The sequence below is a fragment of the Bacillus sp. Root131 genome (genome assembly GCF_001429475.1).
In the GTDB taxonomy this organism is placed as follows: domain Bacteria; phylum Bacillota; class Bacilli; order Bacillales; family Bacillaceae_G; genus Bacillus_A; species Bacillus_A thuringiensis_S.
Map to the genome: position 1 here is coordinate 591571 of NZ_LMJQ01000001.1, position 57671 is coordinate 649241.

Below are 57671 nucleotides of genomic sequence, written 5' to 3' on the forward strand. Positions count from 1 at the left end.
GGGTTAGTTGCTTTCTTTGTAATGCAAACTATTGCGGCAGGGTTATCTATATATTTACTAAATTATATTGGGCAGAAGATTGTAGCGGGACTAAGAGAACGTTTGTGGAAAAAGGTACTTATCTTGCCGGTATCTTATTACGATCAAAATAGAACAGGTGATACGATTAGCCGTATGACGAATGATACAGGTGTTGTGAAAACGTTAATTTCTGAGCATTTGTCAAACTTATTAACAGGTGGTATTTCAATTGTTGGATCGTTAATTGTATTATTTGTTTTAGATTGGAAAATGACTGCGTTACTTTTAACGGTTATTCCGTTGTCTGTATTAATTTTAGTTCCACTTGGACGAAAAATGTATAAGATTTCAAAAGCGCTTCAAGATGAAACGGCATCTTTTACAAGTGTGTTAACGCAAGTGTTATCGGAAATTCGTTTAGTGAAATCTTCAAATACAGAAAAAAGAGAATATGAAACGGGTAATACAGGTATACAAAAGTTATTACAATTTGGTTTGAAAGAAGGAAAAGTGCAAGCATTAATTTCGCCAGTTATGTCGTTTGTTTTAATGGCACTACTTGTTATTATCGTAGGATATGGCGGGATGCGAGTTTCTAGCGGTGCATTAACAACTGGTGAACTTGTAGCGTTTATTTTGTATTTAGTTCAAATTATAATGCCGATGAGTCAATTATCTATGTTCTTTACACAATTTCAAAAGGCAATCGGTGCAACGGAAAGAATTAGTACGATTTTAGAATATGAAGTAGAAGATCATGAAACTGGTGTGAAAGTGGCAAATGCTAAGCAGCCGATCGTTCTTGAAAATGTACATTTTGAGTATAACGAAGAAGAGCAAGTTTTGAAAAATATTGATTTCATAATTGAATCTGGAAAAGTGACAGCGATTGTAGGACCAAGTGGTAGTGGGAAAACAACGTTATTCTCATTACTGGAACGTTTTTATGAGCCAACTAGTGGTGCCATTAAATTAGGAAAAGAATCAATTACGAGTTATTCATTACAGTCATGGCGACGTCAAATCGGTTACGTATCACAAGATAGTCCGTTAATCGATGGAACGATTCGTGATAATATTTGTTACGGTGTTGAAGGCGAAGTAACGGATGAAGAAATTGAAAAAGTAGCAGCAATGGCATATGTTGATGCATTTATTCATGACTTACCAAACGGTTATGCAACAGAAGTTGGAGAACGCGGTGTGAAGCTTTCTGGTGGACAAAGACAGCGAATTGCCATTGCCCGAGCGTTACTTCGAAATCCGCAAATTCTTATGCTAGATGAGGCAACTTCAAGCTTAGATAGTAAATCTGAGTCTGTCGTTCAAAAAGCGTTAAATAACTTAATGAAAGGCAGAACAACGTTAGTGATTGCGCATAGACTTTCTACTGTTGTAGATGCAGATAAAATTATCTTTATTGAGAAAGGGAATCTTACAGGTAGTGGTACGCATGATGAATTATTACAGACGCATGATATGTATCGTGAGTTTGCAACGCAACAATTGAAAATTAAAGAGGGTGCATTTTAAAAAAATATATTAGATGCTAAGTAGAAAGGAAATGGTTCCTTTGATACCTAAAATTTTAATAGTAGACGACGATCCACACATTAGGGAACTCGTTTCTGTATTTTTAGAACGAGAAGGTTTTCAAACATATGAGGCAATTGATGGAGTAGATGCACTTCGGAAAATGGATGACGTAAAAGTCGATATGGTTATTCTTGATATCATGATGCCAAATATGGATGGATTTGATGTATGTTTTGAATTAAGAAAATACTATGATATCCCGGTTCTGATGCTAACTGCCAAAGGGGAAACATCACAAAAAGTAAAAGGATTTCACCTTGGGACAGATGATTATCTTGTAAAGCCATTTGACCCTATAGAACTAGTAGTGAGAGTAAAGGCATTATTGAAACGTTACCAAATTACAGTTTCACAATCGATTCAAGTTGGAAATGTATTATTAAATCGTAAAACATTCGAAGTTACATCTGGAGAACAAACGGTTACGTTACCGTTAAAAGAATTTGAGCTGCTCTTTACTTTAGGGTCTAAATCGGGAAGAACTTGTTCGAGAGAGCAATTAATTGAAGAAATATGGGGATATGATTTTGAAGGGAATGAACGTACACTAGACGTTCATATTAATCGGTTACGTGAGAAGTTTCAAGAAGAGCAGTCGAAATTTAGTATTAAAACGATAAGAGGATTAGGGTATCGCTTAGAGGTAAGTAAATGAGAAAAAGAAAACGAATGAGTAAGTTGAAGATGCTGAAAGTATTTGGAGCGGTATTAGCGCTCTTTTCTTTTCTTACTATCATTTGGTCTATCGCATTTTATATAGCAACTAGTATATTGAATGCTTTTGACGTAAACGTATCGCCATTTGTTGCCTTTCTAATTAGTGATATGGTCGGTTTTGTATTTATTATTCTTATTTGGACATTAATTGGAATATTAATGAGGCCAAAACGAGAGGCAATGATTTGGACTATTATTGAACCGATACAAAAAATTGCAAAAGGAGACTTCTCCGTAAAAATACGAAATGAAGAAAAGTATGATGGAGAAATTGGCGTGCTCGTAAAAAGTATAAATGATATGACAGATGAACTGAATACGATGGAGAAAATGAGACAAGAATTTGTATCAAATGTTTCTCATGAAATACAGTCACCATTAACTTCTATAAAAGGATTTGCTAGAGCACTACAAGACGATAATCTTTCTGAGGAAAAAAGAAAGCATTATCTTACAATTATTGAAACTGAAACAACGAGATTATCTAAACTAAGTCAAAATTTACTAAAGCTAACTCTTTTAGAATCCGAAGAGTATACACCAGAGAGAGTGAGCTATCGATTAGATCAACAGTTAAAGCAAATTGTGTTAAATAGTGAACCACTCTGGGCTGAAAAAGAAATTGAATTAGATCTTGATTTAGAGAAAGTCCATGTAACTGCAGACCAAGAAAGTATGAGTCAAGTGTGGATTAATTTAATTCATAATAGCATTAAATTCACTCCAAGCGGTGGTACAATTACTATTCAATTAAAGGAACATGAGACAGTAGTGGAAGTGCGTATCTGTGATTCAGGAATTGGTATATCAGAAGAACAGAAACAACATATTTTTGAGCGTTTTTATAAAGCGGATTCTTCACGAAATCGTGCCTCTGGAGGAAGTGGCTTAGGTTTAGCTATTGTAAAGAAAGTACTCGATCTTCATCAAGGAGAGATAAAAGTGGAGAGTGAGGAAGGAAAAGGTACTGAATTTATTGTGCGTATTCCTAATTATGAAGAAAAATAGTGTAGTGATAAAGAACCATTTTTTATTTCATACGCAGACACTCTTTTATGAGGAGGGTGTCTTTATTTTGCATGAATAATGATAAATACGTGCAATGAATGCATAGTAATTTTCTATAGTTACCTACAAGTAACCTACGCACATGAAAGTGCATCATTGCCTTTTTACATAAACATAGATACAATTTTAATATAATACATAACTGAGATGATTAAGGAGTGTTATACTTGGCAGAATTATTACAAGGCAAAAATGCTTTAATTACAGGAGCAGGTAGAGGGATTGGTCGCGCTGTCGCAATTGCATTAGCGAAAGAAGGCGTAAATGTAGGCCTATTAGCTCGTTCAGAAGAAAACTTAAAAGCTGTAGCGAAAGAAGTAGAAGCAGAAGGCGTAAAAGCTGTTATTGCAACTGCTGATGTTTCTTCATACGAAGAAGTGACTACTGCGATTGAAACGTTAAAAAATGGTTTAGGATCTATCGATATTTTAATTAATAACGCTGGTATTTCTAAGTTTGGTAAGTTTTTAGAACTAGACGTTGCTGATTGGGAAAAAATCATTCAAGTAAACTTAATGGGTGTATACTATGCAACTCGTGCTGCTTTACCGAGCATGATTGAACAACAATCTGGTGATATCATTAACATTTCATCTACAGCAGGACAAAAAGGTGCACCTGTAACAAGTGCATATAGTGCTTCTAAATTTGGTGTTCTTGGTTTAACTGAATCGTTAGCGATGGAAGTTCGTAAGCATAACATTCGTGTAACAGCTTTAACACCAAGTACAGTAGCAACTGATATGGCTGTAGATTTAGGATTAACTGATGGAAACCCTGATAAAGTAATGCAAGCAGAAGATATTGCAGAATTTATCGTAGCGCAGCTAAAATTAAATAAACGTACATTTATTAAATCTGCTGGGCTTTGGTCTACTAATCCATAGGAATTAAATTTAACTTTAAAAGAAGGGATATCTATTCTGTAAGGGGGAGATGTCCCTTCTTTATTTTTTGTATTTGAGACAGAATTTTCGGTATAATTAAAAGTGAATGGTAGAAAGCGTTGGGAAATTGAAAGGGATGGTATTTACATGAGTACAATTGAGAAATGGACGGCTGTTGATCAATATATGAGTGATGTATTAATACCGAAAGATTCTACATTAGAAAGGGTCCTTCAAGCGAATGCTGCAGCTAATTTACCGGCACATGATGTATCGCCAACGCAAGGGAAGTTTTTACAACTATTAGTACAAATTCAAGGAGCTCGAAACATTTTGGAAATTGGTACTCCAGGCGGATATAGCACGATATGGATTGCAAGGGGCTTACCATCTGGAGGCCAAGTTGTTACATTGGAAGCAAATGAAAAACATGCAGAAATTGCACGTAGCAATATTGAACGTGCTAATTTGAATGATAAAATTGAAATACGAACAGGATTAGCGTTAGATTCTTTACAACAAATAGAAAATGAGAAGCATGAACCTTTTGATTTTATCCCGCATTAACGGGCAGTAAGACTCCCACCCCAAAGGTCGGCTGGAGCAAAGAAGTTAGGTGGGAGATCAACTGCCCGTTAATGCCCGATTGGTTCAACTAATAATCAGTGGGGATGAACCCCCCACTGATTAAAGTTTCACTTTATTTTCATAGATGCTGATAAACAAAATAATCCGACTTATTTTTGAATGGGCACTGAAACTATCACGCCCTGGTACCGTAATTATTGGAGATAATGTAGTACGTGAAGGAGAAGTTATTAATGATACTAGTAACGATCCTCGTGTACAAGGGATACGTCGTTTCTATGAATTAATAGCTGCAGAGCCACGTGTTAGTGCTACAGCGCTTCAAACTGTCGGAAGTAAGGGATACGATGGATTTGTAATGGCAATCGTAAAAGAATGATGTAAGGAGACAGGTGGAATGAAAAAGATGTTTGAAAAATTATAACATGTATCGTGTATAACGAGATTAGCTCGTGGCCCTCCAGTATAGCACTATATTATATATTAAAAAATTGGAGGTTGTGAGTAGATGAGAACTGAAAAAGAAATGTTAGACGTAATTATAAATACAGCAATAGAGGATGAAAGAATTCGAGCAGTTATCATGAATGGATCGCGTGTAAATCCAAATGTGAAAAGAGATTGTTTTCAAGACTATGATATTATGTATGTTGTAAATGATATACAATCTTTTACGTCTAATCATAATTGGGTTCATAGATTTGGAGAAATAATGATAGTACAAATGCCAGAAGAAATGTCGTTAGTTCAACCAGATGAAGATGGAAAGTTTCCGTATTTAATGCAGTTCATGGATGGGAATCGGATTGATTTAACGCTAGTTCCAGTTGAGTTAATAAAAAAGTTCGTTGGACAAGATAGTTTAAGTAAACTGCTTCTTGATAAAGATAATTGTCTGGAAGAATTCCCACCAGCAAGTGATAAAGATTACTTAGTAAAAAAGCCTACAGAAAAAGAGTTTTTAGATTGTTGTAATGAATTTTGGTGGTGTAGTACGAATATCGCAAAAGGGTTATGGCGAGAGGAACTTTCTTATGCAAAAGGAATGCTTGAAGGACCAGTGCGAGATATGTTCATCGTAATGCTAGAATGGTATATTGGTATGAAAACAGACTTTACAGTTAATACAGGGAAGTTTGGAAAGCATTTCGAGCAATATATTGAAGAAGATATGTGGGAGCAATTTAAAAGGACATTTTCTAATGCAGAATATGAAAATATATGGGAGTCATTCTTTGTTATGGGTGATTTATTTAGAGAAGTGGCGAACGAAATTGCTAACACATATGAATATCAATATCCGCAAGATGATGATAAAGTGACGAACTATTTAAAACATGTGAAAGCTTTGCCAAAAGATAGTACATCAATTTATTAATAATATAAAGCAGTAAGACTGTCCTAATTAAGGACAGTCTTATTTTTGTTTATGAATAACAATTTCTCTAACAAAGTGCAGATGAATCACATATGAAAATTTAGGGAGGTTTTTTATCATGTATTATTTTTATTCGCCAGAAATGTTTGCTCCATATCAATGGGGACTAGAACGAGATGTTTCGTATGCTTATATGCCATATAACTCACTTTATTATGGAGAATATATAAGCGCATTGCCATACGCATATATCCCTCAAAGCTATGAAGTACAAATGAAAGTAGATGATCGTGGATCGTGGACACCATTTTCATGGGTTGAAAAATATGCGTACGCATTTTCAGGACCGTATAATAAAGCGGAAGTAGCTCTTACATTTGATGATGGACCAGATTCAGAATTCACGCCAAAAATATTAGATAAGTTAAAACAACATAATGTAAAAGCTACTTTTTTCTTACTTGGTGAAAACGCAGAAAAATTTCCGAACGTAGTAAAGCGTATTGCAAATGAAGGGCATGTAATTGGTAATCATACGTATAGTCATCCAAATTTAGCGAAAGTAAATGAGGATGAGTACCGTAATCAAATTATAAAAACAGAAGAAATATTAAATCGTTTAGCTGGTTATGCACCAAAGTTTATACGTCCGCCATACGGTGAAATACTTGAAAATCAATTGAAGTGGGCGACAGAGCAAAATTTTATGATTGTACAGTGGAGTGTTGATACAGTTGATTGGAAAGGTGTAAGCGCTGATACGATTACAAATAATGTATTAGGGAATTCATTTCCAGGAAGTGTCATCCTTCAGCATTCAACACCGGGTGGGCATCTACAAGGATCTGTAGATGCACTAGACAAAATCATTCCGCAGTTAAAAACGAAAGGGGCACGTTTTGTAACACTTCCGAGTATGTTCCAGACATCAAAAGAAAGAAATTGAATGCGTTATAAATTGGAAAAAAAGGGGTCGTGTCGTATAATGAGGGTGTAAGTTAGGGGGGGTATAATTGATCTATGCATTAGTAAACGTAGGAATAAGCATATTGATCGGTGTTATATTTATACTTGCTGCAATTATCCTTCAAAAAAATCCACCAACGGATATTAACGCAGCATATGGTTATCGTACGAAACGATCCATGAAAAATAAGGAATTATGGGATGCGGGTAATAGGTATAGTGCAGAAGTGATGAAGCAAAACGGATTCATCATGATGTTAATTGGAAGTATTATTAGTATACTGTTTAGATATCCACATACAACAGCAGTGATTATGGCGGTCATGGTATTGTTAATCATTCACTTATTTAGGCGAGTAGAGAAGAGATTAAAGACAATTGAACAATGATGATAAGGAAAATAGGACTCTCAGTCAACGATAGATAGGAGTCCTATTATATTTACAAACTATTATTTTTTAGTAGTTCTTTTCCTTGTTCAACAACAAATTCATAGTATGCAAGATCATACGGATAAATATCTTCAAATGTTATCGTAATCGGTTTATTGTTTAGGACTGAAATCGTCGTTAAAGATGAAATCTCTCCTTTTAATAGTTGTAGAAAAGGAGTTGTATGTACTTTCATCACATCGTCTACTTCTTCACCTGGTGCGAATGGAAGTGGATTGTTGACATTGTGAAAATACATATGACAAAATTCACGATCAGTAAGATTTGAAATTTCATAATCTATTTTAAAGATGCCTTTGTATATTAAATCAGTAGTTTGAAAGGAAAGCCCCAATTCTTCTTCGATTTCACGAAGGCCACCAATTTGTACATCTTCATCATGCATAATATGTCCAGCTGAAGTAATATCCCATATACATGGAGCTTCTTTTTTATTTTTAGAGCGTAATTGGAAATATAAGAACATATCTTCATTATCTTTTTCTACAAACCAACAATGAAATGTTTCGTGCCAATCACCGTCACGATGCACTTCGTCACGTAATTTCTTCCCAAGTGTATTTCTTTCAGGATCAAATATTGTTAACCACTCTGTCATTTTAATTCCCCTTTCCTCAAATTTTATTATACAATATTTGTATTTAATTTTGGGAAAATAAAGAAAAAGGAGTGGTTATAAGTGGAGATAGAGCGTATGGAAATAAAATCGATTATTTCAACAGAGGAAGAGTTACGGAAAATATTGGGGCAACCAAGTGAGCGAGCATTGAAAAAAGTTATTTCATCATTAGACCACCATTGCATAGATTTTCTTTCTAAATCTCCTTTTCTAGTATTATCTACTGCAAATAAGTTGGGGGAGTGTGACGCCTCGCCGAGAGGAGACGCACCTGGATTTGTTTACATATTAAATAATAGTAAAATTATTATTCCGGAAAGACCAGGAAACCGCCGTATAGACTCCATTTTGAATATTATTTCCAATCCAAGTATAGGATTAATCTTTTTTATTCCAGGTCTTGGGGAGACACTCAGAATAAATGGCCGAGCGTATATTACAAACGACGAAGAAGTTTTGAAAGAAATGCAGGCGAATGGACGTAATCCATTGCTTGGAATTGTTGTTGAAATAGAAGAGTGTTATATTCATTGTGCAAAAGCTTTTATTCGTTCTAAGATGTGGGATCCAGAATCTTGGTTAAATAAAAAAGAGTTACCTTCAGCAGCAAAAATGTTACTGGAGCATGCGAAAGTGAATACTTCAGAAGAAGATGTTGCACGTTCTTTAGAAGAAAGTTATACAAAAAGATTGTATTAAAAATTTTATTGATATAGTTTTGTGGAGCGGATATGTACGGGTTTTAGAATGGGGAATTTATATACGAACCGTTGATTTACAAACTGGAGAAATAACAAAATAGATAAATTGAGTGGCAGTTGCATAATGCTATTGTAAAATATAATAAAAAAAGTTCTTGAAAATAGTTAGTAAAAATAGGCTTGCTTTTTAAAAAGTTGATAACTATAATAAGTTAACAAATAGACATGAACGAAAAAGTAACGATAAGGACATGGAATCATTTTTACGGTTTACAGAGAGGGAAGCCAAGGGTGTGAGCTTCCTAACACGAGAAATGATTTTACCACCTTTGAACTTCAATAGTGAACGAGTCTGAACTTGAGCAATCTAGGGAGAAATACGCCTAGGTTGGAACAAGGGTGGAACCACGAAAACACATTCGTCCCTTTCCTAGGGATGAGTGTGTTTTTTTATAGTTTTTGAGACCGAAAATTTAAAATAATTGAAAAATATTGTTGATTTTGCTTTTTATGCGAGTATAATGAGTTAACAAATAAACATGAACGAAAAAGTAACGATAAGGACACGGAATCATTTTTACGGTTTACAGAGAGGGAAGCCAAGGGTGTGAGCTTCCTAACACGAGAAATGATTTTACCACCTTTGAACTTCAATAGTGAACGAGTNNNNGGAATCATTTTTACGGTTTACAGAGAGGGAAGCCAAGGGTGTGAGCTTCCTAACACGAGAAATGATTTTACCACCTTTGAACTTCAATAGTGAACGAGTAATCTAGTAATTATTGACGGAATCAGCCGTTATCTGAACTTGAGCAATCTAGGGAGAAATACGCCTAGGTTGGAACAAGGGTGGAACCACGAAAACACATTCGTCCCTTTCCTAGGGATGAGTGTGTTTTTTNCTGAACTTGAGCAATCTAGGGAGAAATACGCCTAGGTTGGAACAAGGGTGGAACCACGAAAACACATTCGTCCCTTTCCTAGGGATGAGTGTGTTTTTTATTACTTTGAAGGGAGGTGCGGTAACATGAAACTATTTATACGTATGGAAATAACCACCACCTGCATAATTAAAAAGCAGAGCAAGGTGATTGATAGAGATAAATAATAAAATTGTAGGAGGAGATTAGAAGATGAATAACGTTATAAATGTTGGGGTATTAGGTTTAGGTACGGTCGGAAGTGGTGTTGTTCATATTTTGAAAGAACATTATAAAAAAATCGCTCTTGATACAGGATACGAAGTGAAAGCGAAAACAGTCGTTGTACGTGATTTAGAAAAAGAACGCGATGTTTGTATTGATGAAATTGCAGTAACAAGCCATGTAGATGAAGTTCTAAATGATTCGAATATTGATATTGTAGTAGAGGTAATGGGTGGAATTGAAGAAGCAAAACAGCATATTGTTAAGGCTTTACGAAATAAGAAACATGTCGTAACAGCAAATAAAGATTTAATGGCTGTATACGGTGCAGAGCTTCTCAAATTAGCGAACGAAAATGATTGTGATCTATGTTATGAAGCAAGTGTAGCGGGTGGTATTCCAGTGTTAAGAGGATTAACTGACGGGCTAGCATCAGATCAAATTGAAAAAATAATGGGAATTGTAAATGGTACAACAAATTATATGTTAACAAAAATGAGTCAAAATGGGTGGTCTTATGAAGAGGCTTTACAGGAAGCGCAAAAATTAGGTTTTGCAGAATCGGATCCGACAGCAGATGTAGATGGACTAGATGCGGCGAGAAAGGTAGCAATTCTTGCAAACTTAGGTTTTTCGATGAATGTTTCATTAGATGATGTGCAAGTAAGAGGGATTCGAAAGGTCGAAAAAGAAGATTTACAAATGGCTGAAAAGTTAGGATTTACTATGAAGTTAATTGGTAAGGCAGAAAAACAAGGGCCAGCCATTCATTTAAGTGTAGAACCGACGCTTTTACCGAGACGGCATCCATTATCGAATGTAAATAATGAATTTAATGCAGTATATGTTCATGGTCAAGCGGTAGGAGAAGTAATGTTTTACGGACCTGGAGCTGGAAAGTTGCCAACTGGTTCTGCCGTAGTAAGTGATATTATTTCCATCGTTAAAAATATGAATCAAGTTCCGAAAAATAAAAGTGCATTAAAAGAACCAGTTCCTTATGAATTACAAGGTGATGAAGAAGTAGTTTCGAAATATTTCTTGCGTATTTCATTACGAGATGAGCCTGGGATGTTGCAAAAAATAACAGAATGTTTCGTTAATTACTCTGTAAGTTTAAAAGAAGTTATTCAATTACCTTTAAACCGTGAACTGGCAGAAGTTGTTGTTGTGACACATCGAACTTCCAAGTATCAATTCGAACGAGTTTTAGGAGCGATAGAAGCTGTCGCAAGTGAAATAAACAGTTACTACATTATTGAGGAGGAAAAACAATATGTATAAAGGACTATTAAAACAGTATGCTTCTTATTTACCGGTGAATGAAAAAACACCTGATGTGAGCTTAATGGAAGGAAACACACCTCTTATTCCGTTATTAAATATATCAAAGCAATTAGGGGTTCAGCTATATGGTAAGTACGAAGGAGCGAATCCGACAGGTTCTTTTAAAGATCGTGGTATGGTGATGGCAGTTGCTAAGGCGAAAGAAGAAGGTTCAGAAGCAATCATTTGTGCATCAACAGGTAATACATCAGCATCAGCTGCAGCATATGCGGCACGTCTTGGGATGAAATGTATAATCGTCATACCTGAAGGAAAGATTGCACATGGGAAATTAGCGCAAGCGGTCGCTTATGGAGCTGAAATTATTTCAATAGAAGGGAATTTCGATGATGCACTTAAGGCTGTAAGAAATATTGCTGCAGAAGAGCCGATTACGTTAGTAAACTCAGTAAATCCTTATCGAATTGAGGGGCAAAAAACGGCAGCATTTGAAATTTGTGACCAATTGCAAAATGCACCAGATGTTCTAGCTATCCCTGTTGGGAACGCAGGAAATATTACAGCATATTGGAAAGGTTTCTGTGAATATGAGAAAGAAAAAGGTTATAAGAAGCCAAGAATTCATGGCTTTGAAGCGGAAGGAGCAGCTGCAATTGTAAAAGGGCATGTAATTGAAGAGCCTGAAACAATTGCAACAGCGATTCGAATCGGTAACCCGGCAAGTTGGTCATACGCAGTAGAGGCTGCTGAGCAGTCTCACGGTGAAATAGATATGGTATCAGATGAAGAAATTTTACATGCGTATAGGTTATTGGCAAAAACTGAAGGAGTTTTCGCTGAACCGGGATCAAATGCTTCATTAGCCGGCGTAATTAAACATGTTGAATCTGGAAAAATCAAAAAGGGAGAAACAGTTGTTGCAGTATTAACTGGAAATGGTTTGAAGGATCCTGATATCGCTATTTCTTCAAATCAACTAGACATCGCAAGTGTGTCAAATGATATAGAACAAATTAAAGATCATATTAAAGGGGTGATTATGTCGTGATACCATTTAGCGTTCGTGTCCCTGCTAGTACGGCGAATGTTGGTCCTGGATTTGATTCAGTTGGAATAGCTTTGTCATTGTATTTAGATGTGGTGGTTAAAGAAAAAGCTGATAAATGGCAAGTAATCCATTCCTTTGAAGAATCAATTCCGACAGACGATAAAAATTTAATCGTTAGCACGGCATGTAAAGTATGTCCTTCTATATCACCCCATATAATAGAAGTTACTAGCAATATCCCATTAACGAGAGGGCTAGGAAGTAGTGCATCAGCGATTGTAGCTGGGATAGAGCTTGCGAATCAACTAGGTGATTTGAACTTAACTGCTGATCAAAAAGTTCAAATTGCTACAAATTTTGAAGGACATCCTGATAATGTTGCTGCTTCTATATTAGGTGGAACTGTAATCGGAGCACTTGATGGAAAGGATATTTCCGTCGTAAGAATTGAGAGCAAGGAATTAGGGGTAATTTCTCTTATTCCGAATGAAGAATTAAATACAGATGAAAGTCGATCTGTATTACCAAAGATGTTTCCGTTTCATGAGGCAGTTAAAGCTAGTGCGATAAGTAACGTATTAGTAGCTGCATTATGTCAAAAGCGGTGGGAAGTTGTAGGTGAAATGATGGAGAGAGACCATTTTCACGAGCCATATCGTTTAGAACTCGTACCGTTATTACCATCTATTCGTAAATGCGCAAAAGAATTTGGTGCGTACGGCACAGCACTTAGCGGTGCGGGACCATCTATTTTTATATTAACGCCATATGAGAAACGTCAAGAAATCGCTGAGCAATTAGCGAGAGTATTTACAGATATGAAAGTATGTGAGCTTGAAATCGACCATAAAGGTATTATTGTAAATAAGGAAGAGCATATTGGATTATAAAGAAAGCTGGCATGGCTAGCTTTCTTTACGTTGCAAACCTATTTTAAATTGGGTTTTTTCGGAAAAAAATATAAAACAAATGTTGATTTTGAATAATGTAAGTAAAGAGTGCATTCATTTTGGAGGTGATTAAATGAATAAAGAGTCACCAGAAGAAAAAAGAGAGCGTATGAGACAAAGTGAATTAAAAAGTAATCCTACGGGTTCTTTACATGACGGACTCAATAGAGCGGAAACAGGTAGTTCAGTTGATATAGCAGGTGGTATGAATTGGAAAGGTACAGGGATAATCATTTTAGTACTACTTTTAGGATACATTGTATACACTTATTTTTTCAGTTAAAGAATGCTTGTTAAAATTTTGATTTGTTTAGTTTCATAATTGTTGAGAAAAAATGCAGTTACTGTATTACATATCTTCTAAGCGAATTATAGTTGTTCATATCAACTTTTAATACTCCAAATAGAGCTAGCAAAATGCTAGCTCTATTATTTTTTGCCACATTTCTGTAACAAACCACCTGTATATTCATTGGTGGAGGTGCAGAGGATGAAAAAAATGATAGCGATATGTCTTCTAACAACTATGCCATTTTCGACTTTAGTCGGTTGTGACGTAAAAGGTAGTAATGCTGTACAAGAGTCTAAAATAAAGAAAGCGACGTATAAAGATTTTACTTATGATGTAAATCCAGAAACATTCACAGTAACTGTAGAACATGAGGGTGTAAAGGAACAGGCATCACAACCCCTACCGAAAATGAAGGTATCGAATGTAAAAAAAGAAAAGGATCGTACATCGTGGGAATATCCAGATCAAAAAGTAAAAATAAAATTAGAAAAGAAAAAAGACCACTTAAACATTGAAGTGGAATCGACTGGTGCAGAAAGTTTTACATGGCCGAAAGTAGAAGCTGAAAATTATACACTTCCGTTATGGGAGGGTAAGCAAATTCCGAGCAATGATGAGAATTGGAAGAAGTTTTTAAAGGATGATGCATATTCATTTGCTGAATCATTTTCTATGAAGTTTTTCGCATTAAATGGTTCGAAATATTCAATTGTATATATTGCAAACAATATGTTTAATAATGAATTGAAATTTCATTCGGATCCGAAAATAGGATTTGATTTTACACATGAATTTCCGAGCATAAATAAAAATAAAACATATGGATTTCAATTATATGTGACAAATAATGATGCGGTAAGCATTGCTAAACTGTATAAGGATGATATTGTTCGAAAAGGTGAATTTAAAACATTACAAGAAAAGGCTAGAAAAAATAAAGAAATCGAAAAGTTATATGGAGCGGCGCATTTTTATTTTTGGAATCAAAATGGTTTATCAGAAAGTAATATAAATTGGCCAAAACTAAGAGAGCAAATAAATAGCCCGCTGTTTAGCCATATAAAAGAACTTATTCAAAAGAACAGTTCAGAGCCTGGGGAACTGAATGTATTAGATCAAGTAAGTAAACAAGATTTCATTGATAAGTATCAAAAAAATGTTATTTTACGTTATATAAACGAAGTATTATCTATGAAGGAATTTTATAAAGAGGATATTTTTCAAAACGTTGATCAGGAAGCTAGTGTGCTATTAAAGAAAGGTGTAGGTCACTTAACGAATACAGAATTGTATAGCTTAAATAAGCATTCATTAAAGTCGCTACTTGGTGATGCGGTTGAAGAGGTAAGTAAATGGGGTAATGCAGATGGAACGGATATACTAAAGGAAATGAAAGAGGCAGGAATAGAAAAAGCGTGGATTGGTCTGCCGAACTGGGAACAAGGATTTATGCAACCTAATTTCGTGACAAAAGCTAAGGAAATGGGGTATTTAGTTGGTCCGTATGATTCTTATCATTCCATTCACGAAAAAAGTGATAAAAATTGGAACACAGCATCCTTTAATGACCCGTCATTATATGAAGAGGCTACTGTAACGAAGAAAAACGGAGAAAAGGTGCAAGGCTTTTTAGGAAGAGGTCGCAAGTTAAATCCGACTTTATCGCTGCCTAGTGTAAAGGAACGCATGAATGATATATTACAAAATGGTCCTAAATATAATTCATGGTTTATTGATTGTGATGCGACAGGTGAAATTTACGATGACTATTCAGCGAAACATATAACGACGCAAGAGCAAGATTTAAAAGCACGTTTAAAACGAATGGACTACATTGCGCAAGAAAAGGGTATGGTCGTTGGTTCTGAAGGCGGAAATGATTTTGCTAGTGGTACGATTGCATTTGCACATGGAATTGAAACACCTGTTATTAAATGGGACGATGAAGATATGCGGAAAAATAAAACAAGTCCGTATTATGTCGGTGGATATTGGTCACCAAATCAAAATGTGCCTGAAAAATATGCAAAACAAGTACCATTGAAAGAAGAATATAAACAAGTATATTTAAACCCAGTATATTCGGTACCATTATATAAATTAGTATACAATGATTCCGTTATTACAACGCATCATTGGGAATGGGGAAGTTTAAAGGTAAAAGATGAAGTTGGAAATCGAATGCTGTCTGAATTATTGTATAATGTTCCTCCGTTGTACCATTTAGATGAAGTAGAGTGGAATAAGCATAAAAAAGAAATTACAGAGCATCTAAAAGTTTGGAATGAAGTTCATGAAAAAGCAGTAAAAGAAGAGATGACGAATTTTGCGTATTTGTCAGAAGATAAGCTAGTACAATCTGTTTCTTATGGAAAAGATATTAAAATCATTGTGAACTTCTCAAATGAAGACATGGAAGTAGAAAAAACGAAAATAAAAGCAAAGTCGGCTTACATTGATAATCAGGGGAAGAAAAGCGTGTATACGCCGTTTGAGAAATAATAACGTCAAATATACTGTATTCATAGAGATTTTATAATTAGCTGGATTCTTTATTCATATCGTTTGTTAAGAAAAAGACATCCTAATTTAAAATGAAAGAGTTAATAAATTTGTAAATTCATATGTTGCGAAGTGCTAAATTTTTGAAATTGGTAAATAGTGACTTGCCAAAAATAAGTACGAGAGTATAATGTGAAATGGAATACGTATTGGGTTTAAGTAGTAACCTTACAAAATTGTAAGGTTAGTGAAAGGAAATTCAATATGAAGATAAATAGACTTACATTATACTTGGTAAAGAGAAAGAGAGGCGAATGGGTATGAGCTCTGAATTAGAACAAAATACGAGAAGTAATAAAAAGCGTTCTAAAAGAAAGTCAATAAAATGGTTCATATTAATTCCATTTTTCCTACTTATTTTTGGAGGAGTAGGATATGGTTCGTTTATATATAATAAAGCAAAAGCAGTTGTAAATGATGCATATGCAAAAATTGAAAAGTCATCAAAGCGTGATAAAGAAGTTGAACCTTTAAAGGATAATATTTCAATATTAATCATGGGTGTAGATGGAAGTGAAATGAGAAAAAGCCAATATGGCGAAGCAGTTCGAACAGATGCACTTTTATTAGCAACAATTAATAAAGATGATAAGTCTGTTAAGCTAGTAAGTATTCCACGTGATTCACGTGTTTATATTCCAACTAGAAAAAAATTAGATAAAATTACTCATGCTCACGTATTTGGTGGCGTAGAAAGCACACGCGATACAGTGGAAAGATTTTTAAATGTCCCTGTTGATTATTATGTGAAGTTTAACTTTGAATCATTCGTACAAATTGTCGATTCAATTGGTGGTATTGATATTGATGTACCAGTTACTTTCACTGAACAAGATAGTAAAGACCAAGCTGGTATGATCCATTTAGAAAAAGGTTACCAACATTTAAATGGAGAACAAGCACTTGCACTTGCAAGAACGCGTAAAATTGATAGTGACGCAATGCGTGGACAGAGACAGCAACTTGTAATAGAAGCAATTGCCAAAAAAGCGATGTCTGTTCAATCAATTAGCAAAATGGGCTCTTTACTAGATGCGGTTGATAAAAACATGAAAACGAACTTAACATTTGACGATATGCTTGCCATTACAAAAAATATGGCAGGAACTAATTTGGAAATGGAAAAAATGCAAATAGAAGGTACAGATAAACGTATCGGTGGTATTTATTATTACATTCCAAATGAAAAAAATATAAAAGATATTTCAAAAAAATTAAATGATCATTTAGGTGTAACGCCAAAATCAGTTCGAAACGAATAATAAAAAAAGATTGGCTTTTGCCAATCTTTTTTTTGAAGTGGATTAGCAACTTTTTAATAACGTTTTTTTGTTCTAGAAAAATTATACTAAAATCATTTTAATTTATATAAACAAAAGGTGTAATTATACGATATACTAGAGGGGACTATTTGGAAATTAGCTCCTAAAGTTGAAGGAAAGGAAATTCAATTTATCACTATTTATAGAACAATTGAATTGGTGGAAATTGAAACAGGTTAAAGAAAGACTGTTCAAAATGCAATTACATATTCATACACATTGAAGCGATTAAGGTGAAAGATGAAGAGATAGTAATTGCGAAAGATCATTTATCATATATTGACCAGCTATTTTGCCAGATTAATAATTATGTAATAGGTGAAAATATGGTTTAGCTATCGTCAAAAAATGGTGGATCTTCATGGAGATACGTTGAGTCTTATAAGCACATGGAACAATACTTTTGATAAAACTCCCAGTATAATACAAAAAAATCTGTTTACATGGTGAAATAAAAATAAATAGATGTATAATTATATTGGGCGATTTATATATAAGATTAATAGGGAGAGGAATTCGATAGAATGGAAAAAGCTTTAAAAATTAAACAAATAGTAGTCGTTTTAATAGCGATTGCCGCAGTAGCTATTGGGTATTACATGTTCCAATCAATTACTTCACCAGCAAAAGCTGTTGCAAAACAAGAAAATGTAGTGCAGCTTGCAAGTGAACAGCCGAAAGTTGAAATGAATAAAACGGCACCAAGTCGTTTTAATGGAAAAGAAAGAAAAGTTGCTTATCTTACATTTGACGATGGGCCAGGGAAATATACGGCTGAATTATTAAATACGCTAAAACAACATGATGCGAAGGCGACGTTCTTTTTAATTGGAGCGAATGTAAAAGAATTTCCTGATTTAGTGAAACGTGAAAATGCTGAGGGTCATTATGTAGGCATGCATAGTATGACACATAATTTCGCAAAGTTATATAAAAATGGCGAGTATGTAAATGAAATGAAAGAAGATCAAGGTTTAATCGCTAATATTATTGGGAAATCACCTAAATTAACACGTCCTCCATATGGTTCGATGCCTGGATTGAATGAAGGTCTTCGAAATAAAGTGGTAGAAGGCGGATTTAAAGTATGGGATTGGACAATTGATTCATTAGATTGGAAATACAATAAAATGCCAGTTGATGCAGCTGCAGCACAAATTGCTCAAAATGTCTTAACAAACGCAACAAAACCACAAGAAGTAATTTTAATGCATGATATTCACCCGCAATCAGTTGCTGCTGTGCCAGCAATTTTAAAGGGGCTAAAAGAAAAGGGTTATGAGTTTGAAGCTTATCATGAAGAGAGTCACTTTCCAGTGAACTTCTGGCATGATAACCGTATGTAATGGAGGAATGAACGTTGAAGTATGGAAAAGTAGCAGTAGTTGGAGCATTATCAGTAGGGCTTTTAACAGGTTGTTTCGGTGAAAAGCCAGAAGAAAATCTATATACAGCTTTTGAAACAGCAGCAACACAAGAAAAATCTTTAGTGGATGAAGCAAAAAAATTAGAGCAGTTAGAGAAACAAGGGCAAGAATTATATGCTCAAATTTTGCAAGAAGGTAAAGATCATAATGAAGCAGTTGTGAAGAAAATAGAGCAAGCTACTGCAAATGTAGATGACCGTGAAAAAGTATTGAAAAGTGAAAAAGAAATGCTAGAAAAAGCACAGAAGGAAACGAAATCTGTTCAAAGTAATATAGAGAAAATTGAAGATAAGAAGTTACAAAAACAAGCAAAAGCAGTAGAAGAGTCGTATAAAAATCGTTATGATGCATTCAAAAAGATGAATGAAAATTACACGAAAGTATTAGCGACTGAAAAAGAACTGTATGAAAAATTAAAAGTAAAAGAAACGAAATTAAAAGAAATCGGTGAAAAAGTTAAAACTGTTAATGAATTAAATGTGGAAGCACAAAAATCGAAAGAGCAGTTTAACAAATTTACAAAAGAGTATAATGACAGTAAATTAGCATTCTACAAAGATGCAGAGATTAAGATTAAAGATCAGAAATAAAGAAGAATCTTAAGCATAATAAAAAGCCGGAGAAACATCGTTACAAATGTTTTTTCGGTTTTTTATGTTGAATGAATAGAAAAGACTGGAATTGATATCATAAAAGAGTTATAGTGAATTATTCCAAGGGAAATATTGTAAAGTAAGGAGAATGGAAATATGTCATATGAATTTTTACTCAAATTAGGTTTAGCACTCTTTTTAGGATTATTCATCGGGATAGATAGGCAGCTAAAGAATAAACCGCTTGGTGTGAAAACAAGTATGGTTATTTCTGTAGCAAGTTGTTTAATTACGATGGTTTCAATTGAAGCCGTACATGTATATTCTGTTCCAGGGCATACAAATATGGATCCAATGCGTCTAGCTGCTCAAATTGTGAGTGGGATTGGTTTTCTTGGGGCAGGTGTTATTTTACGAAGAAGTAATGATGTTATTTCTGGATTAACGACAGCTTCTATGGTGTGGGCTGCTTCAGCTTTAGGTATAGCAATTGGGGCAGGCTTTTATTTACAAGCGACGGTTGCTATGATTTTAATTATTTTAGCAATTAACGTACTTCCACAACTTGTGAAAATTGCAGGTCCGTATTCATTACGACAAAAGGATTTATCTATAAAAATTACTGTAAAAGAGCATCATGAGTTAGATGGTATATTTAAGCAAATTAAAAATTTAGGTATGCATGTGAAACGAGTGAAAATTAAAGATATAGATAGTGGAGCATTTCAGCAATTGGAAATGGTTATTTTAGCTCCAGAAGATTTATATACAACAGAGTTATATAGCTCCCTGAAAGAGATTGATCGTGTTGTTTCAGTGGAAGTGGAAAGTAGATAATTATGATAAAAAAGAGTGAAGTGCATTCGCTCTTTTTTTATTTGGATTTTTAAGGAAATAAATTGATATAATGATGAATAACAAGGGGGAGAAATGATGGAAATACATATTAGAAGAGCTATAAAAGATGATATACGAGGTATAGCAAAGGTGCATGTTGATAGCTGGAAAACAACGTATAAAGGTATATTTGCTGACGAATTTTTAGAAAATATAACATATGAGCAACGAGAAAAACAATGGGAAAACATTTTTCAACAAGAAGATACATGCCAATATAGATTTGTAGCAGAGACGTTAAATGGAACGATAGTCGGATTTATTGATGGGGGAGTTGAAAGAAGCGGTGCATATAATTGTGATGGGGAATTATATGCAATCTATCTTTTACAACAGTATCAAGGATTGAAAATAGGCCAAAAGTTATTTCAAGCGTTACTATCAGAATGTGTAAAGAATGATATGCAATCTCTTTTAGTTTGGGTCGTTACGAATAATCCTTCTAAAAAGTTTTATGAAAAATTCAACCCTGAAAAAATTGATACGAAATTTTTAGAGAGAGTAAAGGTAGAAGAAACAGCGTATTGTTGGAGAGATTTGAATTTGTTACAAAAACAAACAGCTATATAGATTGATGCATATAATAGTATTATGTAAACATATCATAGGGAAAGGTATACCTCATTTGGTGTACCTTTTTATTAATCCATCAAAAAATGGATTAATAAAAGTAGGTAATTAGTTTGAAAACAAGAATTTTTCTAGTGTACTTTTAACTAGATTAAAGAAAAGAAAGAAAAAAAGAAAAATTTTATTTGATAAAAAAATTCTGAAATATACTCTTGAATTGAATATCATTATCAATTAGAATCATAATTGATAACGACATTCAATTATCGTTTATTATATAAAATTTCGATAGCTTTAATATAAAGAGGAGGACCAACATGCAGCATGCGAAACAAATCGCAGAACATGCAACATTACAAAGCTTTTTAAACTGTTATTTAAGAGAAACAGGGAGTGGAGAATGGATTACAGAGGATGAAAGAATGAAGAGTATCTTCAGTAATACGTTGAATAGAGATACAGTCCCCACATATTTATGTTGTCGGCTATCGGCACAGAACGTTACTTTGTATGGAGAAGTTATATATAAATCATCAACAGATCGCCATTTGTTTGGAGAAAAATTTTATTATCAAATTGGAGATAGTAATTCTGTTATTAAAGCAGATTACGTTACAGTTATTACATTTTTAATAAAAGAGATGTCTATCAACTACGGAGAAGGAACGAATCCTGCGGAACTTATGCTTCGAGTCATTCGTAGTTGTCAAAATATTGAGGAATTTATAAAAGAGAGAATAGAAGATACATCCGCATTATACGGTTTCCATACAACTTTTATAGAAGCGGAGCAGTCTTTATTATTTGGGCATTTAACTCATCCTACACCAAAGAGTAGACAGGGGATATTGGATTGGAAAAGTGAAATGTATTCTCCAGAATTAAAAGGAGAATGCCAGCTTCATTATTTTCGGGCACATAAAAGTATAGTAAATGAAAAATCATTATTATCAGCTTCTACAACAACGATTATAAAAGAAGAATTAAGTAATGATGAGATGGTTAGTAAGGAATTTATAGCGAAGTACTGTAAGGAAGATCAATATGCATTAATTCCAATTCATCCGCTTCAGGCAGAATGGCTCTTGCATCAAGCTTACGTACAGGATTGGATAGTTCAAGAATTGCTTGAGTATATTGGACCTGTAGGTAAGTATTTTATGGCAACATCATCACTAAGGACGCTGTATCATCCCGATTCGAAGTATATGCTTAAGTTTTCATTTCCGGTGAAAGTAACGAATTCAATGCGTATTAATAAACTGAAAGAACTTGAGAGTGGTCTTGAAGGGAAGGAAATGTTAAATACGGCTATTGGTGAAGTACGAGAAAGATTTCCAGGCTTTGATTTTATTTGTGATCCAGCCTATATTACATTAAATTATGGAACACAAGAATCTGGATTTGAAGTGATTATTCGCGAGAACCCTTTTTATAGTGAACATGCAAACGACGCAACATTAATTGCTGGGCTAGTTCAAGATGCTATACCTGGGGAGCGTACGCGGTTATCGAATATTATTCATCGCCTAGCAGATTTAGAAAGTAAAAGCTGTGAAGAAGTAAGCTTAGAGTGGTTTAGAAGATATATGAATATTTCTTTAAAGCCAATGGTATGGATGTATTTACAGTATGGTGTTGCATTAGAAGCTCATCAGCAAAATAGCGTTGTTCAGCTAAAAGATGGTTATCCGGTCAAATATTATTTCCGTGATAATCAAGGATTTTATTTCTGTAATTCAATGAAAGAGATGCTTAATAATGAATTAGCTGGTATTGGAGAACGTACTGGAAATTTATATGACGACTATATTGTGGATGAGAGATTTCGTTACTACTTAATTTTCAATCATATGTTTGGCCTCATTAATGGTTTTGGCACAGCAGGATTAATTAAGGAGGAAATTCTTCTCTCGGAATTAAGGTCTGTACTTGAATCATTCCTTCCGTATAACCGGGAACCTTCAACATTTTTAAGAGAATTATTGGACGAAGATAAGTTAGCGTGTAAAGCAAATTTACTAACGAGATTTTTCGATGTCGATGAGTTAAGTAATCCATTAGAGCAAGCAATTTATGTGCAAGTACATAATCCGCTCGTTAGAGAAGTGGCTGTTCGTTCATAAATAGCGTTAAAATTTCACGTAATACAAATAATGGTATTTTGTCATAAGGTGGAGGGTTTTATGAGAGTGGACATGTATCATACGAAAGTATTGAAGGCGCTCGAATCAGAAGATTACATTTCAGTACGAAGAAGAGTGCTACGTCAATTAGTAGAATCGTTAATTTATGAGGGGATTATTACACCGGTTCGCATAGAAAAAGAAGAACAAATTCTTTTTATAATACAAGGACTTGATGAAGAAGACAAAAGTGTCACGTACAAATGCTATGGCAGGGAACGGATGACATTTGGACGTATTTCTTTAGACTCATTAATAGTAAGAGTCCAAGATGAACAGCAAGAAATACAATCTGTCTCGCAATTTCTAGAAGAAGTTTTTCGAGTTGCTAGTGTAGAACAAGCCAAATTAGATTCTTTTATGCACGAATTAGAACAAACAATATTTAAAGACACGATTGCACAATATGAAAGAAATAATAAGAAAGAATACAATCAAAAATCTTACGATGAGTTTGAAAGCCATTTAATAGACGGCCATCCATATCACCCTAGTTATAAAGCTCGTATTGGATTTCAGTATCGTGACAATTTTCAATATGGATATGAATTTATGCAGCCAATAAAACTCATATGGATTGCAGCGCATAAAAAATACTCCAGTGTAGGGTATGAGAATGAAGTAATTTATGACGAAATTTTAATAGAGGAGATTGGTGAGCGTAAGTTAGAAGAGTTTATGGAGCGAATTTGTAATCGGGGATGTAATCCAAAACAGTACGTGTTTATACCTGTTCATCCTTGGCAGTGGGAGAATTTCATCATTTCAAATTATGCGGATCATATACAGGGTAAATTTATTATTTATTTAGGAACATCAGAGGATGAGTATTGCGCACAACAGTCAATGAGAACGGTAAGAAATATTACGAATCCAAAGAAACCGTACGTTAAATTATCGATGAATTTACTCAACACTTCAACACTCCGTACGTTGAAACCGTATTCTGTTGTGAGTGCACCAGCAATATCAAATTGGTTAAGTGATGTTGTAAGTAATGACGCCTATTTAAGCGATGAAGCACGTTTAATCTTGTTAAAGGAGTTTTCCAGTGTAACGTATGACACAAATAAGAAAGCTATATATGGTTCATTAGGATGTATTTGGCGCGAAAGCGTTCACAAGTATTTAGATGCACAAGAGGACGCAATTCCTTTTAATGGTTTATACGCTAAAGAGAAAGATGGTACACCAATTATTGATGCATGGTTGAACAAATATGGAATGAAGGATTGGCTACAATTACTTATTCAAAAAGCGATAATACCAGTTATACATCTTGTTGTAGAGCATGGCATCGCACTGGAATCACATGGACAAAATATGATTCTAGTCCATAAAGAAGGGGTGCCTGTTCGTATTGCGTTAAAGGATTTTCATGAAGGGCTTGAGTTTTATCGTCCATATTTGAAAGAAGTTGATAAATGTCCCGACTTTACTAAAATGCATAGAACATATGCGAATGGAAAAATGAATGATTTCTTTGAAATGGATCGCATCGAATGTTTGCAAGAGATGGTATTAGATGCACTTTTCCTGTTTAATTTAGGAGAATTAGCGTTCGTACTTGCGGATGAATATGGATTGAAAGAAGAACGTTTTTGGATAATGGTTGTTGAAGAAATTGAAAATCATTTAAGAATATATCCACATTTGAAAGGTAGATTTGAAAATATTCAATTATATGCACCTACATTCTATGCTGAACAATTAACGAAACGTCGATTATATATGGATGTGGAATCGCTTGTTCATGAAGTTCCAAATCCATTGTATAGAGTAAGACAACTTATGAAACAAAAATCAGTTGTTACAGGGGGAAATTATGCTAATCGTTAATAAACAAGAGTATAGCAAAAGTGATTTTGAATTGAGATTACAAGTTTATGCGGAAATGGAACAATTTCAAAAAGCAGAAGGAAATAGATTTGCACTTTGTCTGAAAGATCCATTCGATATTATTACGCTTGTGTTTTTCTTAAAAGAAAAGAAATCATCAGTATTACTTATACATGAAGATACGCCAAAAGAAACAGCTATTGAAATGGCAAAGCGTGCAAATTGTGTAGGAATTTTATATGGAGAATATGGGGATTTTACAAAATTAGAAGTAGGGAACTTTTTACTAGAAGAGCCTTCTTTATTGCAATATAGTTCTGGAACTACAGGGGAACCGAAATTGATTCGTAGAGCATGGACAGAAGTTGATACGGAAATTACCGCTTATAATGAAGCTTTAAACTGTGGAGTAGATGAAGTGCCAATCGTTATGGCTCCTGTTTCACATTCATACGGACTAATATGTGGTACGTTATCAGCAATTAAGAGGGGGAGCAAGCCTGTAATCATTACGAACAAAAATCCTAAATTCGCATTAAATATAGTTCGTAATACAGAAAAACATATCATATATGCAGTGCCACTTATGTTACACATTATGGGGAGTTTTCCATTAGGAACGTTTCGGTTTCATAAAATTATGACATCCGGATCGCCTTTGCCAGAAGCACTATTTTATAAACTAAAAGAAATGACAACATTTATGATGCAGCAATATGGTTGTTCTGAAGCAGGTTGTATTAGTATATGTCATGATATGACAAGCCATTTAGATTTAGGGAACCCTCTACCTCATGCGAGTATAAGCATAGGTTCAGATGAAAATGCACCGGAAGAAATCGTCGTGAAAATGAACGATAAGGAAATTTTCACGAAAGATTTAGGGTATAAATCTGAGCGCGGCCTTCATTTTATGGGGCGTATGGATGATGTAATTAACGTTTCAGGATTAAAAGTCTTTCCTATAGAGGTAGAAGAAACAATGCTTCGATTGGAAGGTGTTCAAGAGGCAATTGTATATCGAGGGAAACATCCTGTGATGGGCGAAATAGTTAAAGCGAAAGTGATCTCTCATGTTGATCCAGTGCAAATAAGAGGATGGTGTATTCAGCACTTACCTTCTTATAAAGTTCCGCATGAAATTGAAAGTGTAAATGAAATTCCTAAAAATAAAACGGGAAAAGTAAGTAGAAAGTTACTAGAGATGGGAGAGGTTACAACATGAGACGGGAAGCGTTAAAGAATGCCGTGTTAAAAATTATGATAGAAAAAATGGAACTGAAAAATGTAACGCATTTAGAAGAAACGATGCGCTTAAATCAAGATTTATATATAGATTCGGTAATGATGTTACAGCTTATTGTATACATAGAAATGGATTTAAAGCTATGCGTTCCAGAGGATGAGGTAGATCCAAAAGCATTTCTTACTGTAGGATCTTTGCTTGATTTTATGGAGGAGTTACAGCCGTTACAGGAAGTAAATGTGAATAACTAACCTTTAGGAAAGTGGATGAGAGTATGACTTCAATTAAAGTGCACTGTTTAGTGAGTTGTTTTTGTGAAATTATAAAAAGGCGTAGCGACATTGATTTTCGTCCATTTTATTTTGGACTATGGGATGGAGATTTTGATATAATAGAAGGCGGAATTATTTCATATCACTCTGAAAACATTAACCATGATCATTATTTACTTTGGTTTGAAAAATTGTACGGTATTAAAGTAAACGAATGGTATGATCATGCAAAAGATAAAGATAGCAATGTAGAAATGTTTTTAGAATTAGTAGAAAACAAGCCGGAAAATCGTTATATCATTGTAATGGTTGATATGTCTTTATTGCCAGAGAGGGAAAATAAATTTCATCAAAAACCGTTTCCGCATTATTTAATGATATCAAAAACAGAGAAAGAAGAAGAGTGGTTCATGCTAGATCCTGATTTTCGTTGGGAAGGGAGTATGGAAAGAGAAAAAGTACTTCACTCTGTTCAAGATAACCCATTTGGTGGAGGGTATTTCATTGATATAGAAAGAATTGGGGAGCCAACGCAAGAAACAGTAGCTAGTTATTTCACAGAAACATTCAAAAAGAACGACAATGAACTGACTATGGAACTAAAAAATGTAATTGTAAAAATGGCAAATGAGGAAGAAGGGTATACGCTTTCTGGACTTGTAGCAGCAGTAAAACAAATACCAGTACTTGCAATTCGTAAATATAGTTATGAGCATGCCTTTGCATACTTCCGTGAAACGTTGCAATATTCGGAGCAAGAATTTGATTATTGGTGTGATCGGGTAGAGGATATTGTACAAGGATTTACAAATGTACAGTATCGTGCAATTAAAATGGCAATGACGAATAATAAAGGTATGCTAGTATCGATTATTGAAAAACTGGATGAAATGAATGCAATTGAACTGCAAATTAAGAAGGAATTAGAGAGACAGTTTCTATCATGGAAAGGTATGAAAACAAATCAGTCTGTCGTAACTCTTTAATAAGCTAACTGAATTTAAGATAGGGGAGTTTAATGCTATGAAATATTCGCTATGTACCATTTCATTTCGTCATCAATTAATTTCATTTACTGATATTGTTCAATTTGCATATGAAAACGGTTTTGAAGGAATTGAATTATGGGGGACGCATGCACAAAATTTGTACATGCAAGAACGTGAAACGACAGAACGAGAATTGAATTTTCTAAAGGATAAAAACTTAGAAATTACGATGATAAGTGATTACTTAGATATATCATTATCAGCAGATTTTGAAAAAACGATAGAGAAAAGTGAACAACTTGTAGTACTAGCTAATTGGTTTAATACGAATAAAATTCGCACGTTTGCTGGGCAAAAAGGGAGCGAGGACTTCTCGGAACAAGAGAGAAAAGAGTATGTGAAGCGAATACATAAGATTTGTGATGTGTTTGCTCAGCACAATATGTATGTGCTGTTAGAAACACATCCCAATACACTAACGGACACATTGCCTGCTACTATAGAACTATTAGAAGAAGTAAATCATCCGAATTTAAAAATAAATCTTGATTTTCTTCATATATGGGAGTCTGGCGCAGATCCAATAGACAGTTTCCATCAATTAAAGCCGTGGACATTACATTACCATTTTAAGAATATATCTTCAGCGAATTATTTGCATGTGTTTGAACCTAATAATGTATATGCTGCAGCAGGAAGTCGTATTGGTATGGTTCCGTTATTTGAAGGTATTGTAAATTATGATGAGATTATTCAGGAAGTGAGGGATACGAATCTTTTTGCTTCTTTAGAATGGTTTGGACATAACTCAAAGGAGATATTAAAAGAAGAAATGAAAGTATTAATAAATAGAAATTTAGAAGTAGTAACTTCATAATGTGAAATGATGTGAGAGTCTCGTTTAGAGGCTCTTTTTTTATCGTGAAATAATAACCAAAAATTTCCATGTATTTTAATTTGAATTTTACACAATTTATATATAAATAAGGAGGTGATTGGTAATGGCTAGAAATCGTAATTCTAATCAATTAGCATCACATGGAGCACAAGCGGCTTTAGATCAAATGAAGTATGAAATTGCACAAGAGTTCGGTGTACAACTGGGAGCTGATACTTCTTCACGTGCAAACGGTTCTGTAGGCGGTGAAATCACAAAACGCCTAGTAGCGATGGCAGAACAACAGCTTGGTGGCGGATATACTCGCTAAATGTAGAAGGTTATAGGAGAAAGGAAGGATTCTTCCTTTCTTTTTTTTTCAATTAATTGGTATGGATATATAGCGAACAGAATTCAAAGAATAGAAGTAATACTATATTTTACCCAATTTCTTTTGTTGTGAATGGGAAGTATTAAAGATGTAATAGCCCTGGTGGAATGAAAATTATGTTCCAGCAGGGCTATTATATGGTAAGAAATATATGATGAAAGGTTCCGAAATCAACATGTTAAAAAAAGAAAACTGTTGTTTAATTGCGCTTGCATCAGTTCCACTTGTCATGACATTAGGGAATTCAATGCTTATTCCAATCTTGCCGACAATTGAAAAGAAATTACATATTTCATCGTTTCAAGTATCCATGATTATTACAATTTACTCTATCGTAGCCATTTTACTTATACCGATTGCTGGTTATTTATCAGATAGATGGGGACGAAAGATGGTAATGGTTCCGAGTTTGCTGATTGCGGCTATAGGAGGAGCGATAACTGGCTGGGTATCTTGGAAAGTTGATAATCCCTACATTTGGATACTAATGGGTAGAGCGATTCAAGGTATTGGTGCTGCTGGTGCAATGCCGGTTGTTATACCGTGTGTTGGTGATTTATACAAAGATGAAAAACAAGTTAGTACAGGTTTGGGAATCATTGAGACATCCAATACATTTGGAAAAGTGCTGAGCCCTATTTTAGGATCTGCTCTTGCTGCCATTGTATGGTTCTTACCATTTTGGGCGATTCCAGTTTTATGTGTCGTATCAATTGTTTTATTGCTGGTATTAGTAAAGGCAAAAAAACAAGAAGGGGAAGTACCACCACTAAAAGAGTTTATTCAATCTATTATCTCTACGTTTCGAGAAAAGGGAAGATGGTTAATTGCCATTTTTGCATTAGGTGCAATTATTATGCTTATTTTATTCGGAATTCTCTTTTATTTGTCGACTATACTGGAATCAAAGTATGACATTCATGGTATATGGAAAGGGTGTGTGCTTGCTATCCCGTTACTTGTACTGTCACTTAGTTCATATATGGCCGGTAAAAAAATTGGAGATAATCAAAATGTTATGAAGAAGTGTATTTATATTGGTTTTTTAATGGCAGCTGCATCAGTCATCATTCCTTTATTTATAAAAGGGATTTATTTACTACTTCTTTGTCTTGTTATTATGGGGATAGGAATTGGTATGGCACTCCCATGTTTAGATGCCCTCATTACACAAGGAATTGAAAAGGAGCAAAGGGGAACGGTTACGTCATTTTATAGTTCAATGCGATTTATCGGTGTAGCAGCTGGACCACCTTTATATTCTTTTTTTATGAAAGGGGCGGACCATGAAGTGTTTTATTTGACAAGTATTTTTGCTGCCATTGGTGCTGTTATAGCAATCATTTGGATTAAACCAGCAAAAGATGAAAAGACGGTAAAACAGAAACCGGAACCTACTTCATAATTTATAAGAGAATTGCATGATGTTTTCAGTAACATGCAATTCTCTTACGTTCATTAAGAATAAATAACTTGTTTTAACATATAAAGCGCGACACCCCATATGATGAGACCAGAAAATTTATTTAATAATAAGATTGCCTTTTCGGTTGAGTCTAGTCTTTTTAGAAATTTCCCCGCTAAAGCTAAGCTTATAAACCAAATCCAAGAAACGATAATAGTTGCAAGTGTGAAAGCCCATTTTTCACTTCCTATGTATTGAATAGAATTTGTTCCAATTACACCGATTGTGTCTAAAATTGCATGTGGATTTAATAATGAGACTGATGCTGCGAAAAGGATTTGCTTTTTTAAGGGCATACTTTTTTCTTGTTTTACATCGTTGGAAGGGTTACTTCTCCAAATAACAAAGCCCATATATAGGAGAAAGAAAAATCCAATTATATATAACGAGTTAGTTAGCCAAGAAAAAGTAAGGAGTACAAGGGAGACACCTTGCACCGCAATCAATATGAGTAACGTATCACATATAGAGGCAGTTAATACTACAGGGGCTGCCCTCCAAATGTTTGGTTGGCTCGCACCTTGGTTAAAGACAAAAACATTTTGTACACCTAATGGAATGATAAGTCCAAATGCAAGAATGATACCATGAATAATTGCTTCACTCATCATATTACCTCCTATTTTAATTCATTATGATAGTGTATATTGTATAGAAGAAATGAAAATTTGTATCCATCCATATGGTTGGGGAGGTTACCAACCAAAAAGAATATAAGGTGATATGATGGAAAGATTCGTTTGGAAACCGAATATGTCTCTAGCGACGCCGCTGTATAAACAAATAGAAACGTATATAAAAGAAAGGATCGTTAATGGAGAATGGATCGTTGGAACAAAATTACCTTCACAAAGAGATTTGGCCCATACATTTGGTGTGAATCGAAGCACAATTGTAATGGCTTTCGATGAACTAGTTGCGAAGGGATATATTGAAGGGAATGGCAGGAAAGGAACAATTGTTGTAAATAATAATGAGAATGCTTCAACTTACGCACCCCCGCCTAATTGGCAGTCTTATGTAGAAACAGGAGTTCATTATCCGAATCTCCCAGCTATTCAAGAGATTAATCAAGCTGAATTTTATCCACATGTAATTCGGTTAGGAACAGGTGAGCTCGCGCCGAGTCTCTTACCTGAGACAAAGATGAAAGAAATTATGAATAAGCTTTTAAAGTCAAATGTGACGCTTGGGTATGAAGAGCCGAAAGGAAATCTTTATTTAAGGGAAAAGATTTCCGAATACTTAAAGGGGCATAGTGTATATGTATCTCCTGACTCTATATTAATTGTTTCGGGAGCAATTCAAGCGCTGCAACTTATTTCTATGGGGCTTCTTTCGAAAGGGGCATCAATCTTATTAGAGAAACCATCCTATTTATATTCACTTAATGTTTTTCAATCAGCAGGAATACGTTTAATTGGAATCCCAATGGATGAGAGTGGCTTACATCCATCATTTATTGAGAAATATAAGAAGCAATTTAATGCCTCTATTTTATATACAATTCCGTCTTTTCATAATCCGACGAATTTTAGTATGGATACTAAGAGGCGAAAAGAAATAATGGAAGTATGTAATGAAATTGGATTACCTATTATAGAGGACGCAGTGTATCAAGACTTATGGTTTGATGCACCTTGTTCAAAACCTTTAAAAGCCTATGATAAAAATGGAATCGTATTACATATTGGAAGCATGTCCAAAGTAATTAGTCCAGGTTTAAGAATTGGATGGATTGTTGGACCCGAGCCAGTAATTCAAAGATTGTCAGACATAAAAATGCAAACAGATTATGGTTCAAGCTCTATATCCCAGCAAATTGCAGCAGAGTGGTTTACAAATGGTCTATATGATGAGCATTTACGATTTGTAAGAAGTGAATTGAAAAAACGAAGAGATTTTATGTTACTAATGTTAGATAAATATCTTCGTGAAATAGCAACTTGGCATGAACCAACAGGTGGGTTTTATATATGGGTACATATAAAAGTACCCATTTCATATCGTAGTTTATTTGATAAAGCTCTGCGAGAAAAGGTTTTATTAAACCCAGGTACTTTGTATGATAGAAGTGCAAATCAATTTTTGCGCCTATCATATTCATATGCAACGTTAGAAGAAATTGAAATAGGTATAAAAAAACTTGCACAACTAATGAAAAAGTAAGAGGAGAAAGTCATGAAACAATATGTAATTTGCCAAATGATTGGTGGACATAAATACTTAGCTGCTTATGCGGAGACGAAGCAAGAGGCGATTGAAAAAGCAGAACTGTTAGGATTAAGAACGGGAAATCGTTACATAGTTATTACTGCAGAAGAAGCCGAAGGGTTAACGTATCCTTAAACAATGTACGAGATTATATAGGAAGTAAATAAGCCTAGTAATATAAGAAATTACTAGGCTTATTTACTATTAGGTTGTTAAACGTTCTCGTATTTATATGCAAAGTAATAATATTATGAGTCAAGTTGACGGAAAAATCGATTTGTCTTTCGGTCTTGATTCCCTTTTCTATATTCATCAATATATTGCCTAAAGTTCCAAGCTTGTAAAAATTTATTAGCAGAGTTATAACCAGAATTGTAAAGCCATTCTTTTTCTTCCTTTGTCAGTTCAAAATTAGTACTTGTAATCGTTCCTGTTGGAATTGTAATGGTTCTTGCTTTTGATTCCTTATCTAAATGACGTAAATCATGGGCTTGCATCATTGTTTTAAATAGTCCTTTGAACATGGAAATAGGCTCGTTATAGCGAGCAGGGTCAGCTTGAATTTCATCCTTTACAAAATGAAATCCGAAAGTCGGCCAGCGAGGAGCGGTAGGTGAATCGAAGATCCAAATTGGATAATTACTTAGAATTCCTCCATCAACCATATAACAAGGCTGCTTCCATTTTGGAGTTCTCCATTTTACGGGTTCAAAGAAGAAGGGGATTGTACTACTCATTCTTACCGCTTTAGCAATAGAGAAGCGATAATTTAAAAATCCGTAGTTTGGTAAGTCGTCAGGAAAGACAACCATTTTACCATTACTAATATCAGAGGCGATGATTTTGAGTTTGTTTAGATCTGGTAAATCAGTAAATAAATGAACACCTTTTTTTCGAAGTAATTCTTCAATCCATTCTTCTATAAATACATTAGAGTATATACCTAGAGTAGTCCATGCACTTAGTCCCTTACCGATAAAAGGAATTCTATCAATAAAAGTTCTTTTCATAAATTTATTATAATCAATATCAGTTATAATCGTTTTTAACTCTGAACAAGAATATCCTGCCGCTAGGAGCGCTGCAATAATCGAACCAGCCGATGTACCAGCTACACGTTCCCATTCATAACCTTTTTCGGCTAACGCGCAAATTGCCCCAATATGCGCAATACCGCGCACACCGCCTCCTTCAAAAACACCATCAATCTTCATTAAACATACTTCCTTTCGAATAAAAGATTTGGAAATGGCAAAAAAGCACGTATTGTACGTGCTTTTTTGCAATAGTTTTTAAGTTTACTAGCAGCCTACAAAGCCGCCCCAACAACTAGCTCCGATGATGATTAGAAGGATAAATAAAACGATTAATAAAGCGAAACCTCCGTAACCACAACCGCCGCCACCACCGTATCCGTAACCACAGCAACTATATCCGTAACCCATGTGGAATTCCTCCTTATATTTAAAAATGAACGAGGGGAAAATGTACTGGAAGAACTAAAGAATTATCGTGTTTGTAGGAACAATGTATAGTATGCTTATTTAAACTTGTTCGCGTACGAAGGATAAGCCCGTTTTTTGGAGGCTTGTTGATTTTGTAAAGAATGAAGTATAATCTTTGTACTAAGATACAAATAAGTATGTAAATGTAAGGAGAATTTATGAATAAAAAAATTGAAGTATTAATTGATAAATATGAACTAACACACTTGAAAGAGGAACTTATTAATACTATATTTCCTTGTATAAAAGTTGTGCCAAAGCAGCAGGAAACTGTTGCGATAGGTAGTTCGAAAATGGGGGGATTTCCAGATTTACCAGCTTTATTTGAATATCCAAAGCATAAAGGAAATCCACTACAATTTATCGCGCAATTTAACTTAAGTGATTTACAAAATGTTGGTATGGATCACAATCTTCCTAAAACGGGGATGCTGTATTTCTTTTGCATTGAAAATTATTTTGAAGAAAATGTGAACCTAACAGAAGCTGGGCATGTACTTTATTATGATATTCCTGTAGAGCAATTACGAAGAGAAAATCAAATACAAGCGAAATATAACCAGTGTGCAATTACTTTTGAACTGACATACAAATTACCAGAACTTTTCATTGAAGATGAGGCTGATTCAGATCATTTCTTGCAATTACTTGAAGAGCTAATTCCGGATAACTACGATAACCATCAAATGTTTGGTGAGCCATTCTCTGTACAAGAAGAAGTGTTATATGAGACAGGAGAATATATGGGAGTAGACCCGCAGCAAATGACTCTTTTATTCCAAATTGATTCAGATCATAAAAATTGTAATATGGTTTGGGGAGAACTAGGAATGCTATATTTCTGCATTAGTAATGAAGATTTGAAAAATCGACGTTTTGAAAATACATGCTGCGTATTACAAACTTGCTAATGAAAAAAGGTTGTTCTTTTTAAAAGAACAACCTTTTTATGTGAATTAGTTAATATGCATAATCTCATATGACCTATACGAAAAAGTATTGTATACTCTGAAACTATACGATACTTTTTCGTATAGTTATAGAATATAAGGAGTGACAAGATGGGAAAGACAAGTAAGTATGTGACAGCTGCCGCACTTTGTTCAACTATAGTAATGGGAGGCTTACAAGCGTCATCTGTATCTTATGCAGCTACAAATCCGACTACAGTGACAGCACAATCAGATGTAAAGTTATTAGATGATTTCAGAAAAGAATTAAAAAAACAGATTGATAATCGAGAAGAAAATATTACAATCACATATAAAACAAAAGATAGAAATGCTAGAAATATTATGGATCAATTGTATGGTGAGTTTAATAAAATTGTAGATGCTGATGAGTATGTAAAATATAATGTAGGGTCTACTAGATATTCTATTAAAGGAATGCCAGGGGACTATACGTTTACACTGCAAGTAAAATACCGTGAATCAAAAGAACAAACTCAATATGTAAAAGCTCAGGCGAAAGCAATTGTTGGATCAATTGTAAAACCAGGGATGGATGAGCATGAGAAAGTAAAAGCTATTCACGATTACGTTGTTAAGCATGTGTCTTATGATACGTCTTATCAAGCGTATACGGCATATGAAGCATTAGCGAATCGTTCTGCCGTTTGCCAAGGATATACACTATTAACGTATGAGTTGTTAAAAGAGGCAGGTATTCAAAATCATATTGTAACAGGCACAGGAAACGGACAAGCTCACGCGTGGAATTTAGTAAACATTGAAAACAAATGGTATCACCTAGATACTACATTTGATGATCCAGTACCAGATAAAGCAGGGCGTGTAACTTACTCATATTTTAATATGTCTGACGAACAGTTAAGTAAAGATCACGACTGGGATCGTAGTAAATATCCAGCAGCAACTACAAGTTATTTTGGTGAATTAACAAATAAAATAAAAGCTGGTAGCTCAAAAACTGTCGTATATGAGCAAATGTTAAAAGAAACAAATTTACAATACTTATCTGCGGAATACGGAGCAGATAATTATAATGAATTTAAGAAAAAGTTACAGCAACAGTTTGCAGCCAAACCAGAAAAAGTAGAAGTACGATATAAGCAGTCCATGGATGGAGCGATGCAAGATATAAAGAAAGTATTAAATGAAATAAATTGGCCAAAAGGTGCAAAGCGTGTGTCTTATCAAGTAGCACCATATAGTGCAATGGCCGGTTATTCATTAGCGACAATTACATTTACGTATTAAGTAATGAGAAAGAGCATCTGTAAAAGATGCTCTTTTTATATTTGTTGTTTAATTTAAAAAATTGTTAATTATGTGATAAAATAAAAAGGAGAAGATGTGAATGCTGAATGAACTTGTTCGAAAGTAATATATTTATATTGATATATACTTGTTTAGTAATCAGACTTATCGTTTTGTTTTTCATATCATTTACTTTGTTTATTAGAAGAGTATTACAAAGCAGCGCTGCAAAGAAACACTATGTAATTAATATGAACCAGAAGCTAGATCGAATTATTGAGTTGCTTGAAAAAGATAAGAAATAGCGATAGAAGTATGAAAAGGGGAAAGAGAATGGCCAACTATATAAAAGAATTACGTGAAAAAGTAGGGCATGATTATGTTTTCTTAAATTTTGCCGGTGGTTGTGTATTTAATAAAGAGGGAGAAGTATTATTGCAAAAAAGAGGAGACTTTAACGCTTGGGGATTTCCAGGTGGCGCAATGGAGATAGGAGAATCGGCTGCGGAAACTGCGATTCGAGAAATAAAAGAAGAAACCGGGTATGATGTAGAAATAAATGAGCTTATTGGAGTGTATACAAAATATTTTCAATCATATCCAAATGGAGATAAGGCACAGTCAATTGTGATGTGTTTTTCATGCTCAATAGTTGGAGGCGACAAAAAAGTAGATGGTGATGAAACGTTAGATTTGAAGTTTTTCCCGTTAGACGACATGCCACCGTTATTTTGTAAACAACATGAAGATTGCTTGCAAGATTTATTGGAGAAAAGAGTAGGGGTATATCGCTAACATAAAAAAAGAAGCTAAAAGATTAGCTTCTTTTTTATGTTCTATTTCCACCAATCATCAAACATTGACGCTGGTACTTGTCTTTTATGCTCACTTACTGTGTAACGTTTTTCAATTTTCTCTGCAACGTCAGCTGGAACTGCTTTACCTTCTAAATAATCATCTAATTGATCATAAGTAATACCTAACTCTGTTTCATCAGCTTGACCCGGTTTTTCATCTAATAAATCAGCTGTTGGCATTTTTAAGTACAGTCGCTCGTCTGCACCTAACTCTTGTAATAATGCACGTCCCTGGCGCTTCGTTAATCCCGTTAATGGTAATAAATCTGCACCACCATCTCCGAATTTTGTAAAGAACCCTGTTACAGCTTCTGCAGCGTGATCTGTTCCGATAACAAGTAGCCCTTTTTGTCCACCAATTGCATATTGTGTAACCATACGGATACGAGCTTTCACGTTACCTTTATTGAAATCAGTTAATGATTCACCTAATAAGTTCTCGTATTGATTTGAAAAAGCATCAACGGTTGAAGCGATATCAAATGCAGTTGATTGATCAGCTTGAATAAATTGTAACGCTAATTGTGCGTCATCTTCATCCTTTTGTACTTTATAAGGAAGACGTACAGCGATAAACGTTGCGTTACCACCTTCGTTACGAATTTCTTCAACTGCAAGTTGTGCTAAGCGTCCTGCTAATGTAGAGTCTTGGCCGCCGCTAATCCCAAGTACAAATCCTTTTGCACCTGTTTTTTTTACATAATCTTTTAAGAAATCAACTCGTTTACGAATTTCAACTTTTGGATCAATTACAGGCTGAACATGTAATGCTTTCATAATCTGTTCTTGTAATGTCATTATATTTTCCTCCTATTCATATTAAAGCGGTAAAAAAAATTATGTATTATATTGGTACATACTTCTATCCTTTATTATTTCGCAAAACTAACGAATATACAATAGGATGTGTGTATGAATATGAATGTAGTCATTATAAATAAAGTACTACGCATAATCAATTTTTTTAAACCTTTCAAAAATGTAAGGTTTTTGTCATTTGAATCGATGGAAGGTATTTCCGTACTTTACTAATATAAAAACATAGTTAGTAGAAAGAAGGGCGGAGAAGTAATATGAACATTAGAGAACTCGCATATCGGAATGTAACGCGAAATAGACGGACATACTCAGCCTATTTTTTAAGTAGTGCATTTGCAATTATGGCCTTTTTTGTGTATTCATTTTTTGCGTTTCATCCGGCATTAAGTGCAGGAGAATTGGGGCAGTACGTATTCGTAAGTATGTCTTTTGCACAGTCTATTATTTACTTATTTACATTCTTCTTTATTTTATATTCGATGGGGAATGTTTTTAAAAACGAGAAAGCGTGAGCTAGGAATTTTAATGATGCTAGGTATGACGAAATATCAATTAAAGCGTCTTATCTTTTTTGAAAATATTATGATTGGAATAGGGGCAATTATTTTTGGTATTCTTTCAGGTATGTTATTTTCAGGGGTATTAATATTTGCCGCCCCGATGATATTAAAACTAGATATCTCCTTATCCTATTACATACCGATGAAAGCAATTGTTGTAACGAGTATTATGTTTTTCATATTATTTATGATCATATCATTGTTTAGTGCAGGAATGATTCGTAAAAATAAAATTATGAAGTTGTTTAGAGGATCAGCAGAGGCAAAACCGGAACCGAAAGCATCAATCATTTCTTCAATATTAGCAGTAGTGTTGCTTAGTGCTGGCTATATAGGAGCTCTTCTATCGCATGGCGCAATGGTATTTATTATGATGATTCCTGTTACAACGGTAGTTACTATTGGGACGTATTTGTTGTACAAGCAGCTGAGTGTCTTTATTATTCGATTATGTAAAAAAAGTAAACGTTTCTATTGGACACAGACTAATATTATTACGTTATCAGATTTAGCGTATCGCATGAGAGATAACGCAAGAATGTTCTTTATTGTAACCATTATTTCTACTGTAGCATTTTCAGCAATAGGGACATTAGTTGGCTTCGCATCCATGACGAAAGAGATAATGGAGAGACCAATTGCGTTTCATTACCATTCTAAGCAAGGGAATAGTAACGAATCACAACATATACAAATGATTGACAAAGGATTAAAGAAACATAATATAGCAGCTTCAAAAACTAATATTTCGACAAAGAAAACGGAGGAACAGTCGTTAAGAAGCGCCACTTTTATAAAAGAATCAGACTATAAGGAATATGCAAAGTTAACAGGAGAACCATTTAATACTGTAGCAAATAAAGAGGTTGTATTTTTGTCAGCTAATATACCAGGGCCGGCGATGAAAGAAAGAAAAGAAATTACTTTACCCAATATGAATGAACATTTAAAGGTGAAAAAAGTTACTTCATCTTCATTGGGGAAAATATTAAGAGGAAATGTTTATGTAATCTCTAATAATCAATATGATTCATTACAAGATGGATTTATAGAGACAAAAGATTATATGTATAAAACTGAAAGAATGAAAGATGAGATTGAAATTGGTAAAGAGCTTACGCATCAAATTAAACCGCATCAAGAACATTCAACGTTTAGTGCGGAAGAGTACGAACAAAACCAAAGTTTACAAATTGCAGGACCGATTTTATTTGTAGGTTTCTTTATTGGTATAGTATTTTTCGTTTGCACAGGAAGTTTCCTTTACTTCCGTTTATTCTCCGATTTGGAGGATGATGTTCGCTTGTTCGAAATGATTCGAAAAGTTGGATTGACGAGTGGGGAATTATCGAAGGTAGTTACAATTCGATTGGCGCTTTTATTCTTCGTTCCAATTGGTGTTGCAACATTACATGGGGCAGTAGCCTTAACGGCGTTAGGGCAAATGTTTGAGTACTCATTGTTTAAAGAAAATACAGTTGTATTAAGTATTTTCATAGGTATTCAAGTTGTATACTTCTTACTTATAAGATCCCGTTATGTAAAACAATTGAAAGAGAGATTACGTATGCATTAAATGTGTTTTTTTAACTCGAGTACAAAATTTTCTAAAAAGAGGCAAGTATTGTCAAAAAGTGATAAAATGGAAAAAGCGAGGTGGAAAAATTAATAGAGAGTAAGGGGGGAGAACTATGAAAGCAACAGGAGTTATTCGAAAAGTAGACGAATTAGGACGAATTGTTATCCCTAAAGAATTACGCGATGTATTGGGAATACAAATCAAATCACCGCTTGAAATTTTTGTAGAAGCAGATAAAATCATTTTGCAAAAATATCAACCTTACAATGCTTGCCAAATCACAGGTGATGTTTCAGAACAGAACATATCATTAGCAAATGGAAATATTACTGTTGGGATAGAGGGAGCGGAATATTTAGTAAAAGAAATAGAAAAGTTTTTAAACAAGAGTGAGGTTTAGTCTTAATTTATATTATTTTTCAAATTACATATCATTTTTTTAAAAGACTGTAAGAGGACCATTAATTGGTCCTCTTATTTTGGTTATTAGTTGAACGACACGGGCTGTTACTTCCTACAAATCATAGGGGAAATAAAAAAGTAGTATAGAGTTAGTTAATGATGTTGAGAAATATTTGAAAAGAAGGAAAACAAAAAGAATAAAACGAATGTTACATTTACAAGTATTCAAAAGTGGTCTGAAATGAAAATAATACATTTTCAGGAGGGATTACGATGAGTAGTACAGTGAATAAGCAAAAAGGTATACAATTGATTCCGTTTACCGTAAATAAGGTGGTAGAGCAAGTAAATGAAATTCCACCAGGTGTACAACTGATTCACGCTCCACAAGTATGGGAAAAGAGTGTGAAGGGGCAAGATGTAGTCGTTGCCGTATTAGATACAGGGTGTGATACCAATCATATAGATTTAAAGGATCGTATTATCGGCGGAAGAAATTTCACAAAAGATTATGAAGCTGATCCAAATGTGTATCTTGATAATAACGGACATGGTACTCATGTAGCGGGCACGATTGCCGCGACTGAAAATGGTGTCGGTGTATTGGGAGTTGCACCACTTGCTAAAATGTTAGTATTAAAAGTTTTAGCGGGAGATGGTTCTGGAAGTTATGAGCAAATTATTGAGGCAATTCATTATGCTGTAAATTGGAGAGGGCCGAATCAAGAGAAAGTGAGAATTATTTCAATGTCACTTGGTGGTCCGCAAGATGTTCCAGAATTACATGAAGCAATTCAAAATGCGGTAAATCAGGATGTTCTCGTTGTATGTGCTGCTGGAAATAATGGAGATTGCGATGATGAAACAGAGGAATTAGATTTCCCAGGTGCTTATTCTGAGGTAATTGAAGTTGGTGCTGTTAATTTAGAGCGGAAGATTACATGTTTTAGTAATTCAAATCAAGAAATTGATCTAGTAGCGCCAGGTGATGAAATATTATCTACGTATCCAGATGGGAAATATGCTGTGTTAAGTGGAACTTCCATGGCGACGCCGCATGTTGCTGGAGCGCTCGCCTTGCTCATTAAACAGTGTGAGAAAGAATATGGTCGAAAGTTATCGGAGCCGGAAATATATGCACAACTCATTAAAAGAACTGTACCTTTAGGGTACGAACGTACATCTGAAGGAAATGGATTAATAGATTTATTAAAAGAATAGCCATATTAAAAAACATCTCATATTCATATGAGATGTTTTTTAATATGGCTCTGTCGCATGTAATACAACTTGTAACAAACCTGGGAATCTAGCATTTAAATCTTCTTCACGAATTGAAATGAAACGTTGTGTTCCTTCAAGGCGCGTGTACATAACACCTGACTCACGTAAAACTTTGAAATGGTGAGATAAAGTTGATTTCGCAATAGGAATGTTTAAAGCGCCACAAGATTGTTCGTTTTTCTCTAGTAACATATTTACAATTTGTAAACGAATTTGATCGCTAAGTGCATATAAGACAGAAGAAAATTGAATTTCTTCTCGATTTGGATGATAGAGTGTACGCATATTTCACCTGCTTGTATAAGTTGAGATATTTGCACTATAACATATAAAGTGGTATATTTCTATTTTTCGAATATATTCGAACAATAGAAATATAGGGGGAGAAAAAATGAAGTATACAAAATTGCAAAAGGCAGGATTAAATATTTCAAAGTTGGGTTTAGGTACAAATGCAGTAGGGGGACATAATTTATATGCTGATGTGAATGAAGAAGAAGGAAAGCAATTAGTAGAAGAAGCTATTCAGCAAGGGATTACATTTTTTGATACAGCAGATTCATATGGTGTCGGTAGATCTGAGGAAATGGTAGGAGAAGTATTAAAGGGAAAACGCCATAAGCTTATACTTGCTACAAAAGGTGGAATTCAACCGTTATTAAATGGAGAAACTTATATTAACAATGAACCAAGTTATTTAAGAAATGCTGTGGAGAATAGCTTAAGAAGGTTACAGACTGATTATATTGATTTATATTATTTGCATTTTACAAATTCTGAAACAAGTTACATAGATTCAATCGGAGAGCTTACTCGTTTAAAAGAAGAAGGGAAAATTCGTTCAATTGGAATATCGAACGTAAACATAGAACAATTAAAAGAAGCGAACCAACATGGTCATATAGATGTTGTACAATCTCCGTACAATATGTTAGAACGTACGGCTGAGGAAGAACTGTTGCCGCATTGTATAGAAGCGGGTATTTCATTTATTCCATATGGGCCTCTTGCTTTTGGAATATTAGGCGGAAAATATACAGAAGATTTTAAATTGAACAAAGTCGATTGGCGCCAAAATGTAAATCTATTTGAAGAAAATACATATAAGAGTAATTTTAAGAAAGTGGAAAAGTTAAAAGGGCTAGCTAAAGAAAATGATATTGAAGTGTCTCATTTAGCGTTAGCATGGTTATTAAATAAAGAAGGAATTGATACAGTTATACCTGGTGGAAAGCGGGCAGAGCAAATAAGAGAAAGTGTGAAAGCGGTAGACGTTTCATTGAATAAAAGAGTCATGAAAGAAATCCAATCTATTTTAGAAGATTAGTGAAACAGAGGGATAGTACCCTCTGTTTATATAAGTGGAAATAAAAAATCTATCTTAAAGCGTTATAAACAATTACTTACAGATTCAAAGGTTTCACTTTCCTATTTGGCCTACTTTATTTTTCAAACCGGAAATTTTGCTGCATTTTCATTCTTTGGTGTATGGCTTTTCGTTCAATTTGGGTTACAGGTTCATGAAGTAGGTACGGCTATGCTTGTACTAGGATTAGGAAATTTAGCTGGTAATATTTTGGGCCCTAGACTCGTAAATAAAATTGGTTACAATTTTTCTTTCTATGGTGGAATTGTATTTACAGCAGTGTTATATGTAATACTCCCTTATTTAAAGAGTATTATATTTGTTGAATTATTTTTCTTTGTTTTATTTTTTGTGACAGGAATTTTGTTTGTATTAATGATGGGACACTTACAAAACATGTCTACTATAGCAAGAGGAACAGGTGCTGCTCTTGCAAATGCCTCGATGTACATTGGCCAAATGATTGGTGCGGCAATAGCAGGAATGTTATTTGCAACATCTCATAATTTTATATTAGTAGGTAGCTTTACTGCGTTATTATATGTTTTAGCTTTATTTCTGTTTAGAAAAAGTGAAAACATTAATAAAGATAATGAAAAAGGAATTGCATCATAAAGTTTTAGTAAATCAAAAAGCACTTTTTGGGTTAAGTCTAAAAGGTACTTTTCTTTTTGATTGCATAGTTGCTGCATTTTCATTATGTATACCTGCATCTTTAATAATTCGTTGTTCAGCTATATTATTGAAAAAGAATTGTAATAAAATTATGGGAAAATAAAAAATCCCTATGGTGATAGGGATTTATATATCGGCATATAGCTCCTCGGAAAAGGATATACCTAGTTTAACATATAGAAGTACTTATATTTATGAAATAGATGTGAAAGTAATGTGAAAAATATTGTAACAAAAAGCACTGTTTTAGCTAATGTAACTAAAACAGTGCTTTTCTTTTTGATTGAACAGTTGCTGCATTTTCATCATGTATACCTGCATCTTTAATAATTCGTTGTTTTGCTTTATTTAATAGATGGTTCACTGCTTCACCAAAATAGTTAGCTTCGCTTTTTGTGCGGGCTTCTCGTAAACATTTATAGTTTTCTAGCAGTTCCTCTTTTTCGGAGTTTGTTAAGAAATCTTCTATTTTCTTTTTTGTCATACGAAACACCCTTTCTCCTGACAAACGACGCAATAGAAAATATTTATTTCTCATTATAACAATAATTTTAAAAGAAAGTATACACTAACGTCGCAATAATTTGTCAATTTCTTGAATCTTCTCATCAGCTTTCCCAATTTGCGTATTTTTAGCCTGTTCGCCACCAAGAGCTTGATGTAGTAAGAAAGTTTGACCGGAAATAGCAGTTACAATGGATACTTTTATAATTTCTTTTATTGCGGTGACATCGAATAAAACGAGTCCGAGAAGTGCGGCTAGGCTACCGGTAAAAATATCAGTTAAAAATCCAAAATGAAAAAATGTTTTCAAACGGCGTGGAAGCAATAACTTACCTTGGTTATTGATTAGATGGGAAACGAAGCCAGTAATGCCACCAACGAGAACAGCGGTTAGCCATTGATACATTTCCATCGAATCCACTCCTTTTAGTGAATAAGATTCGATTATTTTATATTGATTCCTTTTAATATTTCATATAAGCATATTGAGAAAGTTTGTTTGGGTATATTTTGTATTCAATTTAATTATAACAGAAAATTCCGATAGATTTCAGTCTATTATATGAATCATTTTTACAATAATATGAATGCAGAAAGGGGTGCGTGATATGAATATAGATTATCGAATAAGAAGTGTAGATGGTTATACAAAAAAAATAGGGGAATTAGTAAGCATGCTTGAGCATACGAGAGCTGTAACATTAGGCGAAGTAAGAAATTTATCAGTTGAGCAATTAGATTTAATTATGCAGAGTAGCGGGAATTCAATTGGTGCCTTATTAAAACATATAGCAGCTATTGAAAAAGTTCATCAGCTTATTTCATTTCAAGATCGTGACTTTACAAAAGAAGAATTAGAAATATGGGAAGATGCACTGTATTTAGGGGAAGCGGGTAGAGCAATCCGTGGTCATGAAATACAGTATTATGTACAACTTCTACAAAGTGTTCGAGAAGAATCTCTGAAGTATTTAAGTGAACAAGGTGATGAGTGGCTCATGTCAGAAAGAAAGTGGCCTAACGGTGTAGTATATAACCAGCACTATCTTTGGTTTCATGTGCTAGAAGATGAAATTAGTCACTGAGGACAAATTAGAATGCTCAAAAACAAGTTATTTGAAAATTACGTTAAATGATGTAGCTTTTTATAGGAGAATTCCATATAATGAGAGTAATTAAAATAAGAACGGGGTGATGTGTTATGGCGAAAATAACTTATATGAATAATAAACCAAATACAAAGGTGGATGGAAAGGGCGAAACGATATAAGTGAGCGCACTATCCTTCCACTTAGCTAAAACTAGGGAGGATATCAATTTGAATCAAAATATTTTAGAATCGTATGGCTGGGATTCTTTTTTTGAGGAACAAGCTGTAGAGAAATTTGAAGTAGGTCGTATTTTACTTGAGCATAAGCATATATATCGCATTATTTGTAACGATGGTGAATATATGGCAGAACTGTCTGGGAAGTTTCGGCATGAAGCAGTAACGAAGGGAGATTATCCAGCTGTTGGTGATTGGGTGTATATAAAGAAAATAGAGAATGAAAAGAAAGCTATCATTCATAGTATTTTTCCGAGAAGAAGCTCTTTCTCTAGACAAGAGGCTGGTACTCGAACGGAAGAACAAGTAATAGCAGCGAATGTAGATTATCTATTTTTAGTGAATGCACTTAACCATGATTTTAATGTAAGAAGAATGGAACGTTATTTACTTTTAGCGTATGAAAGCGGTGCAATGCCTGTAATTGTTTTAACAAAGAGTAGTTTATGTGAGGACATGGAACAGAAAATTGTTGAAACGGAAGCTGTGGCAATTGGTGTTCCAATCTTCGTCGTTGATAGTTTAGAGCATACTGGTATTGAATCGTTGCAGCAATTTGTTTCTTCAGGGAAAACAATTGCTTTAGTCGGATCATCCGGTGTTGGGAAATCCACTTTGTTAAATGCACTTATAGGAATTAAAGTAGCAAAAACGGGAGATATTCGTGAGGAAGATAGTAAAGGAAGACATACGACAACTCATCGTGAATTGTTCCGATTACCGAGTGGTAGTTTAGTTATTGATACTCCCGGCATGAGGGAATTGCAACTTTGGGAAGGAAGCGAAGCGATTCAAACAACATTCTCTGATATTGAAAAACTCGCGACAACATGCCGTTTTCGTGATTGTAAGCATGAGAATGAACCAGGATGCGCGGTGCATAGTGCAATTGATAACGGACTTATTACGATAGATCGTTTGAAAAGCTATAAAAAATTACAAAGAGAACTGGCGTATTTTATGAGAAGACAAGATGCAATCCTTGCCAGAGCAGAGCGTGATAAGTGGAAAAAGCTTTCTAAACAACATAAAAAAATGTAAAAACCAAAGGGTGCCCTTTGGTTTTTTCTATTTGTAAATTTTATAATAATATTATTTATATATATAGACAAAGAGAAATTAATTGTTTAAACTTTACAAAGTATTCATCATAATAGGTTATGAAAATAATAATTAGGGATTGGGAAATATTAATAATTAACTCAATTTAACTTTTAAATTTGAAAATTAGGAGGTTCATAATGGGTAAACTATTAAATTTGTTTCGTGATATGAAAGTAGCAAAAAAGCTATTAATTTCATTCTTTGTAATTTTAATTGCGGCTGTGTCTATTATCGGAGGCATGTCTTATCAAACAGCCAAAAAGAATTTTGAATCACAAATTAAGAGTAGTGCCAACGACAATATAAAAATACTGGATAATTTAATCAATCAAATGATTGATGCAAAATTTAATGATGTGAATAATTTTGCACGGGTGATTCAGGGGAATATGTATCAAGGAGATAATCAGGATGAATTAAGAAAAATATTATCTCAATATATAAATTTAAATAAAGATGTTGAACAAGTATATGTTGCCGGAAATGATAAAAAATTTGTGCAAGAACCAAATATACAAATGGCAGCAGATTATGATCCAACAGCACGACCTTGGTATAAAGATGCAGTGGCAAAACAAGGTGGTATTGTTGTTACTGAGCCGTATAAGGCAAAAGGAAATGGACATATTGTCGTAACAATCGCAAAACAAACAGAAGATAAAAATGGGGTTGTTGCGCTAGATTTAAGTTTAGATAATTTATTAAAAACATCAAAGTTAATTAATATTGGTAAAAAAGGATATGCCTTCATTTTAGATGGAAAGCAAAAAATAATTGCTCATCCACAAGAAAAATCAGGAGAAAAAGCGGCTGATTCTTGGGCAAAGAAAATTTATGAAGATAATCACGGTGCTTTTTCATATTCTTATGGTGGTAGTGAAAAGAATATGGTATTTGCTACAAATGTAAAAACAGGTTGGAAAATTGGTGGGACTATGTACTCAAGTGAAGTAATTGAAGCTGCTCAACCTGTATTTTATAATATGTTAATTGTTATGCTTATCTCATTAGTAATAGGTGGAGCACTTATTTATTTTGTAACACTTTCAATTACGAAGCCTTTAAAGAGATTAGTTGTTACCTCTAAAGAAATAAGTGAAGGGGATTTAACGCAAACAATTGAAATTCATTCTAATGATGAAATCGGCCAACTTGCTAAAGGCTTTAATGAGATGACGAATTCGTTACGGACGTTAATCGGAAGAATTAACGATTCAGCTGGGCATGTTGCAGCGGCATCAGAAGAGCTAACTGCAAGTGTAAGGCAAGCAAGTGAAGCGACTGAGCAAATTACAATCGCAATGGATGAAATATCAAGTGGGGCAACGACGCAAACAACAAGCGTAGAAAATGGTGCTATGTTGCTATTTGATGTAACGGAAGGAATTCAGCATGTAGCAAATAGTTCATCATCTATTAATACGGCTTCCGCACATACTCGTGAAAAAGCAGAAGATGGTGGGAAACTAGTAGGAAGAACAGTAAACCAGATGCAGTCTATTGCAGAATCTGTGTCACAATCAGATGCAGTTATACAATTACTAAATAATAAATCAAAACAAATTGGTGATATTTTAGAAGTAATTCAAAATATTGCAGATCAAACAAACCTTCTAGCTCTAAATGCGGCGATTGAAGCTGCAAGAGCCGGTGAGCATGGAAGAGGTTTTGCGATTGTTGCAGATGAAGTACGTAAATTGGCAGAGCAGTCTAGCGTATCTTCTAGTGAAATTAGTAAATTAATATGTGAAATACAAGATGATATGGGTAAGACAGTCAAATCTATGAATCATGTAAATGAGGAAGTTCAATCTGGACTTGTTATCGCAAATGAAACGAAGCAAAACTTTGCTGAAATTTTACAATCTACAAATGAAATAGCTAATCAAATTAAGACGATGGTTGAAACGGCTAATGGAATGTCAAAAGGGGCAAATGAAGTATCTATTTCGGTAGGACAAATTGCAATGACAGCACAAAATAATGCAACAAGCACACAAAATGTTGCGGCTTCAGCTGAAGAACAGCTAGCTTCGATGGAGGAAATTGGATCCGCAGCGGGCACGTTATCTCAAATGGCTGAAGAGTTACAAGGACTAATTGACAGATTTAAAGTTTAACAGAGAACAGGCTGTCCCTAAAATAGAAGTATGTATTGGGAGAGTCTGTTTTATTATGTAAATTTAAATGTGGGATGTAGAGTCCTCTTATGACGTTTAAAATGGTATTTTGCATAATATTTGTCGAAAAATAGAGGTATTTGTTAGCTTTGTGTATAATTGTTAACCTATAGAATACAAATAAAAGGAGAGTATTATGGGAGTGTACTGGGGGACAAAAAGACATTCTTGGCTTAGTTACGTTTCATTTTGGCTAAGTATTTCATTTTTTATTGTTTTTCTAATTGAAGTGTTTATATTAAAAACACTTTCGAATAGCTCGGTGCAAATTGTTAAATATTTTTATTTTATACTTGTGCCAGTAAATATTTTTCTTAGTTTAAAGTTACTATTTAAGAAGAATGAAAAGAAAGCGTTACCTATTTTTAGTTTCATTGTCTCATTATTATTCGCAATTTTAATAATCGTATTAGTTTTAGCAGCTATAGGGAAGTTCTTTTAAGGGGAGTGGTATAAGTCACTCTCCTTTTTTATTTGTGTTAGTCTTACTATATGTAAAAGTGTGAATGCTGTAAGCTAATAAAAGCGGACAGTAGAGAATATTTGCATTGATTAAGGTCTGATGTTATTTGAACTTGTAAGAGAGTATGGAGTAATGAGGTAATATACATAATAATGGAGATAGAATTAGTTGTTTTATAAGTATGTATGAAGCAAATGAATACGGTAAGAACGGTGATATATGGTACAATAGCTATGGATAGTGATAGAGATAAAGGGTATATAAAATACTCATCGTTTTTAGTAAGAGAGGGGTTATCTTATGCTATACGAGGATTTGGAGACATTATTTCAAACAGCTCCGAAAGAAGATAGAGGCGGATGGAAATATATAATCCAAGAACAAAATGATACATATAAAATTGTTGATGAAATTCTGAAAAATCAAATGAGTGTCGAATTGTATTTTAATGAATACGATGAGGTGAAAATCACTTTATATAAAGATGGAATTCCCATTACGACTATGCAAAGAATTGCGATTTCAAAAGTTGAATTAGACGAAGATGAAGAGGGTATTCAATTTGTTTTAGAGCGCATGCCTAGTCGAATGATTCGGTTGCAATTAAAGCCATATTTAGCATTAGAAATGGGGCCGTACTGGGAAGTATGTGATGATTGTGAATGAACATAAAAAAGCATCCAATAACATGGATGCTTTTTTATGTTTTTTGAAGTTGTTTAAATGCAATGATTGGAAGTATAACAATACTTACCCATCCGATGATAGGATATAGAATGTGAAGTAAGTCACTGTAACCGATGTAACTAAAGCAATAACTAATTAGTAAAATAAAGAAAATAATATTGTTATTTTTCCACCCAGTAATAGATTGCATCTGTTTTGTCATTCCGAACACATTACCAACTAAAGTTGTGAAAACTTCACCGAAAATAATGAGAACGAAGAAGAAGTGAAAAGTTGCATTAAATCTTCTTATGACTTCAGCCATTGGGATGTTATATTGATAAAATTGATCGACTGATAAGATTGCTAAATGGCTGCATAATAAAATTAAAGAAAGTCCAGCACCCCCTAAAATCCCACCCCAAAAAATGGCTTTTCGATCCTTAACTTCACTGGCTAATGGGACGAGAACACTTTGGGCGAGAGAAAGATTTAAGGCGACATATGTAATAGGGCTAGTAATCCATTTCATATTCCAACTCTCTGCAGGAATAGTGTTATTAATGGAAGGTGTACCGTGAAAAAAGGTTGTAATAGCAAGTCCGATAATAAAAATCATCATAATAGGTACGACAAGTGTATTTACTTCAAAAACACCTTGTAATCCGCGGCTACTTATAATGAGACAAGCGATAACTGTAATGAGAATACCGAGTTGTCTTGGTAAGCGAAGTTGCTCTTCAAATACTGCACCAGCCCCTGATAACATAACGCTCGTTACGCCGAATAAAACGAGTAATAATAATGTGTTTACAACATTCCCAAATACATCCCCAAATAAATATTTGTTAAATTCTTGCGCTGAAAATGCCCCAATTTGCGATGAAAGTAACATCATCTTTGTGCCGAGCCAAATAAAAAAAAATCCACTTACACATATGCCAATTGTCCCATATAATCCATTCACTGTGAAAAATTCAACAATTTCTCGTCCAGTAGCAAATCCAGCTCCAACGACAGTTCCGATATAAGTAGCAGCTACTTTCTTTGCTACTTGCCATTGTTGATTGTCCATGTTATCCCTCTTTCTACTATGATGAGCTTGATGTACTATTATGCATATGTATGAGCTTGGACAATTAGACGTATGAAGTGTTTGAAAAAATACATGAATTAAATGATATTAGGGAAGTATTAAAGGTGTTAAAACTTTGTTACATATAAGCCGATTGTTCGAAAGGAAAGGGAATGTATGGTAAAATGTAATTAGGTTATTAAAAGATAAACATTACAAAATGATAAGAGGAGTGGGTTGTATGAGTACGAAAACAAATGTTGTTGAAGTATTAAACAAGCAGGTAGCAAACTGGAATGTGTTATATGTGAAACTACATAATTATCACTGGTATGTGACAGGGCCACACTTCTTTACATTACATGAGAAATTTGAAGAGTTTTATAATGAAGCTGGAACGTATATTGATGAGTTAGCAGAACGTATTTTAGCTTTAGAAGGTAAACCATTAGCGACAATGAAAGAATATCTCGCAACATCTAGTGTCAGCGAAGGGACAAGCAAAGAATCTGCAGAAGAAATGGTGCAAACATTAGTGAATGATTATTCTGCACTTATTCAAGAATTAAAAGAAGGTATGGAAGTTGCGGGCGAAGCTGGCGATGAAACATCAGCTGACATGTTGTTAGCAATTCATACAACATTAGAACAACATGTATGGATGCTAAGTGCATTCTTAAAATAACGATAAATATATAGAAACCCATTGAAAAATTATTTCAATGGGTTTTTTTATGATTTTTCAGTTTTCTTTTATGCTATAATATAGTAAAAAGGAGGCGATGCGATGTTTCGCTTTTTCAGAACTGGAAAAGAAGAGCGGGAAATTACGAAAGATGAATTAGAACAAGCGATGGCTCAGTTTTTAGAAACGAATGCTAATATTGTTTATACAGTATTAGTAAATGACGATTATACAGTGAATTATGATTTGTTAAAACCGTATTTACCTGCATTTCCAACAAATGATTTTCTCATAACGAAGGAAACGCTTGAGGTATTTGAACATACAGCAGAAAATTTAAACCTAGTGAAAGAAATTGATGTCGTACAAAAAGCAGTAGATCAATACGTAACAGAAAAAGAAATGTTCCCAATTGTTGAAGGTAGCGAAGATCGCCTCATATGCGGAATGAAACTAGGACCTTACTTAAATCGTAGCTTAAAAAGAGACTTATATATTTCAGAAAAACATTATTTAGTTTCAAGTAAACCAGATAGAAAAAAACAAAAGAGCGGGTAGATGTAATGAAAACAACAATACATATATTGTTGTCTTTTTTTGTTTGTTAAAATATTGATTTTTCAGTCTATTTTCATTTATACTAAATGTATTGGACAGGGAAGAGTAACTATTAAGCATCATTCTGAGAATAAGATATTGTTAGCGTAGGTTATACAAAGTGGTATAAAGATTCGCAAAAAAATATTATAAAAGGTTTCGGGGGAATTGGTACATGAAAAATAGTATGACTTACATTCAATTATTAAATGAAACGTTACGTTGTTATGCAAATAAAGGAAGTTTTGAAGCGTACAATTATATAATGGAAAATGCTACAGGTGTAATAGGGAATGAGGCGCAAATATATAATTTTAAGTATGCGCTCGCAAGTGCATCGGGACTTGAAAAAGAAGCATTACATTTAATGAGAGAGGCCATTATAGAAAAGGGATTCTGGTATGGAAATGAGTATTTAATTTCGGACGATGATTTAAAATCACTACATAAATTTGAAGAATTTCATACAATGGTTCAATTATGTAAAGAAAGAGAAGGATTAGCACATAAAACGGAAAGACCAGACGTGAAATATATATACAGCAAGAAAGAGGGAAATCTACTACTTACATTACATGGTGACCAAGAAAATATTCAAATAGTAGAGCCATATTGGAAATCAGTTTTGACACAAGATTACACGTTAGCTTTACCACAGTCTTCACAAATTCAGTTTTCAGATGGATTTGTTTGGGATGATCTAGAGAGAGGGAAAGGGGAATTAAAAGAGCATTACAATAAGTTTATAGAAAATCATACAGTAGAAAATGTAATAATTGGTGGTTTTTCTGCAGGGGCAAGAGTAGCTTTATATACGATTTTACAAAAAGATATAGATGTAGATGGTTTTGTTTTTATGGCACCCTGGCTTCCCAAGATTGAAGAATGGGATGAGTTGTTGAGTGTGCTGCAGGATAAACATATAAAAGGATATATAGTATGCGGGGATCAAGATGAAGATTGTTTCGAATCCGTGCAGCAATTTGTGCAACTATTAAGAGATAAGAATATAGAACATAAGTATAAAGTTGTGCCTGACTTAGATCATAATTATCCTATTAACTTTGATGAGCTATTAAAAGAAGCTATTGAATATATAGGAAATGAAAACAATAAGTAGTAAGAAAAAGAGATGCATCATATGTGATGCATCTCTTTTTAGAATTATAAATTAAAAGCATTTGCTAGTAAGCGATAAGACTTTAATTTATGTTCGAATTGATGAGTAATCGTGACAATCATAAATTCGTCAGTATTGTATGCTTTGCTTAAGTTTATTATTTTTTCTTTTACAGAAGACGGATCACCAACAATCATACGTTGACGATTTTCTTTTATACGGAATAAATCATAAGCGCTGTATGAATAATTTTGAGCAGTTTCAATAGAAGGTGTACCAGTAGTTCGTTTTCCTTGCTCTAATAATAAGATTGATAAATCTAAACTAGAAGCAATTTTTTCTGCTTCTTCATTTGTTTCTCCGCAAATAACAAAAATAGCAACGATTGACTTTGGTTTATCTCCTAAAAATGAGGGCTGATATTGTTCTTGGTAAGCCCTCATAACTTCAGGGCCTCCAAAGCCATTAATAAATTGTGCAAATGCGAAAGAAGCTCCGTTGTTTGCAGCAATTTTAGCGCTCTCTCCACTAGAACCGAGCATCCACATTTCAGGAGATGTTGGGATAACTGGAGTGGCTTTTAAGTTTGCATAGTGATGGTTTTCTGGTACTTGATCATGTATGTACATTGCAACGTCTGCAATTTGTTCTGGATATTGATCAAGTGAGACCATTTTCCCTTCTTGAAGTGCGCGAGTTGCTATTGGCATACCACCAGGGGCTCTACCAACACCGAGATCGATACGATTTGGATACAGTGCTTCTAAAATACGGAAATTCTCAGCGACTTTATATGGGCTATAATGCGGTAACATAACACCACCTGAACCGACTCTAATATGGTCCGTTTTTGCGGCAATATGAGAAATAAGTATTTCTGGACTTGAACCAGCTAAGCCTACGGAATTATGATGTTCGGATACCCAAAAACGTGTGAATCCGAGTTTTTCAACTTCTTGTGCAAGCGTAACTGTATGTGAAAAAGCTTGGGCTGCTGTGCTACCATCTGAAATAGGTGATTGGTCTAATACACTTAACTTGATCATAGAATATACCTCTCAATCTTAATGTACATCCTATTATATATTTACTTATGAAAAATGCGTAGTGAAATGCTCAAAATGAAAAGCGGATAATCTTATTTCCGCTTTTAATGAGAAAATCCGCGTTCATAATGATTCATTTCGACTAGATTTAAAATATATTCATAGTTGTCAATTTCACGTTTTAGCTGTTCACGTTCTTTTGCAGATAGTGTCATATTGCTAAGTTTTTTACATAAGTTTTGTTTCTTTAATTCTAAATGTTTTTTTGTAGCATGGTAGTCATAAGTATGTTTCATTTTTAACCACTCCTTCTTTGCAGTTGCTATATTATACGAAGCATAAAGAAATATGAAATCTGTCTCTTATGTATTTTTAGTGAATATTCAAATTGCAATGGTGTTATGTTTATGGAGATCTATGAATAAAATGCACTAAACCACTAACGTCCATTTGATGAAATAAGGGGTGGAATTGTGCAGAAAGATATAATGTATAACACTGAAATGGATGAAGCGTTAAAAGTTATAGATAAAGGATTGAAGAAGACGATAAGTCCAAAACAAATTATTGTAGTGGGAGCTGGTATGGCTGGATTAGTTTCAGCATCTTTATTAAAGGCTGCAGGACATGATGTGAAAATTTTTGAAGCAAACAACCGGGTAGGTGGCCGTATAGAGACAGTTAGAATGGAAGATACCGGATTATATTTAGATGTGGGAGCAATGAGAATTCCGTATACACATAGGTTAACGATGGCATATATAAGAAAATTTGGGCTACAGGTGAGTCCTTTTATTAATAGGAATGAGACGGATATTATTTATGTAAATGGACGGAAAACGACGTTGAAACAATATGAAAAGGATCCGAGTATTTTAAGGTATCCTGTGGAAATGAACGAAGTGGGAAAAACGTCTGAAGAACTATTGTTATTAGCAGTACAGCCGATAATAAATTTTATTAAAAGAAATCCAGAGAAAAATTGGGATGTTGTAGTGAAGGATTTTGGGAGATATTCCACAGGACAATTTTTAAAGTATCATCCTTATCAGTATAATACTTACTTTTCGCCAGTAACAATTGAGATGATCGGTGTTCTATTAGATTTAGAAGGTTTTTTAGAGCGGTCGTTTGTAGAGACTTTACGATTTCTATACATTATGCAAGAGGAGAGCGGATTTTGTGAAATTATGGGCGGGAATGATAGATTACCAAAGTCATTTTTACCGCAATTAGAAGAAAATATTATATATAATCAAAAATTAATGAAGTTACATCAACACGATAATGGTGTGACAGCTTTCTATCGGAACGAGGAAACTTTTGAATATAGTAGTATTACAGGAGATTTAGTTATTGTTACTATCCCGTTTTCGACAATGCGTTTTGTAGAAGTAGATCCGTTTGATTCTATATCTCATGAAAAATGGAAAGCAATTCGTGAATTGCATTACATGCCTGCGACGAAAATAGGAATTCAATTTAAAAGCAGATTTTGGGAAGAACAAGGGCAATTAGGTGGCAGAATTATAACAGATTTGCCAATTCGTTATGCCTATTATCCAAGTCATGGAATTGGAGAAAAAGGACCTGCTATGATGTTAGGTAGCTATACATGGTCTTACGATGCATTGTTATGGGATGGTTTATCAAAAGGCGATCGTATTTATTACGCCTTACACAACTTAGCAACAATATTAGGTGGTCAAGTGTATGATGAGTTCATATCTGGAATATCAAAAAGCTGGACATTGGATCCGTATGCGCTTGGAGGATTTGCGCTTTTTCAAGCAGGTCAAGAATCTGAGCTACAACCAGCGATTGTCAAACCAGAGGGGAGAATATTCTTCGCTGGAGATCATACAACGCTATATCACGGATGGATTCAAGGTGCGATTGAATCTGGAATTTTTGTAGCGATGGAAGTGAATGAGTAAAATGTTTTTAATTCAGAAAATTCTTTACTATATAAATTGAGATGGATATTATTATATATAAAAGAATTATAGGGAGTGTTTACAGTGAATCCGTTATTATTCGATTTTGCTTCTGAATTTTATACTGACAGGCTTTTTATTCGAATGCCGAAACCAGGAGATGGTAAAGTTGTATATGATGCAATTCAAGCTTCAATACAAGAACTAAAACCTTGGATGGCTTTTGCACAAAAAGAGCAAACAGAGGAAGAAATAGAAGAGAGTATTAGAAAATCGCATATTCAATTTTTGCAACGTGAGGATTTAAGATTACTAGTATTTTCGAAAGAAACAGGTGAATTTATTGCTTCTGCCGGATTACATCGTATTAATTGGGATATACCTCAATTTGAAATCGGATATTGGATTGATACAAGGTTTAGCGGAAAAGGCTATATGGTAGAGGCTGCGAAAGGTATAACGGATTATGCTTTTTCTGAATTGAAAGCAAACCGTGTAGAAATTCGTTGTGATTCTCTAAATAAAAAGAGTAGAGCGATACCTGAGAAATTGGGCTTTAAATTAGAGGGGATTTTAGAAAGTGCGAGTATTGCAGTAGATGGAAATGGATTAAGGGATATGTGTGTATTTGCAATGACGAGAAATACATATAAAAAAGAAGAGCTGTAAAGAAACAGCTCTTCTTTTTGTGTATTATGGTACAGGATGTCCATTAGAGCTTTCGAAAATTGTAAACCATTGTTGACGATCTAATTTAACGTTTGTAGCAAGAGCGGCCGTTTTTACACGATCTAATTTACCAGATCCAACGATTGGCATCATGTTAGCTGGATGCGCAAGTAACCAAGCATACATAACCGTATCGATACTAGTAACACCTAGCTCAGTAGCAACTTTTTGCACAGTTTCACGTACACGTACGGCGCGTTCTGATTGACCAGTAAAGATTTCCCCACCAGCAAGAGGTGACCAAATCATTGGATTGATTCGTTTTTCTTGGCATAAATCAATTGTCCCTTTTTCAAAGTGCTCAAGCTGCAATGCAGAAACTTCAATTTGGTTCGTAATAAGCGGGAAATCTAAGTAAGAACTTAACATATTAAATTGTGAAGGTAAGAAGTTAGATACACCGA

Annotated in this window: 57 protein-coding genes and 4 pseudogenes (2 of these 61 only partly in view); 49 read left to right on the forward strand and 12 right to left on the reverse strand. The window is 34.2% G+C overall.

Going from position 1 to position 57671, the window contains the following annotated elements; translation table 11 throughout:
* The 9 genes and pseudogenes from ASE54_RS03010 to ASE54_RS03045 all read left to right on the forward strand — a co-directional run.
* Positions 1-1554, forward strand: the 3' portion of a protein-coding gene (locus tag ASE54_RS03010) for an ABC transporter ATP-binding protein (protein ID WP_000453881.1). It extends 207 nt beyond the left edge of the window; only the last 1554 of its 1761 coding nucleotides appear in the window; its start codon lies off the left edge, out of view; it ends in the stop codon at positions 1552-1554.
* 40 nt (positions 1555-1594) lie between these two features.
* Entirely contained in the window at positions 1595-2272 is a 678-nt protein-coding gene (gene hitR, locus ASE54_RS03015; protein ID WP_000612415.1) for an envelope stress response regulator transcription factor HitR, read from the forward strand.
* On the forward strand, positions 2269-3342 hold the full coding sequence (gene hitS, locus ASE54_RS03020; protein WP_001231613.1) for an envelope stress sensor histidine kinase HitS: 1074 nt from the start codon (positions 2269-2271) through the stop codon (positions 3340-3342). Before hitR ends, hitS begins: the two co-directional genes overlap by 4 nt.
* 227 nt (positions 3343-3569) lie before the next feature.
* Positions 3570-4289, forward strand: coding sequence for a 3-ketoacyl-ACP reductase (locus ASE54_RS03025; protein ID WP_000818985.1), 720 nt, complete (start codon positions 3570-3572; stop codon positions 4287-4289).
* Between the two features lie 147 nt (positions 4290-4436).
* Positions 4437-4847 (forward strand): annotated as a pseudogene (locus ASE54_RS33520) (class I SAM-dependent methyltransferase); the annotation flags it as partial.
* 141 nt (positions 4848-4988) lie between these two features.
* Positions 4989-5256: pseudogene (locus ASE54_RS33525) on the forward strand (O-methyltransferase); the annotation flags it as partial.
* A 129-nt stretch (positions 5257-5385) separates the two neighbouring features.
* Entirely contained in the window at positions 5386-6255 is an 870-nt protein-coding gene (locus ASE54_RS03035; protein ID WP_001258546.1) for an aminoglycoside 6-adenylyltransferase, read from the forward strand.
* A gap of 118 nt (positions 6256-6373) precedes the next feature.
* Positions 6374-7201, forward strand: a complete 828-nt coding sequence (locus ASE54_RS03040) for a peptidoglycan-N-acetylglucosamine deacetylase (RefSeq protein WP_000291206.1) — start codon at positions 6374-6376, stop codon at positions 7199-7201.
* 70 nt (positions 7202-7271) lie between these two features.
* Positions 7272-7610 (forward strand): SdpI family protein, encoded by a 339-nt coding sequence (locus tag ASE54_RS03045; RefSeq protein ID WP_025989011.1) that lies wholly within the window; start codon positions 7272-7274, stop codon positions 7608-7610.
* A gap of 52 nt (positions 7611-7662) precedes the next feature.
* Here ASE54_RS03045 and ASE54_RS03050 read toward each other — a convergent pair whose 3' ends face one another.
* Positions 7663-8271 (reverse strand): NUDIX domain-containing protein, encoded by a 609-nt coding sequence (locus ASE54_RS03050; RefSeq protein WP_000141355.1) that lies wholly within the window; start codon positions 8269-8271, stop codon positions 7663-7665.
* Between the two features lie 81 nt (positions 8272-8352).
* Between ASE54_RS03050 and ASE54_RS03055 the strand changes: the two genes are divergently transcribed.
* The 19 genes from ASE54_RS03055 to ASE54_RS03145 all read left to right on the forward strand — a co-directional run bounded on the left by ASE54_RS03055 (position 8353) and on the right by ASE54_RS03145 (position 30291).
* On the forward strand, positions 8353-8991 hold the full coding sequence (locus ASE54_RS03055) for a pyridoxamine 5'-phosphate oxidase family protein (protein ID WP_000402140.1): 639 nt from the start codon (positions 8353-8355) through the stop codon (positions 8989-8991).
* 1135 nt (positions 8992-10126) lie between these two features.
* On the forward strand, positions 10127-11422 hold the full coding sequence (locus tag ASE54_RS03060; protein WP_001066893.1) for a homoserine dehydrogenase: 1296 nt from the start codon (positions 10127-10129) through the stop codon (positions 11420-11422).
* Positions 11415-12473: a threonine synthase gene (thrC, locus tag ASE54_RS03065; RefSeq protein ID WP_000276427.1), complete on the forward strand. Its 1059-nt coding sequence runs from the start codon at positions 11415-11417 to the stop codon at positions 12471-12473. The genes ASE54_RS03060 and thrC overlap by 8 nt, the downstream gene beginning before the upstream one ends.
* Positions 12470-13363 carry a homoserine kinase gene (gene thrB / locus ASE54_RS03070; RefSeq protein ID WP_000612099.1) on the forward strand — a complete coding sequence of 298 codons (894 nt, stop codon included), beginning with the start codon at positions 12470-12472 and terminating at the stop codon, positions 13361-13363. Before thrC ends, thrB begins: the two co-directional genes overlap by 4 nt.
* A gap of 133 nt (positions 13364-13496) precedes the next feature.
* Positions 13497-13706, forward strand: a complete 210-nt coding sequence (locus tag ASE54_RS03075; RefSeq protein ID WP_001031480.1) for a DUF6366 family protein — start codon at positions 13497-13499, stop codon at positions 13704-13706.
* A gap of 207 nt (positions 13707-13913) precedes the next feature.
* Positions 13914-16217, forward strand: coding sequence for a glycoside hydrolase (locus ASE54_RS03080; protein ID WP_000738099.1), 2304 nt, complete (start codon positions 13914-13916; stop codon positions 16215-16217).
* A gap of 320 nt (positions 16218-16537) precedes the next feature.
* A complete protein-coding gene (locus tag ASE54_RS03085; RefSeq protein WP_002083270.1) occupies positions 16538-17539 on the forward strand; it encodes an LCP family protein in 1002 nt (333 codons plus the stop codon).
* A 584-nt stretch (positions 17540-18123) separates the two neighbouring features.
* Complete coding sequence (locus tag ASE54_RS03090; protein ID WP_000409482.1) at positions 18124-18945, forward strand: peptidoglycan-N-acetylglucosamine deacetylase; 822 nt, start codon at positions 18124-18126, stop codon at positions 18943-18945.
* A gap of 14 nt (positions 18946-18959) precedes the next feature.
* Entirely contained in the window at positions 18960-19616 is a 657-nt protein-coding gene (locus ASE54_RS03095; protein ID WP_000873563.1) for a YkyA family protein, read from the forward strand.
* 159 nt (positions 19617-19775) lie between these two features.
* Positions 19776-20456, forward strand: a complete 681-nt coding sequence (locus tag ASE54_RS03100; protein WP_000119503.1) for an MgtC/SapB family protein — start codon at positions 19776-19778, stop codon at positions 20454-20456.
* A 96-nt stretch (positions 20457-20552) separates the two neighbouring features.
* Positions 20553-21086 (forward strand): GNAT family N-acetyltransferase, encoded by a 534-nt coding sequence (locus tag ASE54_RS03105; RefSeq protein ID WP_000402427.1) that lies wholly within the window; start codon positions 20553-20555, stop codon positions 21084-21086.
* A gap of 317 nt (positions 21087-21403) precedes the next feature.
* Positions 21404-23212, forward strand: a complete 1809-nt coding sequence (locus ASE54_RS03110) for an IucA/IucC family protein (protein WP_001163341.1) — start codon at positions 21404-21406, stop codon at positions 23210-23212.
* Positions 23213-23272: 60 nt separating this feature from the next.
* The gene (locus ASE54_RS03115; RefSeq protein ID WP_001261817.1) at positions 23273-25111 is read left to right on the forward strand and encodes an IucA/IucC family protein; all 1839 of its coding nucleotides are present in this window, start codon (positions 23273-23275) and stop codon (positions 25109-25111) included.
* The gene (locus ASE54_RS03120) at positions 25098-26336 is read left to right on the forward strand and encodes an AMP-binding protein (protein WP_000909566.1); all 1239 of its coding nucleotides are present in this window, start codon (positions 25098-25100) and stop codon (positions 26334-26336) included. The genes ASE54_RS03115 and ASE54_RS03120 overlap by 14 nt, the downstream gene beginning before the upstream one ends.
* On the forward strand, positions 26333-26608 hold the full coding sequence (gene asbD / locus ASE54_RS03125; RefSeq protein WP_001250559.1) for a petrobactin biosynthesis protein AsbD: 276 nt from the start codon (positions 26333-26335) through the stop codon (positions 26606-26608). The genes ASE54_RS03120 and asbD overlap by 4 nt, the downstream gene beginning before the upstream one ends.
* A 23-nt stretch (positions 26609-26631) precedes the next feature.
* Complete coding sequence (locus tag ASE54_RS03130; RefSeq protein ID WP_000200698.1) at positions 26632-27615, forward strand: DUF6005 family protein; 984 nt, start codon at positions 26632-26634, stop codon at positions 27613-27615.
* A 37-nt stretch (positions 27616-27652) separates the two neighbouring features.
* Positions 27653-28495, forward strand: coding sequence for a sugar phosphate isomerase/epimerase family protein (locus ASE54_RS03135; protein ID WP_000877677.1), 843 nt, complete (start codon positions 27653-27655; stop codon positions 28493-28495).
* A gap of 124 nt (positions 28496-28619) precedes the next feature.
* On the forward strand, positions 28620-28826 hold the full coding sequence (locus ASE54_RS03140) for an alpha/beta-type small acid-soluble spore protein (RefSeq protein WP_000113545.1): 207 nt from the start codon (positions 28620-28622) through the stop codon (positions 28824-28826).
* A gap of 235 nt (positions 28827-29061) precedes the next feature.
* On the forward strand, positions 29062-30291 hold the full coding sequence (locus ASE54_RS03145; protein WP_002083274.1) for an MFS transporter: 1230 nt from the start codon (positions 29062-29064) through the stop codon (positions 30289-30291).
* A gap of 53 nt (positions 30292-30344) precedes the next feature.
* Here ASE54_RS03145 and ASE54_RS03150 read toward each other — a convergent pair whose 3' ends face one another.
* Entirely contained in the window at positions 30345-30959 is a 615-nt protein-coding gene (locus ASE54_RS03150; RefSeq protein ID WP_001287301.1) for a LysE/ArgO family amino acid transporter, read from the reverse strand.
* 118 nt (positions 30960-31077) lie between these two features.
* On the opposite strand from ASE54_RS03150, the gene ASE54_RS03155 reads away from it, so the two are divergent.
* Positions 31078-32520, forward strand: coding sequence for a PLP-dependent aminotransferase family protein (locus tag ASE54_RS03155; RefSeq protein WP_000439402.1), 1443 nt, complete (start codon positions 31078-31080; stop codon positions 32518-32520).
* Positions 32521-32532: 12 nt separating this feature from the next.
* Positions 32533-32700: a DUF3933 family protein gene (locus ASE54_RS33535; RefSeq protein ID WP_000816388.1), complete on the forward strand. Its 168-nt coding sequence runs from the start codon at positions 32533-32535 to the stop codon at positions 32698-32700.
* 113 nt (positions 32701-32813) lie between these two features.
* On the opposite strand, the gene ASE54_RS03160 is transcribed toward ASE54_RS33535, so the two are convergent.
* Positions 32814-33779, reverse strand: coding sequence for a patatin-like phospholipase family protein (locus tag ASE54_RS03160; RefSeq protein WP_000686784.1), 966 nt, complete (start codon positions 33777-33779; stop codon positions 32814-32816).
* 87 nt (positions 33780-33866) lie between these two features.
* Complete coding sequence (locus ASE54_RS03165; protein WP_000540420.1) at positions 33867-34010, reverse strand: YjcZ family sporulation protein; 144 nt, start codon at positions 34008-34010, stop codon at positions 33867-33869.
* A gap of 218 nt (positions 34011-34228) precedes the next feature.
* Here ASE54_RS03165 and ASE54_RS03170 point away from each other — a divergent pair, with 218 nt between their 5' ends.
* From ASE54_RS03170 to ASE54_RS03180, 4 genes are all read left to right on the forward strand, one after another.
* The gene (locus tag ASE54_RS03170) at positions 34229-34981 is read left to right on the forward strand and encodes a YwqG family protein (RefSeq protein ID WP_001034829.1); all 753 of its coding nucleotides are present in this window, start codon (positions 34229-34231) and stop codon (positions 34979-34981) included.
* A gap of 150 nt (positions 34982-35131) precedes the next feature.
* A complete protein-coding gene (locus tag ASE54_RS03175) occupies positions 35132-36292 on the forward strand; it encodes a transglutaminase domain-containing protein (RefSeq protein WP_000520868.1) in 1161 nt (386 codons plus the stop codon).
* A gap of 107 nt (positions 36293-36399) precedes the next feature.
* Positions 36400-36597 (forward strand): DUF4083 domain-containing protein, encoded by a 198-nt coding sequence (locus ASE54_RS33540; RefSeq protein ID WP_014895224.1) that lies wholly within the window; start codon positions 36400-36402, stop codon positions 36595-36597.
* Positions 36598-36625: 28 nt separating this feature from the next.
* Complete coding sequence (locus ASE54_RS03180) at positions 36626-37087, forward strand: NUDIX hydrolase (protein WP_000024996.1); 462 nt, start codon at positions 36626-36628, stop codon at positions 37085-37087.
* A 41-nt stretch (positions 37088-37128) separates the two neighbouring features.
* Here ASE54_RS03180 and nadE read toward each other — a convergent pair whose 3' ends face one another.
* A complete protein-coding gene (nadE, locus tag ASE54_RS03185) occupies positions 37129-37947 on the reverse strand; it encodes an ammonia-dependent NAD(+) synthetase (protein ID WP_000174897.1) in 819 nt (272 codons plus the stop codon).
* A 275-nt stretch (positions 37948-38222) separates the two neighbouring features.
* Here nadE and ASE54_RS03195 point away from each other — a divergent pair.
* The 3 genes and pseudogenes from ASE54_RS03195 (at position 38223) to ASE54_RS03205 (ending at position 41730) form a co-directional block, all read left to right on the forward strand.
* Positions 38223-40104: pseudogene (locus ASE54_RS03195) on the forward strand (ABC transporter permease).
* A 115-nt stretch (positions 40105-40219) separates the two neighbouring features.
* Positions 40220-40507 (forward strand): AbrB/MazE/SpoVT family DNA-binding domain-containing protein, encoded by a 288-nt coding sequence (locus ASE54_RS03200; RefSeq protein WP_000648324.1) that lies wholly within the window; start codon positions 40220-40222, stop codon positions 40505-40507.
* A gap of 275 nt (positions 40508-40782) precedes the next feature.
* Positions 40783-41730 (forward strand): serine protease, encoded by a 948-nt coding sequence (locus tag ASE54_RS03205; RefSeq protein ID WP_000099758.1) that lies wholly within the window; start codon positions 40783-40785, stop codon positions 41728-41730.
* 39 nt (positions 41731-41769) lie between these two features.
* Here ASE54_RS03205 and ASE54_RS03210 read toward each other — a convergent pair whose 3' ends face one another.
* The gene (locus ASE54_RS03210) at positions 41770-42078 is read right to left on the reverse strand and encodes a helix-turn-helix transcriptional regulator (protein WP_001259903.1); all 309 of its coding nucleotides are present in this window, start codon (positions 42076-42078) and stop codon (positions 41770-41772) included.
* Positions 42079-42184: 106 nt separating this feature from the next.
* Between ASE54_RS03210 and ASE54_RS03215 the strand changes: the two genes are divergently transcribed.
* On the forward strand, positions 42185-43120 hold the full coding sequence (locus tag ASE54_RS03215; protein ID WP_000877948.1) for an aldo/keto reductase: 936 nt from the start codon (positions 42185-42187) through the stop codon (positions 43118-43120).
* A gap of 24 nt (positions 43121-43144) precedes the next feature.
* A pseudogene (locus ASE54_RS03220) lies at positions 43145-43774 on the forward strand (MFS transporter); the annotation flags it as partial.
* 319 nt (positions 43775-44093) lie between these two features.
* Here ASE54_RS03220 and ASE54_RS03225 read toward each other — a convergent pair.
* Both ASE54_RS03225 and ASE54_RS03230 read right to left on the reverse strand, forming a co-directional pair.
* Positions 44094-44318 carry a hypothetical protein gene (locus ASE54_RS03225; protein WP_000162602.1) on the reverse strand — a complete coding sequence of 75 codons (225 nt, stop codon included), beginning with the start codon at positions 44316-44318 and terminating at the stop codon, positions 44094-44096.
* 84 nt (positions 44319-44402) lie between these two features.
* Positions 44403-44750, reverse strand: a complete 348-nt coding sequence (locus ASE54_RS03230; protein ID WP_000426317.1) for a DUF4257 domain-containing protein — start codon at positions 44748-44750, stop codon at positions 44403-44405.
* Between the two features lie 196 nt (positions 44751-44946).
* Here ASE54_RS03230 and ASE54_RS03235 point away from each other — a divergent pair, with 196 nt between their 5' ends.
* The 5 genes from ASE54_RS03235 (at position 44947) to ASE54_RS03255 (ending at position 50078) form a co-directional block, all read left to right on the forward strand.
* The gene (locus tag ASE54_RS03235) at positions 44947-45423 is read left to right on the forward strand and encodes a DUF664 domain-containing protein (RefSeq protein WP_001018103.1); all 477 of its coding nucleotides are present in this window, start codon (positions 44947-44949) and stop codon (positions 45421-45423) included.
* A 233-nt stretch (positions 45424-45656) separates the two neighbouring features.
* On the forward strand, positions 45657-46706 hold the full coding sequence (rsgA, locus tag ASE54_RS03240; RefSeq protein ID WP_001073087.1) for a ribosome small subunit-dependent GTPase A: 1050 nt from the start codon (positions 45657-45659) through the stop codon (positions 46704-46706).
* Between the two features lie 200 nt (positions 46707-46906).
* Complete coding sequence (locus ASE54_RS03245) at positions 46907-48889, forward strand: methyl-accepting chemotaxis protein (RefSeq protein ID WP_000517283.1); 1983 nt, start codon at positions 46907-46909, stop codon at positions 48887-48889.
* A gap of 196 nt (positions 48890-49085) precedes the next feature.
* Entirely contained in the window at positions 49086-49391 is a 306-nt protein-coding gene (locus ASE54_RS03250; RefSeq protein WP_000539571.1) for a hypothetical protein, read from the forward strand.
* 321 nt (positions 49392-49712) lie between these two features.
* A complete protein-coding gene (locus ASE54_RS03255) occupies positions 49713-50078 on the forward strand; it encodes a DUF3979 family protein (protein WP_000965064.1) in 366 nt (121 codons plus the stop codon).
* Between the two features lie 34 nt (positions 50079-50112).
* On the opposite strand, the gene ASE54_RS03260 is transcribed toward ASE54_RS03255, so the two are convergent.
* Entirely contained in the window at positions 50113-51153 is a 1041-nt protein-coding gene (locus ASE54_RS03260; protein WP_000370209.1) for a GerAB/ArcD/ProY family transporter, read from the reverse strand.
* A gap of 241 nt (positions 51154-51394) precedes the next feature.
* Between ASE54_RS03260 and ASE54_RS03265 the strand changes: the two genes are divergently transcribed.
* From ASE54_RS03265 to ASE54_RS03275, 3 genes are all read left to right on the forward strand, one after another.
* Positions 51395-51838 carry a Dps family protein gene (locus ASE54_RS03265; protein ID WP_000105199.1) on the forward strand — a complete coding sequence of 148 codons (444 nt, stop codon included), beginning with the start codon at positions 51395-51397 and terminating at the stop codon, positions 51836-51838.
* Between the two features lie 102 nt (positions 51839-51940).
* Positions 51941-52396 (forward strand): DUF3939 domain-containing protein, encoded by a 456-nt coding sequence (locus ASE54_RS03270; protein WP_000488205.1) that lies wholly within the window; start codon positions 51941-51943, stop codon positions 52394-52396.
* Between the two features lie 214 nt (positions 52397-52610).
* A complete protein-coding gene (locus ASE54_RS03275) occupies positions 52611-53555 on the forward strand; it encodes a hypothetical protein (RefSeq protein ID WP_000798311.1) in 945 nt (314 codons plus the stop codon).
* Positions 53556-53599: 44 nt separating this feature from the next.
* On the opposite strand, the gene ASE54_RS03280 is transcribed toward ASE54_RS03275, so the two are convergent.
* Both ASE54_RS03280 and ASE54_RS03285 read right to left on the reverse strand, forming a co-directional pair.
* The gene (locus ASE54_RS03280) at positions 53600-54601 is read right to left on the reverse strand and encodes an LLM class flavin-dependent oxidoreductase (protein WP_000594034.1); all 1002 of its coding nucleotides are present in this window, start codon (positions 54599-54601) and stop codon (positions 53600-53602) included.
* A 104-nt stretch (positions 54602-54705) separates the two neighbouring features.
* Positions 54706-54897 carry a DUF3896 domain-containing protein gene (locus ASE54_RS03285; RefSeq protein WP_000683363.1) on the reverse strand — a complete coding sequence of 64 codons (192 nt, stop codon included), beginning with the start codon at positions 54895-54897 and terminating at the stop codon, positions 54706-54708.
* A gap of 177 nt (positions 54898-55074) precedes the next feature.
* Here ASE54_RS03285 and ASE54_RS03290 point away from each other — a divergent pair, with 177 nt between their 5' ends.
* Together ASE54_RS03290 and ASE54_RS03295 are read left to right on the forward strand one after the other, a co-directional pair.
* Positions 55075-56538, forward strand: coding sequence for a flavin monoamine oxidase family protein (locus tag ASE54_RS03290; RefSeq protein ID WP_001168122.1), 1464 nt, complete (start codon positions 55075-55077; stop codon positions 56536-56538).
* 84 nt (positions 56539-56622) lie between these two features.
* Positions 56623-57207 (forward strand): GNAT family N-acetyltransferase, encoded by a 585-nt coding sequence (locus ASE54_RS03295; RefSeq protein ID WP_001068731.1) that lies wholly within the window; start codon positions 56623-56625, stop codon positions 57205-57207.
* Positions 57208-57231: 24 nt separating this feature from the next.
* Here the strand turns inward: ASE54_RS03295 and ASE54_RS03300 are convergent, their stop codons facing one another.
* Positions 57232-57671: the 3' end of an aldo/keto reductase gene (locus ASE54_RS03300; RefSeq protein ID WP_000442823.1), read on the reverse strand. The gene runs 463 nt beyond the window's last position; the window shows 440 of its 903 coding nt (coding positions 464-903); its start codon lies off the right edge, out of view — the gene reads right to left on this strand; its stop codon occupies positions 57232-57234.

What these genes read in the sequence shown, in the direction of transcription:
- hitS (WP_001231613.1), top strand. Translation starts at nt 2,269, where the DNA reads ATGAGAAAAAGAAAACGAATGAGTAAGTTGAAGATGCTGAAAGTATTT.
- ASE54_RS03035 (WP_001258546.1), top strand. Translation starts at nt 5,386, where the DNA reads ATGAGAACTGAAAAAGAAATGTTAGACGTAATTATAAATACAGCAATA.
- ASE54_RS03040 (WP_000291206.1), top strand. Translation starts at nt 6,374, where the DNA reads ATGTATTATTTTTATTCGCCAGAAATGTTTGCTCCATATCAATGGGGA.
- ASE54_RS03050 (WP_000141355.1), bottom strand. Translation starts at nt 8,271, where the DNA reads ATGACAGAGTGGTTAACAATATTTGATCCTGAAAGAAATACACTTGGG.
- ASE54_RS03060 (WP_001066893.1), top strand. Translation starts at nt 10,127, where the DNA reads ATGAATAACGTTATAAATGTTGGGGTATTAGGTTTAGGTACGGTCGGA.
- thrC (WP_000276427.1), top strand. Translation starts at nt 11,415, where the DNA reads ATGTATAAAGGACTATTAAAACAGTATGCTTCTTATTTACCGGTGAAT.
- ASE54_RS03075 (WP_001031480.1), top strand. Translation starts at nt 13,497, where the DNA reads ATGAATAAAGAGTCACCAGAAGAAAAAAGAGAGCGTATGAGACAAAGT.
- ASE54_RS03080 (WP_000738099.1), top strand. Translation starts at nt 13,914, where the DNA reads ATGAAAAAAATGATAGCGATATGTCTTCTAACAACTATGCCATTTTCG.
- ASE54_RS03085 (WP_002083270.1), top strand. Translation starts at nt 16,538, where the DNA reads ATGAGCTCTGAATTAGAACAAAATACGAGAAGTAATAAAAAGCGTTCT.
- ASE54_RS03090 (WP_000409482.1), top strand. Translation starts at nt 18,124, where the DNA reads ATGGAAAAAGCTTTAAAAATTAAACAAATAGTAGTCGTTTTAATAGCG.
- ASE54_RS03100 (WP_000119503.1), top strand. Translation starts at nt 19,776, where the DNA reads ATGTCATATGAATTTTTACTCAAATTAGGTTTAGCACTCTTTTTAGGA.
- ASE54_RS03105 (WP_000402427.1), top strand. Translation starts at nt 20,553, where the DNA reads ATGGAAATACATATTAGAAGAGCTATAAAAGATGATATACGAGGTATA.
- ASE54_RS03110 (WP_001163341.1), top strand. Translation starts at nt 21,404, where the DNA reads ATGCAGCATGCGAAACAAATCGCAGAACATGCAACATTACAAAGCTTT.
- ASE54_RS03115 (WP_001261817.1), top strand. Translation starts at nt 23,273, where the DNA reads ATGAGAGTGGACATGTATCATACGAAAGTATTGAAGGCGCTCGAATCA.
- ASE54_RS03120 (WP_000909566.1), top strand. Translation starts at nt 25,098, where the DNA reads ATGCTAATCGTTAATAAACAAGAGTATAGCAAAAGTGATTTTGAATTG.
- asbD (WP_001250559.1), top strand. Translation starts at nt 26,333, where the DNA reads ATGAGACGGGAAGCGTTAAAGAATGCCGTGTTAAAAATTATGATAGAA.
- ASE54_RS03130 (WP_000200698.1), top strand. Translation starts at nt 26,632, where the DNA reads ATGACTTCAATTAAAGTGCACTGTTTAGTGAGTTGTTTTTGTGAAATT.
- ASE54_RS03135 (WP_000877677.1), top strand. Translation starts at nt 27,653, where the DNA reads ATGAAATATTCGCTATGTACCATTTCATTTCGTCATCAATTAATTTCA.
- ASE54_RS03140 (WP_000113545.1), top strand. Translation starts at nt 28,620, where the DNA reads ATGGCTAGAAATCGTAATTCTAATCAATTAGCATCACATGGAGCACAA.
- ASE54_RS03145 (WP_002083274.1), top strand. Translation starts at nt 29,062, where the DNA reads ATGTTAAAAAAAGAAAACTGTTGTTTAATTGCGCTTGCATCAGTTCCA.
- ASE54_RS03150 (WP_001287301.1), bottom strand. Translation starts at nt 30,959, where the DNA reads ATGAGTGAAGCAATTATTCATGGTATCATTCTTGCATTTGGACTTATC.
- ASE54_RS03155 (WP_000439402.1), top strand. Translation starts at nt 31,078, where the DNA reads ATGGAAAGATTCGTTTGGAAACCGAATATGTCTCTAGCGACGCCGCTG.
- ASE54_RS33535 (WP_000816388.1), top strand. Translation starts at nt 32,533, where the DNA reads ATGAAACAATATGTAATTTGCCAAATGATTGGTGGACATAAATACTTA.
- ASE54_RS03160 (WP_000686784.1), bottom strand. Translation starts at nt 33,779, where the DNA reads ATGAAGATTGATGGTGTTTTTGAAGGAGGCGGTGTGCGCGGTATTGCG.
- ASE54_RS03165 (WP_000540420.1), bottom strand. Translation starts at nt 34,010, where the DNA reads ATGGGTTACGGATATAGTTGCTGTGGTTACGGATACGGTGGTGGCGGC.
- ASE54_RS03170 (WP_001034829.1), top strand. Translation starts at nt 34,229, where the DNA reads ATGAATAAAAAAATTGAAGTATTAATTGATAAATATGAACTAACACAC.
- ASE54_RS03175 (WP_000520868.1), top strand. Translation starts at nt 35,132, where the DNA reads ATGGGAAAGACAAGTAAGTATGTGACAGCTGCCGCACTTTGTTCAACT.
- ASE54_RS33540 (WP_014895224.1), top strand. Translation starts at nt 36,400, where the DNA reads ATGAACTTGTTCGAAAGTAATATATTTATATTGATATATACTTGTTTA.
- ASE54_RS03180 (WP_000024996.1), top strand. Translation starts at nt 36,626, where the DNA reads ATGGCCAACTATATAAAAGAATTACGTGAAAAAGTAGGGCATGATTAT.
- nadE (WP_000174897.1), bottom strand. Translation starts at nt 37,947, where the DNA reads ATGACATTACAAGAACAGATTATGAAAGCATTACATGTTCAGCCTGTA.
- ASE54_RS03200 (WP_000648324.1), top strand. Translation starts at nt 40,220, where the DNA reads ATGAAAGCAACAGGAGTTATTCGAAAAGTAGACGAATTAGGACGAATT.
- ASE54_RS03205 (WP_000099758.1), top strand. Translation starts at nt 40,783, where the DNA reads ATGAGTAGTACAGTGAATAAGCAAAAAGGTATACAATTGATTCCGTTT.
- ASE54_RS03210 (WP_001259903.1), bottom strand. Translation starts at nt 42,078, where the DNA reads ATGCGTACACTCTATCATCCAAATCGAGAAGAAATTCAATTTTCTTCT.
- ASE54_RS03215 (WP_000877948.1), top strand. Translation starts at nt 42,185, where the DNA reads ATGAAGTATACAAAATTGCAAAAGGCAGGATTAAATATTTCAAAGTTG.
- ASE54_RS03225 (WP_000162602.1), bottom strand. Translation starts at nt 44,318, where the DNA reads ATGACAAAAAAGAAAATAGAAGATTTCTTAACAAACTCCGAAAAAGAG.
- ASE54_RS03230 (WP_000426317.1), bottom strand. Translation starts at nt 44,750, where the DNA reads ATGGAAATGTATCAATGGCTAACCGCTGTTCTCGTTGGTGGCATTACT.
- ASE54_RS03235 (WP_001018103.1), top strand. Translation starts at nt 44,947, where the DNA reads ATGAATATAGATTATCGAATAAGAAGTGTAGATGGTTATACAAAAAAA.
- ASE54_RS03245 (WP_000517283.1), top strand. Translation starts at nt 46,907, where the DNA reads ATGGGTAAACTATTAAATTTGTTTCGTGATATGAAAGTAGCAAAAAAG.
- ASE54_RS03250 (WP_000539571.1), top strand. Translation starts at nt 49,086, where the DNA reads ATGGGAGTGTACTGGGGGACAAAAAGACATTCTTGGCTTAGTTACGTT.
- ASE54_RS03255 (WP_000965064.1), top strand. Translation starts at nt 49,713, where the DNA reads ATGCTATACGAGGATTTGGAGACATTATTTCAAACAGCTCCGAAAGAA.
- ASE54_RS03260 (WP_000370209.1), bottom strand. Translation starts at nt 51,153, where the DNA reads ATGGACAATCAACAATGGCAAGTAGCAAAGAAAGTAGCTGCTACTTAT.
- ASE54_RS03265 (WP_000105199.1), top strand. Translation starts at nt 51,395, where the DNA reads ATGAGTACGAAAACAAATGTTGTTGAAGTATTAAACAAGCAGGTAGCA.
- ASE54_RS03270 (WP_000488205.1), top strand. Translation starts at nt 51,941, where the DNA reads ATGTTTCGCTTTTTCAGAACTGGAAAAGAAGAGCGGGAAATTACGAAA.
- ASE54_RS03275 (WP_000798311.1), top strand. Translation starts at nt 52,611, where the DNA reads ATGAAAAATAGTATGACTTACATTCAATTATTAAATGAAACGTTACGT.
- ASE54_RS03280 (WP_000594034.1), bottom strand. Translation starts at nt 54,601, where the DNA reads ATGATCAAGTTAAGTGTATTAGACCAATCACCTATTTCAGATGGTAGC.
- ASE54_RS03285 (WP_000683363.1), bottom strand. Translation starts at nt 54,897, where the DNA reads ATGAAACATACTTATGACTACCATGCTACAAAAAAACATTTAGAATTA.